Below are 57,671 nucleotides of genomic sequence, written 5' to 3' on the forward strand. Positions count from 1 at the left end.
TATAACTTATTCATATTGGGGCGAATGCTTACACATGCTGAACTGTGTTTTTACTGGGCCAATATAACGTAAATGCGGTTACCTCAAAGTAAAAAATAAACAGTGCATGATGATCATGGTATGTGTATGACAAATCCCAACCAATAGATGACAGTACAGGCGTGATAAACACCATCGCCCCGCAGATTATGACTTTCATGCTATGTAGTTTTTTTGGAAGTGTCATCATACAATTTAGTCAGTACCACATTTACAACTGCATCAAATTAGTGAAGCGGGCAACGGCAATCATCAACGCTCTTTTCAGGTAGAGATCTATCAGGACAGGATCATTTCAATATGGTCGATACCATCTTCATCATAAATTTCACCATCAATTTTAAAGCCCGACTGTTCATAAAACTTGACAGCATAGTACTGTGCCCCTATCCGGATAGGCACATCCCCATAGATCTTTTTAGTTTGATCGATAGCGGCCTGGGTTAGTATTTTACCTACACCTGTACCGCGTACTTTTTTGCTGCTAACTATACGCCCAATTGATGCTTCGGCATATGATTTACCCGCGGGTACAATACGGGCATAAGCCACCAGTTCCTGATCATCATCAAACAATAACAGATGGTGGCAAGCGTAGTCTTTATCATCGGTGTCTAAAAACACACAATTTTGTTCAACTACAAATACCTCGCTCCTGAGCTTTAGTAATTGGTACAACTCGGTAACGGTTAAATCGTTAAAAGCTTTGCAAATTTGAGTGTAGTTCATGGTGTTTGATTTTTCTCTCGCAAAGGCGCAAAGTTTTTTTGCCGATTTGCTTGTGTCGCTAAAGTAAATATTTCTGAGAAAAGCAGAAAGTATGGCCAGTTACTTAAAAAAAGTCATACCGAACTTGTTTTGGGAATGCACAGAACAAGCCATCTGTTAAACATCCATCAACTTAGCATGTGGGCGCCTAAATAAAAGTGATGCCCAGTTGCTATATAAACTGCCACTTGTAATAAAGAGGCATTACCTTATCCCGTTGAAATCACATTTTTTTCAACAATCCCTTATTGCAACCTGGTAAAAAATTATTTTCGCAGCCTGATAAATTAATCATTCTATTACCCAACATGTCTGCATCTCATTCCCTGTCGCCGGTACAGGTCGATCTTGTACGAATTGTTTCAAAATATGTGTTGCTTGAAGAAAGCCGGAGAAATTTAAAAGGCCGCTGCCCTTTCCATAAAGACCAGGCAACCTCCCTGATGGTATCGCCCGAAAAAAATATTTTTCAATGCTTTGGCTGCGGTAAAGGCGGCGGCCCTGTTGAATTTGTAATGGCCATTGAACACAAAACCCGCGAAGAGGCAATTCAAATGATTGCGGGAACTAATTAGGGAAAACTTAATACAGCTTTTTAACCGCCTTCATCCACTCCCGGGCAATAAGTTCATGCCCTGCCGGCATGGGATGAACACCATCCCAGATCCAATGCTCAGCTTTGGCTTTTTGCAAGGCCTTATTAAACACATCCTGCAAAGGCACAAAAATGGCGTTAAATTTTGAAGCAAGTGAGTTAACCATAACCTGTCGTTTTTGAACTTCAGTTGTCCATAGCTCCGGGTTCTTGCTTACCATACCAACTGGTAAAATAAAAGGCTCTAACATGATCAGCTTAACGTCGGGTAACGCAGCTTTGGTTTGTGTTAACATCCTATCATAAGCATTGGCGAAATCTTCGGCGGTTGCTTTATCGCCCTGCATAATTACCCTGTGCACATCGTTAATGCCTATCAGTATGCTTAATACATCGGGCTTAATATCCAACGTATCCTTTTGCCAGCGTGCTGCAAGGTCATTTACGGTATTCCCGCTAATGCCCCTGTTAAAAAATTGGTAATCACGGCCGGGATAGTCAAAATTAATGCGGGCGGTTATCAGGTAAGCATAGCCCTGCCCGTAAACATGGTTCCAGTCTTTATCATAACTACGACCGCCATCGGTTATCGAATCACCTTGAAACAGGAAGGTTTTGCCTACGCCATCATTGGGAAGATATTTATCATCTGTGCCAGATGCTGATGCCAATCCTGGTGCTGCCACCACCGCGGCTCCGGCCAGCGATGCTTTCTTTAAAAAATCTCTCCTGCTGTTACTCATAAGCTGCTTACTAACTGGTATGATTTGCCTTTTTCTGTATTGATCACCAACTCATACCCCTCTTTTATTTTAACAGGAGTAACACTTAAACCTTTAACTGTCAGTTTAGATTTAGATAAAACACGACAGGTGCCTCCTGCTTTTGATAAAATATCGGCGGTCACAACCTTGCCCGCTGCCCATTTCATGTCAACTACAAATGCGCCCCTTGCTACCAAACCTTTAATTTCACCATTTGCCCAGGCATCGGGCAATGCAGGTAGCAGGTGTACATTACCGTTCTGGCTTTGCAGCAGCATTTCGGCCAAACCAGAGGTGCCACCAAAATTTCCATCAATCTGGAACGGCGGATGGGCATCAAACATATTTGGATAGAGGCCCCCACCCTCGCTGTAGTTGTATCCACTTTCGCCGGTTAAGCGCAGCAGATCGCGGTAAAGTTTGTAGGCATGGTTGCCATCTCTCAACCGGGCCCAAAGGTTTACTTTCCAGGCCAGGCTCCAGCCGGTGCTTTCATCACCGCGTAACTCTAACGATCTTTTAGCCGCGGCTGCCAACTCAGGATTTGTAGCTATCGAAATTTCATTAGCCGGGTAAACCGAATATAAATGCGATACATGGCGGTGATGCGGGTCAGGCGATTCCTGGTCTTTGTACCATTCCTGCAATTGGCCTTTACTGCCTATCTGATACGGGATCAGTTTAGCTTTTTTGGCGATAAGCGAATCCCTGAAAGCTGCATCAACGCCCAGTACCTTAGTTGCTGCTATCAGGTTATCAAACAGATCGCGGATGATGCCCATATCCATTGTAGTAGAAACAGAAACATCCCCGGTTTTACCCTCAGCATAAATAAAATCATTTTCGGGCGACATAGACGGTGCAGTTACCAAATGGCCCTGACCATCGGGCACTAACCAATCAAAAGTAAATTCGGCGGCGCCTTTCATTAAAGGGTAAGCTGTATTTTTTAAAAACGCTTTATCGCCGGTATATAAATAGTGCTCCCAAAGATGACGGGTTAGCCAGTCGCCACCCATTGCCCAGTTTGCCCATTTAGGGTCGCCATGACCAAGGTCGCCTACGGGGTTAGCCAAAGCCCAGATATCTGTATTATGGTGGGTTACCCAGCCCTTAGCATGGTAGAAATCTTTAGCAACACCAGCGCCCGTTTCCGACAATCCTTTGATCAGCTCAAATAAAGGCTGGTGCATTTCAGACAGGTTACAATCCTCTGCCATCCAGTAGTTCATTTGCACGTTGATGTTGCTGGTATAGTTTGAGCTCCATGGTGCACGTAATTCTTTATTCCAGATGCCCTGAAGGTTAGCAGGAACGCCCGGTGTTCTGGAGCTGCTTATCAACAGGTAACGGCCATATTGAAAATATAAAGCTTCAATGCCAGGATCAGTACCATGATTCTTATTGTAAAGCGCAAGTCGTTCATCAGTAGGCAATTCGGCATGACTGCCCTTGTTATCGTTAATTTTAAGGCTTACCCTGTTAAAAAAACGATGATAATCGGTCAGGTGGGCGGCGAGCAACTGTGCATAAGGTTTGGCAGCAGCTTTATCAAGGTATTTGGCCGCAACCTTTTCGTCGCCATCAGGGCATTGGTTGTATGCTTTAAAACTGGTGGCTGCGGTAACATACAGCGTTAAACTTGATGCCCCTTTTACGGTGATCCCGCTTGTATCGGCAGTTATTTTACCATCACTGCTTACGGCCTTTGCCAACACCTCATAACGCATACCCCGGCACTTATCATCATCGGCATAAACTATGGGATTTTTTGAATCAACATAGCTTGGCTCAACATGTGCTGGGGCCTTGCCGCTTAATTGTAGTATATTTTTATTCAGCACCTCTTTTTGAAACCTGAGCTGGCTGTTAGTATTTATTTTAAGATTTAACTGTTTAGGCTTATCGGCAGTAAACCGGATCACGATCACCTTATCGGGTGCCGAAGCAAAAATCTCGCGTTTATAGTTTACACCGCCAATCGTATATTTTGTTGTGGCAACAGCATTACCGATATTCAGGTCGCGGTAATAGTTTGCACTGTTAACTCCATTATATGATTGTTTGATATGCAAATCGGCCATAGGCAGATAGCTTTCAGAGTACAAACCCTGCATCTTTTTTGTCAGTTCATGCGCCTTTTGATAATCGCCTTTAAATAATGCCTCCCTCACTTGGGCCAAATACTGAAATGCACCGGGATTTACATTTTGCTTCACCGGCCCACCCGACCATAAAGTTGATTCATTGAGCTGCAGCAATTCATCATTAACCCCTCCAAAAACCATGGCACCCAACCGGCCGTTGCCTATGGGCAAGGCTTCCGTCCATACCTTTGCGGGTTGTTTATACCATAAAGTATTGTTTTGGGCGTTTGCGTTAAACGCAACCAGTTGCATGCATAGTGGTAAAACTGCAGACAGGAGTGCTGCTTTCAGAGCTTGGTTCATAAAATAGGTTACAATTGTTTTTACAAGTATAACAACGGGATATCTATAAAAAATAATGCTTATTGGCATTTTTATATCCAAAACGGTTAGTGCTCAATAAAAAAACCCGCTTTGCGGGCGGGCTCTCATCAGTTAGTAGTTAGTTATTGTGTAATTATCTTCTTTCGTTATAAACCTGGAACTCGGCTATTGACACCTGGTGATCGGCCTTATCTATCGAGATCCGTACTTTACCAGCCCATACCCTGTCAAAACGATGAACTTTAATCTTGTTAGCATTCTCACCGTCAAACAATGGCTTCCAGCTTCCGTTAAGGTAATATTCTAAACGGTAATGTGAAATATTCGGCTTTTCTTCGGCAATAACAATGGTATTCAGGGCTTGGTCTTTCTTAAAGTCGATCTCGTACCATGGATTCTTAACTGTTGGGTTTGATACCCATGAACTATGAAAATCATCATCGTTCGCAAAATCCATAATGGCCGAATCATCGCTCCAGCTTGAACTTGCCGGTTGATTTTTAGCAATATTTGATGAGATGATAGGCGCATCCAGTTGAGAGAGTTTAGCAAGCGGACCTTCGTTTTTCCAAAGCTTGCCGATCTCCTTAAGCGCGGCAAGGGCGTTATCGTCAAACAAGCCATCGCGATTAGGTGCTACATTCAGGATAAAATTGCAGTCAACGTTGTTCAACGGTTTCAGGATATCATTAACCAACTTGGCAGGTTCTTTAACCTGGGCTGCCGGGTGCTTTGTTTCCCAAAACCAGGTTGACTGCAGCGGTAAACAGGCAATGGCCGGCATGCGGTTATCTTTAGTTGATACACGTTGCCCTGCACCCATTTCATAAGTTTTGATATCGGTATAATACATGCCCTCGGCGGGGTATTTGGCTCCGTTAAGGTCCATTACGAGGCAGTTTGGCTGTAATGATTTTACCAGTGTGTAGATCTCTTCAAACGGAACATCATCATACGAGATCCTGGACCATGGGGCATCCCATCCGTCAATGATCAATGCAGAAACCTCGCCGTATTTGGTCATCAGTTCTGTGATCTGTGCTTTTACCATTTCAATATGCTTTGGCGTGATCATGTTTGGCCTTAACCTGTGATGGGTATCCAGAATAGAATAATACAGGAACACTTTTAAACCGTTAGCCCTGAACGCATCGGCATATTCTTTAACCACATCCTTTTTCAGCGGACTGTTCATTACGTTATAATCGGTTGTTTTGGTATCCCAGATACAAAAACCGCTGTGATGTTTGGTAGTGATACAACCGTAAGTCATGTTGGCCGATTTTGCCGCCTTTGCCCATTGATCGCAATTGAGTTTTTTTGGATTGAAGATGGTTGGCAATGCTTCCGGATCGGCCCAGTCCTGATCCATATAGGTTGGGATGTTAAAGTGGATAAACATGCCAAAACGCAGGTCGACAAATTCCTGCTGAAGCTGGGCAAGCGGTTTTACAGGCTGCTGCGCTGTTTGTGCTTTTAGTGAGAGTGAAGCCGCACAAAAGGCTGCTAAGCATATAGCTCTTAATTTAAACATGATTGGGTTGTTGGTTAAATTGATAAAACGTTTTAACAATCGCAATATCACATTTAAATTTAATGTTTAGATTATCGAAAATTGACATTACATTCAGCTTATTTGGCGTGGCGAGGATAAAAACATATGCCGCCGCTCGGCTCCAGCCGAGTGGCAACTATTTTGCGGCCTCTGGCCGCCGTGTTTAAACTTACGTTTGTTTGCAACGAGCGCTTAAAATGATTTGGCGATTGTATCGCCCGGTTGCGTTACAAACGCAAGACCATATTAAGCATTCATTATAAATGAGCGCAGGAGTGAGCAAGAAATAAACGCTTGTATTATTTGCGGCGGCCGGAGGCCGCGTGATAGTTGCCACTCGGCTGGAGCCGAGCGGCGGCAAGTTGTTTCACTAAAACAAATCCGGATAATCCGTAATCACACCATCAACACCTAAACTTTTGAGTTGTTCTATTTCCTTTTTGGTATTTACTGTCCATGGTAGTACTTTAATCTTTGCATCATGGCATTTCTTTACCAGGTTGGCATCAACCAGTTTATAGTCCGGGCTGTAGATGAATGGGGTAAAGCCCAAATCGGCCATATTATCTTCAAACGTTTTTTTGTTTTCGATAAGATAGGAAGTACGTACATCAGGATATTTTTTGTGGATGATCTGTAGCGTGCGTCTATCAAATGACTGGATCACCACGTAAGGCAGGATTTTCTTTTCGATCAAAACAGCCATCAAACGCTCCGCGAATTCATCCGGGCTTGGATTATAAATACCATCCCCTTCTGGTGAGCATTTGGTTTCGATGTTGTAGAATACCGGCTTTTTATGATTTACCTTAATATAATTCTGAACCGAATCAATTAATTCAGACAGCAGCGGCATATAGGTTTTGATCTTCTGCTGGCGCGGAAACTTGCTGTACGGCTTTGAGCCTACATCATATTTTTTCAGATCCTCATATTTCATTTTATAGAGGATCAGGTTTTTTGCTTCCTCCTTGCTGATCTCCTTACCATCGGGCGTAAGCGAAAACAGCGGATTGATGTATTCATCATGCGATAAAACCACCTGCCCATCCGCGGTAACGTGCGTATCCATCTCCAGCGTGGTAACAACACCAAGATCAATGGCGTTTTTCATTGCCGGAATGGTGTTTTCGGGCCTCAGTCCCCTGCCGCCGCGATGCGCTTCGGCGCTGAATGAAGGAAAATCCGCGTTTTTAAATTCCATTTTTTTGACAACGGTAAAACCTGATAACAAGATAAGACTTATTCCGGCAACAATGTTCAATTTATTTTGCATCTAATTCGCTTGTATATTTATTCCCAAAACGATCTGTAGCCTCAACCCTAACCTTTTTAACCGACGGATCAAAGTGCGCCACAAACAGGTGCCCGGTTTCATGAGGTTCCACAAAATGACGGCCTGCAGGTAATTGATCGCCTTTATACAAACTTACTGATAAGGGGTCATATCCCTGTTCTTTTGTTAGGGCTCCCATTGGTTTGTCATCTAAATAATACACCACCTTCCATTGCGGGTCATAGTTCCAAACATTAGCAATCAGGCGCATCTGGTCGGTTAATTTTTCTGCATAAACACTGATCTGATTTTCGGCCGGTAACCCTGTAGATTTATAGTACCACTTTAATTCGGTGCCATTTACTGAGTACACACCGTAACCTCGCGGGGTGCCATCAACGCATATGGGGCCTGTCCACCAGCCGCCGCATACGGTGCCATGATTATGTTCAAAAATGGCGTTGGTGATATTGTTATCATGGTAATGCGTGTGGCCCGACATGATGTGCACATTGCTGAAGCCATCCAGCACTTTATAAAAATCCTTATTATTCTTTACCTGGTTATACACAGGGATATGCAAGTTAATGATTAGCAATTCATCTTTCTTTACATATTGCAGATCTTTTGCCAGCCAGTTTAGCTGATCTTCGGTGATATAACCGTCATACTCGCGCTCAATGCCCAGGTAACGAACATTATCCAATACTACATAATGTGCTTTACCACGGTTAAAGGAATAATAAGTTGGCCCATAAATCTGCTTAAAAGTAACATCCGAGGTTTCGTCTCCGCCCATACGGTAATCCATATCATGGTTGCCTATAGCCTGGAAAAACGGGATCCCCATTTGCGCCACAGCCTCGTTATATGCAGGGAAAAGCTCATGGTTATCCCACACGATATCTCCTACGCAAATACCATGCACCAACGCATTTTTTCCCAACGATTTTATGGTAGCGATAGTGTCCGGAACCGACGTGTCCATCATCTGCTTAACATCCTTTTTGTTTTTCACCTGCGGATCGGCCCAGATAATGAAATGGTGATTACTGTCGTCAACTTTTAAGGGCTCCAGCTTAAAATCAAAATGCGAACTATCGCCTATGTTTTCGTAATGTTTGGCTACGTTATAGTCTGTTTTAAACTCGTACCCCGATGGCGTGCTCATGAAAATGCTTTTGGCTTTTTCATTTGGAGTAAGTTCGTAATTACCTTTGTCATCAGTAATAACTACCGAAAAACCGTCGGATATTATCACTCCTTTAATTCCTTTTTTGCCTGCGGTGACACGGCCTTTTACTGTATCCCCTTTTAATATTTGAGTAAGAGCATTGGCACGCAGCGAGATGAACGCGCCGCCGGTTATAAGGCCTACGCCCTGTAAAAATGATCTTCTGTTCATTTGATGATATTTTGACCTCACCTAAATCCTCTCCAAAGGAGAGGACTTTAACAGATGAAATTGTAAAGCCCTCTCTTTTGGAGAGGGGTTGGGGTAAGGTTTTAGTTCTGAATCGTTGTTACGCCAGTAGCTGTTTCAATAGCAGTAATTGGCGATGTTAGTGTAAGTGTAACGCTGGTCACTGTCCTGCCGGTTACCCACCTGCCGGTAAGTGCATCGTAAACGCCACCCAACTGGCAAAATAGGCCATCAGTTGGCAAGGTGAGCTTTGAGGTATTGGTACCACCGCCATAAAAGCCCTGGTCTGTACGGGTTACCGGGTTAATGGTACTATAGTAATCGGTATTGGTAATACGGTAACCAATTTCCGGCGGGCCAGCAGAGTACACGGTACCACCGCCACCATACATGATCACGTCCAGAGGGACACTTGAAGCCGTAACAGTTGTGCCGCTGAATACCGCTATACCCGCAACGTTACCACTGTTAGCTAACAGGTTAGTAGTTACGTTACCAAAATCAGCACCCGGTATTTCGGCATACATCGTGCTGTTGATCCAGTTTGATGAACTGATATCGGTTGAGCCTTTGCCCCAGATATTTTTGTTACCACCTACATAAAAGAACTGGCCTTTTTTAACTGTGCCTGATGTAAGGTTAAACTTGTAAGTTTTTGCCAAACCTTGCGCCCAGCCATTGGCAGGTGCCGGGTTGGTACCCGCGTTATTACAGGTTACCACGGCATAATTGGTTACCGAAAAATCGATATCCTTAATTGCCTTGAACTGAATATATTCATAATTACCATCGCTGCCCGAAGGATTTGTAAGGTATCCGGTTATAATAATCGGCGATGGCTTGGTTGCCGCAAGTGTAAACACATCATCAATAGTACGCGGCCAAAGCTGCAACCTGGTATCCGTACCAGATGTTACCGCAAACGGGATACCTGTAAAATTAGCGCTGAACGGCAATTCGGTACTTGCGAAAGCAGCGTTTGCCTCTGTATGCATGGTTATTTTGCCAAAACCATCATTAAGTGTTTTATCACCCGCGTAGGTTTCGCCCTGCTGCGGCTCCGGATCAGTAACCGCTTTGGCTATAGTAACCAGCGTGCCTTCATAAACGTCCGGCGAAGCCAGTAAAGTAGCTGACGGAACAGATTGTACTTTGATAGGTCTGTTATCGGCAACTTTACTTACTGATGTTTCAGTAAGACCTTTAACACGCATACTGCCATTTACTTTGGTAAGTGTAGCGCCATCAACTTGCACTATTACCGAATCGCCCGGAACATAATTTGCAGCTGCGCTGCCTATTTCAAGAGAAATACCTCGTACAGCATTGCGGCGGTTATTTTGTACCACCAATACGCCGGCCGGACTGTTACCTGCCGCCGCATTTGATATTACTACACCCACTATTTCCTTAGCCCCACCCATGTTGTTGCTGTTCAGCACAACATCCGAGCCTTTGTAAATAGCGCGAAGGTCAACAACTGCTATGATGGGGCTTAATGTACCTTCGGCATAGTTATTCTTTTTACATGAACTTATACCGGCGGCCATTGCAAGCACCAGTAATAAATATACTTTTTTCATTTTATGGATCTCTTAGTTTAAAACCGGGTTATTATTGTTTTTGCCACCACACCTGTGTGCTTATCTCATCGGCACCCTGTGCAGCTACCGCAGCCTTGTAACTATCAGGATTGGCCGATTGTACATAAACCGGGTATTGCAGCCTGGCCGGCATAATACCGTTGTTCTTTAAACCATTACCTTTCGGCAATACCGGGTGGCCGGTACGGCGATATTCAAACCATTGCTCAAAATCAGTGTAAAACATGGAGTAGTATTTCTGAACATGGATCATCTCCATTTTTTCATCAAGCGGAGCAGCATTATCCCACGTAATATCAGCGCCTGCTAAATAGGTATCAATAGGTACTGTATATGTCGGGATCCAGAAAGTGATACCAGCCTGAACACCGTTTTTATAATAAGTAGCAGCATCGCCGGCTATCCAGCCCTTGGCAGCGGCTTCGGCAAGGATAAATTGCAACTCCGAATAGTTCATGATGTTACCCATCAACGGATCGTTCATTAACGTAGTTGTTGATGTGGTAGATTGGAAATATGATTTGATACCAACATTTTCACCTGGGGCATAACCACTTGGAATCCCCTGTATGCCACCCTGGTAACTTGATATCGACCAGCGGTTGTTAACCAGCCTCGGATCGGCCCATTTAGCCAGGTTGTTTACAAAAAACTCGCAAATACCGGGTTGCCGCCAGTCCTGTTCGCGTACTCCCCCAATAAATGGAGATGTCAAGGCACCGGAGCCTGTCCACCGCAAAACTGCCGAATCATCATTGCTGCCCATAATGGGGTAAGCATCCGGATTGGTATCAACAATTTGTTTGATCTTGGCGATCACATCAGCCGAAACATCGGCTTTGCCCGATACCCTTAACAACAACCTTAAATAAAGCGTGTTACCAAACTTGCGCCATTTTAAAGCATTCCCGTTAAACACCGGATCGCTTCCTGCTACAACATTTGCCGATGCATTAAGCAGGGTATCAGCAGCTTCCAGGTTTTTGAAAATATCCAGGTAGATATCTTTCTGCTTATCAAACTTAGGCGTAAAATTCCCGTCCTTGCCTTTGTTCGAATCAAAGTAAGGCACATCGCCATAAGTATCGGTAAGCATTGAATACAACCATGCCTGGCAAATGAGCGAAATGCCCATGTAAGTTTTATTATAAGTAACCTCCTTGCTGGCAATGGTATAAATATCTTTAAAGTTGGTTAACTGGGTATACCAGGCATTCCAGGTAACATCGGCCCAGGTACGTTTAATATCATACCTGAACACCCTGCCCTCCGAGTCGCCGGCATCTACAGTAACCTGCATCAGCTCGTTATTAAAATTACGGGCGCGAAGCATATTAGTCCCCAATGTGTTTACCAGTGCGGGTGCCAGCAATTGCTGTGGCAAGGCGTTTGGCGTGCCGTTGGGATCGGTATTAAGTGCAATAAAATCCTTTTTACATGACGACATTATGCTAACGAACAACATCATCATTGATATAAGTATATATCCGTTCCTTTTCATATTGTTAATTATTAAATGCCAATAACTATGTTAAAACCAAATGTGCGGGTTGATGGAAACTGCGCCACTTCAAATCCCTGCACAATGTCGGTACCCGAAAGCGTACCAAATTCAGGATCGAAGATTGGCCACTTAGTCCAGATGTACAGGTCACGACCATATACACCTACCGTAGCACGCGTTAATCCAAGGCGTTTAACTAAACGAGGGCTCAATGAATAATCAAACCTTGCCTCGCGGAATTTCAGGAAGTTGGTTGAAAACGTATTACCTTCGGCATTATCAATACCATAGTGTGAGCGGTAGTAACCGTCAACATCTGTTGCAATAACATCGTTCGGTCTGTAACTGCCGTCAGGGTTTTGGATAACACCTTTGCCTATGATACCGTTATACCTGCCGGGTAGGGTGAGCGTTGTTTTACCCTGCTCGGCCAGTTTATAGTTTGAAAGCGAATATGATACACCGCCAACCTGGGCATCAAACAACAGGTGCAGGTTAAATTGCTTATACCTGAAATCGTGCCCCATGCTTGCTTTCCATTTAGGGATAGTGTTGCCTAAATAAACCAGGTTATCAGCTAATTTGGCAAAACCTGTAGAAGCATCATAAACGATCTGCCCATCAGGCGAGCGCAAATAACCGCGACCGTACATATCGCCCATACTGCCGCCTACACGGGCAACAATCTGGCCACCGCCGGTAGGGCCATTCCGCAACACAACCGCGCTATCGGCAAGTTGCTCAATGGTATTTTTATTGGCGCTGAAGGTTGCAGTAACATTCCAGCTAAACACGTTGGCTTTGCGTATAGGCGTTCCGTTCAATGTAATTTCGATGCCTTTGTTGTTTACCTTACCTACGTTGATAACTGCCTGGTTATAACCTGACGATTGATCCACAGTACGGCTCAGGATCTGGTTTTTAGTGTTACCCGTATATAAAGCTATATCAAAACCTAAGCGATTGCTGAACATCCTGGTTTCGGCACCAACTTCAAGCGTTGTGGTACGCAAAGGTTTCAAATCGGGGTTGGATAGCGTACGCGGATTTTGTAAACCGCCTGCATAAGTGCTACCCGCCGATACATAATTAAATGAGGTTTGATAAGGATTTGTTGTACCGCTACCAACACCTGCAAGCGATGCCCTCACTTTTGCATAGTCAATAAATTTAGGCAGCTTGAATGCTTCAGATGGCAAAAAGCTCATGCTTGCCGATGGATAGAAGAAACCAACCTGATCGGTACGGTTCGCAGTAGCCAGCGTGCTGATCCAGTCCTGGCGGGCTGTTAAATCCACATACAAGTAATCTTTAAAAGATGTAGATAACAAGCCGTAAAAGCTGTTGATAGCATATTTTGACTTAAACGGCAACGTAACCAGCGGACCAGCATTGTTAGCCATCGAATACACGCCCGGATATACTAACGAGTCGGCACGTACCTCATCGCGGTTATAATTGTTGCGGAGCATACTGCCGCCTGCTGTAGCGGTAATGTTAACATCGTGCGTTATTTTCTTGTTGTATTTCAACAGGAAATCGGCACCCTGCTCTTCCGAATAGATGTTTTGTGTACGGTACGAGCCTTTCGGGTATTTACTTCCGGCATCATATGGACGCTGCTGTGCGCGCTGCTCATAGCCCATGTCTAAAGTAGCACGAACCTGTATGCTAAACTCTTTTGTGACATTATAAAGTGCCTCTACGTTTCCTGTAACCGAGTTACGGTTTGACTTGTTGATAAACTCATTTGATACTGCGTAGGGGTTTTCTGGGAACGAGCTGAAAGGATAAAAGATCGCTTTACCATCTTGCCCGTTTTTCCAGTAGTTCTTCAACCAGTTTAAATTGGCATTGGGCTGCCAGAATATAAACCAATACATCAGCGACTGGTTACCATAACCTGCACCAGGTAAGTTATCGCTGTTTTTATTATTGTAATTTACTTTTGCATTGATGGTTAACTTATCATTGATTTTGGAGTTAACCGATAAAGCAATGCTGTTACGGGTGTACCCTGTATTCGGCGTAATCCAGTGATTGGTAACGTTGGTTGCCGAAAAACGGGCCGTTGTTTTATCGCTGCCGCCGTCAACACTTACCGAGTTGGTGAAAGTTTGGCCAACATCAAAAAAATCACGGATCTGGTTTTTATATGGTACCCATGGCGTACGTGTTGTGCTTTGCTTTTGCGTAACCGGATCCAACTGATAAAAAAGCTGGCCATCAAATTTAGGGCCGTAAGCCGAGCTTGTCGAGCTGGTGCTTGCACCATCCGGCCCTGCCCCGTACGAATAATAACGGGAACCCGCCGTACCTTGTCCGTATTCATATTGTAAATCAGGCCAGCGGTTTACACTTTCAAGGCTTGCATTTGAGTTAAAGGTGATGCCCAGGCTACTATGCTTTTTACCCGATTTTGTTGTGATGATAATAGCACCATTGGCACCGCGCTGGCCATAAAGCGCCGCCGCGCCCGGGCCTTTCAATACCGTTACCGTTTCAATGTCCTCTGGGTTGATGTCGTTCAGGTTGCTGCCATAATCGGCAGGCATGTTATCGCTGCTGGTGCCATAAGCCGATTCGCCGGAGTTGCTTGTACGTCTGCCGCTACCCTGGTTAATTACAACACCGTCAACCACTATCAAAGCTTCGTTATCACCGGTCAGGTTATTTTCACCACGCAGGATAATTTTGTTTGATCCGGCCGGACCGCTGTTTGAACGGATCAGGTTTAAACCGGCTACCTTGCCCGATAATGCATCAGTCCAGTTACCTGAAAGAGCGCCGGTTAGTTGCTCACCTTTAATGACCGGGGCAGAATAACCCAAACTTTTATCTTCCCTTTTTATACCAAGTGCCGTTACCACAACTTCGTTAAGTTTATTATCGGCCGGGCTAAGCGTGATATTTAAAACAGTATTGGTACTCGAGCTAACACTTACATTCTGGATCCTCTTAGTTTCGTAAGAGATAAAGCTTGCCTCAACCGTGTAAGTACCCGGCACAATATTTAATGTATATGAACCATCAACGCCACTGATAGCAGTGGCCCCGGTTCCCGGAATTTTCACAGTAGCACCGGGAAGTGGTTCTGATTTTTCATCAACCACTTTCCCTTTAATGCTACCCCTATCTTGTGTTTTTGCAATGATGAGGATATTACGTTCACCTGCTGCTCTGTATGTGCAGGTAGTGCCTTTTAAAAGCACGTCGAGTGTTTCGCCTAAAGAGCGCTCTGCTTTTGTTACATGTACTTTGCGTTTATCATCAAGCAGGCTATTGTTATAGCTGATAGAGATATCGCTTGATTTTTCAATTTGCTGAAAGGCATCCTTTAGCATGGTGCCCTCGGCACCAAACGTGATCCTTTTGTTTATTACTGTTTGAGCCTTAGCGTTTATGCCGCCAAAAGGCAATTGTAAAAAGAACAGCATGGTTAATAACCATAACTTTTTCATATATTTACTTTAATTTATACTTGTCTAACCGTGAGTTTAAATTGTCAAAATTCTGAAGCCTGGGGTTGTTACCAGCAACGTCCAGGCTTTTACCAATAGCCGGGTAAATACTATTTCATTATACTTCCTCCTTTTTGATTATTGTTTGAAATAAATAGCTGATTGCCTTTTTGCGTGTAGCCCAATCCGGATAGCGCGCTGAGGGTTTCCATGGCATCTGTCAATGTCATTCCCCTTAATTTGGCTGTAAGCCTTACATTGCCTAAGTCCTGTTCTGTAAACCGAATCTTAGCACCGTAATGATGCTCAAGCGAAGCGGCTATCTCCCTGTAAGTTGTATTGTAGAAAACAAATTCGTTATTGATCCACGAGCTTACTGATGATGCATCAGTGTTGTTAAAAGTATAGATACCATTTTGGGTATTGATGCTGATCTGTTCATTCTTTACCAGGTATTTAACCATTTGAGGTTTTCCCTGCACATTGGCCATTACCCCTACTTTACCGCTTTGCACGGTTACAGCTACTTTATGATCGGCCAGATAGGCTTTAATATTAAATGAAGTACCCAATACCACTGTTGTGATATCGCCGCTTTTAACTACAAATGGTTTAGCCTGATGGACCACATCAAAAAAAGCTTCGCCATTAAGCGTTACATCACGTTTTTCGCCGCTAAAGTTTTTGGCGTATCTGAGTTTGCTACCACCACCCAGATAAACTGTCGAGCTATCTGGCAGTATTATTTTTGAATGCTTGCCATCGGCATTGCTGATTTCTTCATAAACCAAAACCGGCGACTGTTTAAAATAACGGTATCCAAACCAACCGGCAGTACAAATAAGCAAACAAGCGGCGGCATAAGCCATCCAGTTAAATTTAGAACTGCGTTTAATTACCGGTATCTGGGGTTGGGTTATATGCGTATTGATTTTTGCCCAGGTGCTTTCGGCATTTTCCGGCTGTTTAAAATAAACTTTGGATGCTTCCAGGATCTGGATGGTTTCACTGAACTGGGCAAGGTTTTCAGGGTTCTCCTCAATCCACTCCTGTAACTGTGTTAAGCCATCATCACTGATGGTTTTTTCAAAATATTCAACTATTAAGCGGTAACTGTTATCTTCCATTAAATCTGTCTCTGCAATAAAGACTGATTTTACGTACCCGATACGTAGCGAAATGAGTTAAGTTTATATTAAGAAATCATTAACCCTCGGAAGTGAAATTATGCTGCCCTTTTAACAGCTGGCGAAGTTTTTTGATAGATTGATAAAGTGTAGTTTCAACCGTACGAACAGAAATACCCAACACTTTGGCTATCTCATTTTTATCAAGGTTATCAATACGGCTCATGAGCAATATCTGCCTTTGGCTGACAGGCAAGGTATCAATAAGGTTTAGTATTTTATTGTACGATTCGCGGCCAGAAAGAATTTTAAATGGATTATCCCTATCTTTTAACATGTGGCCCTGAAGGTCGATATCTTCGATAGAATATACCGGATCTTTCTTTTTTTGGATATGATTTAAAGAGAGATTTTTGGCAGCAACAAACAGGTAACTTTTTACATTAAGGATGGCCGTATCGCGGTTGTCCCAGAGTTTAATGAAAAGATTGGCGGTGATCTCTTCGGCAACGGTATAATCTTTAGTGTACACCGTGCACAGCTGACATAAGGTTTTGTAGTAACGATTAAAAAGAGTTTCAAGGGCAACGGGGTTGCTTTGCTGGATAAGCCCCATCAACGCTTCATCAGTAAGTGCAGGATACATGCTAAAGAGTTGTTTTGGCTCAAATGTAAGGCTGCTATGTTAGCATAATGTTAACAGACGACAAAACCTTTATTACCGAAAAATCTGACAATGGCTATTAAGCTATTCAATGATCAGGTTTTTTGATTGAGATGTAAGTTTCTGATGTGGGTTATCTAAAAATAGCTTCACATAATCAGTTCCATCTACACTAAAACCCGGAGCATGCCCCCTGTTATGGATGATCAATAATTGGCTATTAGGCATATACCGTTTTATCAACCTGTTATAAAACGGCCTGCAATCGGGGTCGACGTCACCTGCCGAAATTAATGCCGGTACTGTAGAATAAACAGGCTGCTTTGCTACAGCAGGTTCAGCCTTCACCTTCCAACAATTGCATATGACATGATTTACATCATTAAACGGATACCCGGCCAACCACGGTAGTACCAAGTGTTGTTGTGCTTCCAACGCAGGGTCATCGTACGAAATTTGTTCTGAGCAATAAACAGAATACCGCATACCCAGTGATACGCTTGAATTACCCGCGAAATAGCCATCAAACACCTCCCGTACATATTTATCATGACGGCCTTCAATTAAATCAATCATTACCGCAGGCACCGTGCTAACCTGCCGGGAGTTCATCCGGCCTATTATTGCATCGAGTAATTCGTTTTTTGTATAAGTGAGACTATTAGCTTGATTGCTTCCTTTTTCCTGATAAGATATGGTATACTTCTTCCCGGTGATAGTGCTGAAGTATTGATGGAATTTCATTCTTAAATCTTTATATTTTGTGTCAGAAGAATCCGTTTCGCAATTATGAAATACCTGCTCAAGCGCTTCATTGATATTAAACAAAGCGTGTTCCTCAAAATTAACATAACCCGGCAGTGGTGAATTTAAAAGCAGCGCACGAACGCCTTCAGGGTGATTTCGTACCATGGTAAGCATAAGACCGCCGCTATAGGATATGCCAACCAGGTTAAGCGAATCAACATTTAAGGCTAATCTTAAATCATTTATATCTTCAGCACTTTCAATGGTGTTAAAGGCCGATAAATCGACGCCTTGTTTTGTAAACCGGTTCCGGCATTCAGTAACGGCTTGTGATACGAGGCTATCCTTATTTTTGCCTTCTCTGTAACTGCGTTTAATGGCCGCTGCCACTTCCATGCAATCCAGGCATGGTTGTGCCCTCTTTGTTCCCCGTTGATCAAACGCAATAAAACCGCCATAGGCTAACCAACCGGAGTTATAGCTTATGCTATCAATATTTAGTGTAGTGCTGTAGCCTGGGCCACCTGTAGTGTAAAGCGTGATGTTTTTGCGTGGGTCCTGATCTGGCCGGCGTACAAATAAAAACGGGATCTTCACTTTGCAACCTTCGGGCTTGCTTCTATTTTCCGGTACAACGAGGTAACCTGTTTTTAAAACAAGCCTGGGGTCTGCCTTAACCAGCCCGGGGTAAGGTTCTAATACCGGCTTATATTTCTGGCTGTAAGCTTTTTGAATAAGAAAAGTAGCGCCAAATAATATGATAAGGAATGTTTTCATGACCGTTGTTTAGCTTACAAAGAAAGCGATCTGCCTTACCCACAAAAAGTAAAAAACGGACAAATTAAAATTGATGCTTGGTTATCCTTTGACCGGTAAGGTTCATAACGTCCTTATGAAAATGGCTCAAATCATAATATCCATAATCTATCGGAACAAAGTTTTCTCTGTCATTTACAAATGCTGTTAATGCATTTCTGCCCCGCACAATTGAAAAATAATTTTTAGGCGGAGTGCCAATCACCCTGTTGAAATACCGATTGATAGTTTTAGAAGTAATGAACAGTCTCTCTGCAACTTTTGACGTATTCAACTTCATACCGGTAGCCTGATATTCGCCAATGCTGTCGTTAACAATTTTAACATAATGATCCTGGCTTGCCTGTTTAATGAGCTTTTCTAACAAATATGATTCAACAATGATCACACGCTCTTCAAAGCTTATTGGCTGTTTTACTTTTTGAAGCAATTCCCAGGGCAAAATTTGATTAAGGTTAATGAGCTTATCAATAACCGGAACTTGATTTAAACCTAAAACGGCTTCTAAACCGCCCGGATTAAATTTAACCGTGAATATATTATCGGCAGATAGTTTATGCCTGGTAACATCCTCATTTCTCAATATTAAAACATCCTGCTGCTTCCCTACATAATACCTCGTATTCTTCAAATCAATATAATAAGGCGAACCAAGGTTGATATAAAAAGTAGGTGTCCAACTGGGGAACATTTTCACCGTTGAAAACTCAGCTTTCACCTGCTGTGCAGATAAATCTAAAACTGATTGCGAATAAAATTCTATATAGTTAGCCAACTCTTCGCAAGGTGCGCTGAACCTGTATATTTTACGGATATTCTGAAATATCTCAACCATACCTATTGAGGTTAACTATATCTGTAAAAATAATTTTTTTAATTAAGATACAACGTATACAGCAAGGTGAAAGCCAGGCATATGCTATCCATAAAAAACAAAAATGGCCGTCACAAAGGCGCCTGCCGCAGCACGCTCTTTATGACAACCAGTTTAATAATAGCAATATTCGTATCTATGGCAAAAAGAACACCTCTTTCAAAGGCACACTCACCGGCGAATGATCGGCATTAGTATCCATGATATCGGCCATGTATAACCACCATTTTTTCATAATAGGGCTATCAGGCAAATGATCAAGGGCTTCCTGATCTTCAACATCCATTACGCCAAAAAGCCAATGCGTGTCTTCATCTAAAAAAATAGAATAATTACTGATCCCCACATCTTTAAGCAAACTGCTCAATTCGGGCCAAATGGCATCATGCCGCGCCTTGTATTCGGCGGTTTGCCCTTCATGAAGCTTCATTTTAAACGCTACCCTTGCCATTGTAAATAGTATTTATATATGTCTGTTATCAAAAGAGCCTCAAGGCTTAAAGCAAAAAGCTCAAAGCTTTTAATAGTTTATTTGCAAAATAGGCTTTGAGCCTTTAGCTTTCGGCTTTAAGCTTATTTGAGGTTTTACCACATCCAATATCGGTTTATCGACGCCAGCTAACTGGTCTTGTTCTGGTTTTAATAATTCAAGCACCTCAACATCATTATACCCTTTCTTTAACCACTCAACCGGCAAGTATAAAGTTTGTTGTGGGCCGATGCCCCAGTACCTGCCGAGGTTGTGCCCATTTACCCATACCACGCCTTTGCCCCAATTGCTCATATCAAGATAAGTATCGCCCAATTTATCCAGTTTAAAGCCGCCTTTCCTGATTATCGGCGATTGAGCATTTTGCCTTGCGGCAGAGAATTTCACAGCACTTAAATCATGAAACGGCAGCGAATACATTTTCCAGTGTTGTAATATCTTGCCATTTAAAAGCGCTTGTTGGGTGATCCCTTTTTTGTTTTGTAAAAGATACTTACCAAAGTTGATCCGGCCAAGGTTTTCTATCAAAATATCAAGCGTTACTTTACCTGCAGGCAACTTTAAGTAAAGGCTGTCCTGGTTAAGCCTGCGGTCGAGCGTGCCTACCTTTTTACCGTTAATCATGATCACTGCGTAATCCCTAAGCTCTTTTAGCTTGAGTTGCCCGCTTTGGCTTCCATTTAAAACCGTGCGGTACAACACAAAGCCATAGTCCTGGTGCAAGTCTTCAAACGTAAGCGGACTTATATTTTCTTTAGCAGCCGGCAGAGTATTTAATAAACTTACCGATTGTGTTAGTTTAACAGCCGGTATTGTTATTACTGGTTTGGCTGCCGGTACATCGGGCAATTGCACACCGGCAGGCAAATGCTTTTGGATCACCTGCCTGAATTGCATAAATTTCGGCGTGGCATTACCTGCCTCATCTAAGGGAGCATCATAATCATAGCTACTCGTTTGCGGTTCATAAGGCGAGGTATCTTTAAAATTTGCGCCATTCATAAACGCACGGGTGGTGCCACCATGAAACATGTACATGTTGATAGAAATCCCTGCTGCCAGTACGGAATCAAGCCTACCGGCATAACGTTCGGCAGGGATAGTGTGATGGGCAGTTCCCCACCAATCAAACCAGGCAGGATACCACTCGGCAATATAATACGGGCCCTTACCATCGTGATTTTCATTAATGATCTTTTTAACCTTTGCAGGATTATCAAGACCGTTAACAGCAGGAAGTAATCCCGGCAAATGACCAGCTACCAAATCGGGGGCAGGGTCGCAGGTGTACAGCAATCCATCAAAACCGGCTTCTTTAAATAGTTTTTGATTAATCCCCAGATACTCTTTATCGCTGCCATATGAGCCGTATTCATTTTCAATTTGTACCATCAGGATATTACCGCCATGGTTTATCTGTAGCGGGGCCAATTGCCTGCCTACCTCTTTGATATAGCTTTCATACTCTTTAAGGTATTGGGCTTCTTTACTACGCACCTCAAGGCCTTTTTCGTTCTGCAACCAGTAAGGATATCCTCCAAACTCCCATTCGGCACAAACATACGGGCTTGGGCGAAGGATCACCCACAGGCCTTCCTGCTGAGCAATACGAACAAACTCGGCCACATCGTTATTACCGCTAAAATCAAACTTGCCTTTTTGCGGCTCGTGCAGGTTCCAGAAAACGTAGGTGCCAATGGTATTTAATCCCATAGCTTTCGCCATTTTCATACGGGCACGCCAGGCTTCGCGCGGCACGCGGGGATAATGCATTTCGCCCGAGATCATCTGGAAAGGTTTCCCATCAAGCAAGAAAGCTTCATCGCCTAACGCAAATGTATGTTTGGGTGCCTGGCAGAAGCCGGTTATGCCCAGGCTTAAAAATGTTAAAAAGGATATAATAGTTTTTTTCATTGTGGTGACTATCGGTTCAGCGCTTCCGCGCTTTTTTGTTTGTAATAGTTTTGAAGAATATAAAACGCTTTCTTTTTATTGCCTTTGTCATCATAAAAGCCCTTGCGGTTCCAGCCTTCCTGGTACACCGGGTTATTCCGTTTGGGCGACCGGAAATCGGCCATTACCCATGGTGACAAGCCCACGAAATTTGCAGGCATCCGTTTAAACATGGCCACCTGCTCTTTAAAATACCATTCCTGGTATTCTTCGCCGAAGCGGGTCAATGAATCGGCATGAAAACCGGTTTTAGCTTCGGCCCCGGTTTCGCTGATAAATAAAGGTTTATTGTATGGCGTGCTCCAGTTTGTAGTGCGGCATTTATCAGGCAGGCCGCCATACCAGCCAAGGTATTCGTTAAAAGCAACGAGGTCAACAAACTCACCCAGCGGATCATCCACCACATTCAAATCTTTACCTGAACCATAATTTACCTCAAGCGCCGCCGAAACCAGGCGCGTATCATCCAGTTGTTTGGCCCTGATAATCAGATCGTGCATAAAATTCGTACGTGTTGGGCTCACCGGTGTTTCGTTCCCAACCGACCAGATAATGATACTGGCACGGTTATGGTCGCGTGTAATCATTTCATTAAGCTGCGCTTTTGCCTTTTCAAGTACAGCAGCATTGCCAAAATCAATAGTCCAGTAAACCGGGATCTCCGACCAAACCATAATACCCAGCGAATCGGCTAGGCGGGTTATCTTTTCATCATGAGGATAATGTGCCAGCCTAACCATATTGCAGCCAAGTTCATGCGCCTGATTTAACAATTGCTCAGCATCCTGCTGGGTGTAAGCCCTCCGTACATCCTGTGGTATTTCGCCATGGATACAGATCCCCCGTAAAAACACAGGCTTGCCGTTTAACAATAACTGCGGGCCGTGCGCCTCAATGGTACGGAACCCGATCTTATCTTCTGTTTTATCGGCACCGGTGCTTATAATAACCTTATACAGCTTAGGCGTTTCGGGCGACCATAGCTGAGCCTTAGGTAATTTAAAGCTCAGCTGGGTAAGCGCACCTGTGGCAGCAAACTGCTTACTAAACTTAAGCTCGGGTATTTGTACGGTGATATTTTGACCGGTTAGCGGAGTATCGCTCAGTTTAACCCATCCGCTTACCTCCGGTTGTTTTGCGGGAGCCGCACCATTAACAGGCTTTTTAAGCTGGATCACAAAATCGCGGATATAAGTTGCCGGTACTTCCACCAGTTTTACATCGCGGGTTATACCACCGTAGTTCCACCAGTCGGTGTTAAGGGTGGGCACCTCATCAGCGTAGCGTTTATTATCAACCTTAACCACTAAAAGATTATCCTTTTCCTTAAGCAGCCCGGCAGGTACTTCAAAATTAAAAGGTGTAAAGCCACCTTTGTGCATCCCCAGCTTTTTACCGTTCAGGTATACATCGGCCCTATAATTTACCGCACCAAAATAAAGGTACTGCCTGCCGCCATTGGCCGGTTTAACATAATCGAATGATTTTTTATACCAGATAGTTCCTTCGTAATAACTAAACTCCGGCTTTTGATGGTTCCAGTCGCCGGGTACATCAATGCTATATTTATCGATGTAGCCATGCTCCTTTTTCTCAGTTTTATTAGCCGGGATGCCGCTGTTCCAATAGGCATCTCCATTTTTTTCGTGGAGCTCCTTATAGCGATAATCATAAAACCCGGTTTCGTACGGATCAACAATGTATTGCCATTTGCCGTTCAGATCAAGTGCTTTACGGCTTTGAATATTGGTAATGAGACTGTCCTGAGCGGTCGCCGTACCGGTAACGAACAGCAGGCAGCATAAGCTTATGAAGTTTCGCATGTTATTTCTTAAATACGTCAAGGTTCCAGTTATTTACCCAGTTTATTTCGATATCATCACCTTTAAAGCTGATGGGCAGCCAGAGGTAACGGCCGTCAATAGCGTCTTTTGGAGCCCATTTATCGGCTATAAATATGAAGGCATCTTTTTTACCGGCAATAGGCAATACATGCGTGCTTTGACCGCCGTAAGTTATTTTGCTATCCTGTCCCTGGCAGGGGTTGCCGTGGTAGGTCCATGGCCCCCAGATTGATTTTGCACTGAACCAACGGGCGGCGTTGGGTGCCCAACCTGTACAGCCCGAGCCTATCATGTAATAAATTCCGTTACGTTTAAATAATGCAGGAGCTTCAGTTTGGTGGCCTATATAGATACGGATAAACTTACCTGTATGCCCTGTATAATCGGGAGTTAGTTCGGCCAGGTCAAGGGTGTAGTTTTCTTCGGATGAAAAAACGTGGTAAGCCTTGCCGTCGTCATCAACAAAAACGGTCATGTCGCGGGCCATCTGGCCACCGGGCAAATCGCGGCAAAAAAACTTATCGGTTTCGTGAGCCGGATTAATACAGTTTATTTTATCACCTTCGGGTGTAAGTGCCGGATAAAACGGCATCTGCCCCGGGTTGGGGCGATAGCTTTTAATAAACTTGTACGGGCCGATCACCTTATCGCTTACAGCAACCCCGGCGCGGGCAGCGCTGTAGCCTTTGCCTAATAGTTCCAGGTGCAACCACATTACATATTTCTTTGTCTTTTTGTTATAAACAACTTTGGGCCTTTCCAGGATGCAGCCTTTTGCTATATCATTTGTGGTATCGGGCGAAACACTCAGCGAGATCCCCTCATCCTTCCAGTTGTATAAATCTTTTGACGAATAGCAATGAACCCCAACCATTGCCCGGTTGCCTGCATCGCCGGCAATTTTGTGTTCGCCAAACCAATAATAAACCCCATTATTATACAGAATGCCTCCCCCGTGGGCATTAATGTGCACCCCTTTATCATCTGGCCAGATTGCGCCCGGACTAAAACTGGTTAATTTGGTTTGCGCACGACCGAGGATACTTAGCAGCAAAAAGGCCGGCAATAAAAAACGATAGTATTTCATATAAAGATGTTGTATTATTTTCTAATATCAAGTGCATGATCGGCAGGTGCATCCTGGCCGCTCCAGATTTTAACTGCGGTCCAGGGTTCGTCCGCATCAGTCCAAAACGGATCGGTTTCGGGCAAGCCTAATGGTACAAAAACAGTAGCGCAGAAATAAAGGCTGCCGGTTGTAATATAAAAATCGGCCAGGCCGGGCTGCTTGCCATATAAACCCATATTAAGCCAGCCATCGGCAGTAAAAGTTTGCGGTGCGCCAAGCGTTTTTTTTATCATAGCTGTTAGCGCGCATCTTACCTGTGCCGGTTTCAGGTTTGCAGGCAGTTGTTTTTTGTAGGCGATATTTGCTAAATGATGAAATGCGCCGCCGCGATAAACTATCGACCGTCCGATAGCCGGGAAGCTTCCATCAGCATTAATAAGGCGCTCAAGCACTTCGGCATAACGTTGGCCAACAGCCAACTCACGTTGTTCCTCACGCACATAAGTTTTCTTTTTAGCATCTACCTCTTCCAATATGGTACTCAGGTTTGGATGGATCACGATGCTATTATAATAATCGAGATGAAAGCTCATCCCGTCCGAATACATACCGTCGCCAACATACCAATGTTCTGTAAATTCGCGGATACCAAATTCAACCCTTACCGGATCGTAGCCAAGGTCATATTTGCAAAAGAATGCCTCTATCATCCCCGAAAACAAAATCCAGTTGGAATAAACCGGAACAGTTGCCCGGGTAGTTTTCATTACTTCAACCACTTGTTTTTTGGTAGCATCATCAAGATGCTCCCATAACCATGGACTCCGCACCAAGGCAAAAGCAACAAACGAGGCATCAACCAATGGCTGGCCACCGCTCCATTGCATATAGTCTTTAGCCTGCGGATTAACCGCGTTTGCAATAGCCTTTAAAGACCAGGCCCTGTATTGTTCGCGAAGTTTTACCTCGGCTGGATCACCACCTTCTAATTGTAACCACGGTGCTATACCACACAATGTACGACCAAAAGCTTCCAGGTATCCCACCTTAGCACGACTTTCCTTATTATCAACCCTATCAGACAATTCCATGCGCATTTTCTCTTTAAGCTGATCGGCAGCAAGGTTGCTAATCACCGGCCGGGCTACCTTATCCATGTAGCTTAACCACAATTTCCTGTCGGACACCTGGGCGATATTCTTTTTGCTTTGGGCGGATGCACAAAACGGAGCGCTTATCAATAGAAAGTAAAATATGAGTTTCTTCATCCGGGATGTTTATTTGTTTATTATACTTTGATTCAAGTTCCATGTTGTAAGTCTCAAGTCGAAAGCTCTAAGTCTTAAGTCGTTTTTTCTTAAAATATGTCTAAAGACTTTCGACAGACTTTCAACTTTAAGGCGTCCATTCCAATACCTGTACGTTAGTGGGCGGTATACTGGCTTTCCCTTCACCATCAACCTGGGTTACCTGTTGTACAAACAGGTTAAGAATCTTTTTATCTTTCCATAGCTCGGTATCATAAGTCGGTTCCCATTCCTCTACAGGCGTGGTAGTTAAATCACTAACCTGCCAGTTTGAAGTTTTCAGGTCGGCATTCATCGCCACCGAAACTTTATTACCGCGTTCAGCGTCCCTGAAAATTAGTGCTGCTGATTGCATCCCGCCATTGTTCCAGGTAATGATCTGCGGGCGAGATATCGGGATCCGTTTGGTACCTGTGCCTCCAAGGCTGAATGCCGTTTTCCTAAAACCAAGATTGGCCGAGTGCCAACCACTGCTGGTTTTAAAAACAATATGATACTGCGGTGCAGTTGAACTGTTATCGCGCCAATAGGTTGCGATAAAAGGGTTGCCCCCGTCATCGGCAAACATGGATGTTTGATTGATGAGCTCGCTGTGCTGCGGAATCCGGCATGCGTACTCAGCATTAGCAGCATTAATCGGGAGCATATATTTTTCGCCAGTCGATTTTTCCCAGGTTAAACCTCCGTCGTTTGATCGGGCGTAGCACATGTCATGATTACTTGCTACGTCTGGCGTTTCGCGCCATACCCATGAAATATGGATTGTCCCTTTTTTATCGATGCACATTTGCCAGTAGGCATTGCGTTTACCCTCACCGTCAATAAGATTTTGCTGTATGTTAACCCATTTTTGAGTAGTTATATTATACCTGTTCATGACCAGGTTTCCGTTACCCGAACCTCCGTCGCGGTAAACAAATAACAGATCGCCATCTTGTAAACGATAAAATTCAGGATAGCTGACCTTGTTTTCGCCACCCCCTGTCATGCTTTGTTGGGCCGACAAAGTTAGGCTTCCGGGCTTAATGCTTTTAGCATAGTTTAAAGTCTGATTATGGTGCCCCCAGGCAACATGCAAATAACCGGCACCATCAACCATGATACTGATATCCTTATGGGCATCAGCAGCATCGGCTTTATATTGCGTTGCAGCAACCTGCCAGTTACCAGATCCGCTTTTTCTCTTAGCCAACACTAAAGCCTGGTCGTTGTTATAATAAGCAGCGTATTGTTCACCCTTAAAAGTAACCAATGAGTTTTTGCGGAAAACAACCGTATTGACTGAGTTATTAGCCCAACCCAAACCAATAGTGGTAGTAGTTACTTTGCCGGTTTGAGCAGATACAACAACAGTGCCCCCAAACAGGACACATATAAAAAAAAGTGATCTTAAATGGTATAGCTTCATAAAAAGTAAAAGTAAGGGCAATGGATATTGCCCTTACTTTTTATTTGTGTTTTAATTTAATAACCCGGATTTTGCTCCAGCACCGCATCTTTATTCAATTGAATTTCAGACAGAGGGATAGGTAGCAGCAGATTCTTAGCTGCGAGCCCGGTTGTTGGGTGAACGGCATCGTTACTATTAAGCCGCGTGGCACGGTCAACCAGTGTACCTGTACGCATCAAGGTTTGGCGGCGGTTTTCCTCGCCGATCAATTCCCTGGCACGTTCATCAAGTATAAAATCAAGTGTCATTTGCGCGGCCGTTACCTGTGGTGCATTAGCCCGCGTCCTTAACACGTTAATAGAAGTCGCTGCATCAGCAGTTTTACCTTGTTTAAACTGTGCTTCGGCGAGTAGCAGGTAAGTTTCACCTAAACGCATCATGATAAAATCCTTGATCATGGCGTAGCCAAAAGTATCGTTAGGATCAAACGCGCCCCATTTAGTTGTACTCGGGCAAATCCTGAATAAGGTATCCGCACCAGCAAATGGTACAGGTTTTCCTAATAAAGCAGGGAACTTAGGATCATTGTAATAGTATTGTCTTTTAATGCTATATTGTGAATTACGAAGATCGCCTTGTGGATACAGCCCATAAAGCACCCAGTTACTTAATCTTAATCTCCCGATACTACGACCACCTAAGGAATCGCAAGGCAACATTCCCGGAATCTGATAGTATGCCGCGCCCCATACCCGGCGCTGCTGAGCATTATCCACATTTCCACCTACAACAACTGATGAATTTTCCTGTTCAAGCACCCAGATAGCTTCGGCGTTGCCTTGTGCACGGCGTTGATTGCCATATACAAACATATCTGAATAGTAATCGCCGGCGCCACCTGCCCTTACGCCATAACGGGCTTTGATCAGGCTAAATTTGCCACTATTGATAATGGCCTGAGCTTGCTGCTCAGCAAGGTCGTTTTTACCCATACGCAGATAAGCTTCGGCTAACAACTGCATTGCCATGTATTTGTTAGCCCTGCCAACCGGCTTACCCTGAGCGTTTGTTTTCGCGGTACCGGCATTAAGGTCGGCCAGGTTAGTAACTGCATAGTTAAGGTCACTGGTAATAAGCGCGTTTAAATCATCAAGAGACGCACGGGTAAAGTTTATCTTCGGAACAGTTAAAGCGTGATCAGTAAGCGGCACTTTACCAAATAAGGTAACCAGGTTATTGTAGGCATACGCCCTGAAAAACTTGGCCTCTGCTTCCACTTGTTTTTTTCCTATAGATCCTAATTTTGTATTTGATGGATTTTCAGCATTGTCAATTATAATATTAGCGTTATTGATCATCGCATAATATTTGCCCCAGATATATTTGGCGGCGTCATCCTGTGGTGCCAGCGCACTATAATTATAATAAGGCACCTCTATCCCCTGCTGCTGGGCTGTAGCGTTCGCCACATCTGTACCTACCTGCCAAACACTTGGCCAGCCCTGCGCACCTGAATAGGTTAGGATACCGGTTTCAAGGTTGTATAAACCTATTGCCGATGCCTCCATACCCAATGAATCGGTAACAGTAAGGGGAGTATATGACGAGTATGGTTTTTCGTCGAGATATGATTTTTTGCAAGATGCGAATGCTGTTAACACACCTGCAAAGAGTAATATTGCTGAATAGTTTTTCATGTCTTTTTACGGGTTAGTTATTTTAAAGAAATATTAGCACCTAAAATGATTGTACGGGTTTGTGGATAATTATTTACCCAATCGCCCGATCCGCGGGTTGAGTAATTGGCCTCAGGGTCCCATCCTATCCAGTTTGTAAACGTTTTCAGGTTTCTACCGCTTAAATAAAAGGTTAAACCGCTTATGCCTGCTTTATCAAGCAACCTTTGAGGAACTACGTAACTAAAAGTCACATCTTTAATACGTGTATAGCTGGCATTACGCGGATAACCATAACCACGTGTATTCGTATAGGTTAATGACTGAAACTCGTTACTGTTATTGGTTGGTGTCCAGTAGCCAACCGCGGCAGGTGTATTTCTTCTGCCCGATTCATCGGCATAATTTAAATCGGCGTTATTTTTTAACATACCCTGTGCCGTTTGTACAAAGATGCTCAGGTTAAAATTCTTATAATGAAATGTGTTGGTTAAACCGCCGGTCCATTTAGGGTCCTGCTGTCCCAATATTACCCTGTCCCCATCGGCAGTAATTTTACCATCGCCGTTAATATCGGCAAATTTCAAATCCCCCGGCTTAGCAACGGGATCCTGCTTGGAGGGATCTTCGCCTGTTTGCCAAACACCGGTCATTTTATAATCATATATTACATTGATAGGTTTGCCAATAAACCATTTGTTGCCAATATCATCTTTGCCATCGCCATAAAGGGCAACAATTTTATTTTTATTTGCTGCAAACACAATAGTACTTTCCCATCTAAAATCTTTGCCATCAATATTGCGGGTATTTAATGTTACCTCAATACCTTTATTTGCTACCTTTCCTATGTTATCGACAACCTGGTTGTAACCGGTAATGGTTGGTAGTGCACGGTTTAACAATAGCCCGGTTGTTCTTGAATCATAATATTCCACGGTACCACTGATTCTGCTATTCAACACAGAAAAGTCGGCCGCGATATTAGCCTGGTTAGTGCTTTCCCAGTGCAGGTTTCCATTACCAAGATTGTTTGCCTGTATACCTACGGTACTTACCCCATTAAAAGGAAACCTTACCGTACCATCCGATGTAATGGTTCTGTAAACACTTACCGCCTCGTTACCGGTTTTACCGTATGATGCCCTAAGTTTTAAGTTATTGATCAGTTTGGAGTTTTTGAGAAAATCTTCGTTACTTACATTCCAACCAAGGGCTGCAACCGGGAACCAGCCATATTTGGAAGTATTGGCACCAAATACTGATGAACCGTCACGCCTTACGGTCAGGGTTACCAGGTACCTGCTGTCATATGAATAATTCAACCTGGCCATTTGCGAATTAAGCGCATACCTATCTGAATAACTTCCTGAAAAGCCATTTACACTTGCGCCTGATACTGTTGCGCCAATACCAATCTGGTTAAATGACAGTTCGTCGTTTATATAACCAGTGCCGGCTATTCCCGAAATGAAATATTTACGCTGCTGCGCGCTGTATAAGCCTGTAAAATCGATCCGGTGCTTACCAAAATCGCGGGTATAAAGCAACAGGTTATCAAGTGTGTAGCTATTTGTTTCGGAACTTACCGCGGTTGCCGAACCTAAAGGTGTATTAGCCAAACGGCCGCTATAGCCGTCTACGCGGGTAGGCAGGTAAGTATACCCGGCATTTAAGCGGTATTTTAAACCTTTGAGTACACCTCCAAATTTCACTTCAGCATAGCCGTTGCCGCTTATATTCACGCTTCGGTTTATCTGGTCGGTAGTTAAACCAAGCAGAGGATTAACATATAGCTGTTCGGGGGCCATTGGGTAAATGGCATAAGTGCCATCAGCATTATATATGTTACCATAGGGACTCATGGCTGTAGCGTTCAATAAGTTTGCCCTGCCGCCATCATAGTTATTATTAGCGAAATACAAATTTGCGCCAACGCTCAGGTAGCTGGTTACATTTACATCCAAGTTTGAACGTACGCTTGCCCGGTTATACTGATAGCCTTTTATCACACCTTTTTGTTTCAGGTAATCGCCTGATAAAAAGTATTTAACATCAGGGGTACCGCCCGTTACACTCAGGTTATGATCCTGCATAAAGCCTTGCTGGGTAGTTTCTTTTACCCAATCAATAGTACGGCCGGCAGCGTAGTTAGCCCTTTCAGAGTTATTATACACCGGCTCGGGAAATTGCTGGGTTAAGTGGTTTTGCGACTCATAATCAAGGAACTTCTGGGTAAATGAGGCCGGATCACGTGGTTCAAGTATATGCCCCAGATTTTCATAGCCGGCATATCCATTGTAGCGAATTACAGGTTTACCAGTAATACCACGTTTTGTAGTGATCAGGATAACGCCCTGCGAGCCGTTAGCACCATAAATAGCAACGGCGGAAGCATCTTTAAGGATCTCCATTGATGCAATATCGTTGGGGTTAATATCATTAAGTGATCCTCCACTTTTGGTAAGCGGGATACCATCAACTACCACAAAAGGCCCCGAAGCTGCCGATATGGAATTTTGACCTCTCACCGTGACTGAAGGCTGGCGACCAGGAATTGATGATGTGGTGGTTATAGTTACCCCGGCAACGGCACCTTCTACGGCCTGCAATACGTTAGTTACCGGCAATTGTGATAAGCGGGACTTGGGTACCGTTGTAACCGAGCCGGTAACATCCGATCGTTTTTGCGTACCGTAACCAACCACTACAACCTCATTAAGCTGCTTGTTACTATCTTCAAGTACGATATTTAATGTGGTGGTATTTTTTGTAACCGCAACGAATTTGGCTACCATGCTCACAAAAGAGATTTTCAGTGTTGAGCCTTCGGCAACCTCTATTTTAAAAGCGCCATTAACATCGGTTGTGGTTGATTGGGTTGTGCCCTGGATGTTTACAGTTGCACCGGGCAACACATTGCCGGTAGCATCTTTTACAACACCTTTTACATTAATTTTTGTTTGCGCGCTTGCCAGTTGAGCAATGCCTGTGAGCATCATCATTAAAAGCAATACGGAAAAACTTTTTAAGAGAGTAAATCTATATTTCATAATTTAATTTGGTTTATAAGGGTTCATTTAATTTGGAATTTTGTGTGGTAACTGAGCCTATCCGGGCCGATTTAACACCACGGCATTAGCTGCCCGGTTGCGCATTTTTGAAATTTTCATTGCATTAATTTTTAGTTTATGAATTGCCGGCAATAAAATATTGGTACTGATTATTGCCTGTCGGTTAAAACGAAATAAGCGGAATTTGGCTTTGCGAGAGAGGGGTAAAACTATAAATTACCGGGGTCAAAATATATAAAAAACCCTCTTTTTGATAGTTTTTGTAGAATAAGCAATAAAATAAGTGTCAAATTCACTTTTATTTTTCCGGAAAGCTTTTCCGGCGACAACGTACTATCCCGGTAAGGCAGGGTCTTATTTGGAAGAGTTTTTTTCAAACTCGTTCATACGATACGAAATTTGAAAATTTGCGCGGTGTTTTTTGATAAAATCAGACGGATTGATCCCGTATTGTTTGAAGAATTGTTCGCGAAAGTATTTCACATCGCTAAAGCCAACCTGGAATGCAGCTTCATTAACATTACAATTGGTTTGAATGAGTAATTCGGCAGCTTTGCGCAGGCGCACAAACCGGATAAAGTTATTGACCGATTGCCCCGTGATGTTTTTAAGACGTTTAAATAAGGTTGCATAGCTGATACCAATCTCTTTGGCCAGCACATATACATCAAACTTATCGTCGGTAAAATAATGCTCAATTACCGAAATACAATTATTCAGAAAGTCCTTATTTTCCTGTGAGATACTGCGACCGGTGCTTTTCTTGGTAACCTCCTTATAAAAGTAATTCTGAAGCTCGGTTTTATTGCGTAGCACACTTTTTACGCGCGCTATGAGTAATTCTTTATCAAAAGGCTTGCGCAAAAAATCAATGGCCCCTTCCTCTATACTCTTAAGCATTATATCCGGCGTTGTATCGCCGGTTAAAAGGATAACAGGGATATGGCTTATGGCCTGGTCTTCTTTAACAATCCGGCACAGTTCAAGCCCGCTGATACCATCCATCACGATATCGCTTATAATTACATCGGGGATATGCTTTTTAATAAGTTCAAGGCCTGTGGTACCGTCCTGCGCCTCGATTACGTTATAGCCCGGCGTAAAAATCTTTTTGATGTATGAACGGATCTGGTCGTTATCATCAATCACCGTAAGCGTATGCCTGGCCGAACTGAAGAGCTCCAATCTCGCCAAATCCTCGTCTTCCGGCACAATATCTTTGTTATCTTCGCTAATAAGCTCATTTACATACGTGTAATCCGGCACAACATCATCGACAATAACCTCTCCCGAAAAATGAGCTTTACCCTTTGGCAACGCAAGCACAAATGTAGTGCCCCCCTCGGGGTTGTTTGAGTAGCTAATATTACCTTTATGACTTTCTATAAAAACCTTAACCAGGTATAAACCTATGCCAAAACCTTTGCGGAAGTAGTTTTTATCCTTTGCCTGGTAAAATTTATCAAACAGCCTATCGCCGGCCTCGGTATTTATGCCTATGCCATTATCGATTACTTTAAAATATACATAAGTATCGTCCTGTTCAATTACAACATGGATAGTACCACGGTCGGGAGTAAATTTTATAGCGTTTGAGATGAGGTTAAACAAAGCTATTTCTATCTTTTCCAGGTCGCAGTACACCTCAATGGCATCTGAGCCGCCCTCGAGGGTATAACGAAGATGTTTAATTTTGGCTTGCTGAATAAAGCACGAATAAACCTCGTTACATAAAGTCACAAAATTTAACCTGCTTACTTTCAGCGAAGCATTTTCGCTTTCGGTTTTCCTGAAAAGCAGTAAATGATCAACCAAACCAAGCAGTCGGCGCGCATTGCGGTAAATTGTGCTCAGCTCTTCTGCATTTCCTTTACTTTGATTAAGAAGGTCCTTTATAGGGTTAATAATAAGCGTTAACGGCGTTCTGAACTCATGCGATACATTGGTAAAGAAAGTCAGTTTCTTTTCGTTGAGCTCCTTTTCTTTCTCCACCTGCAGGTTGGCCAGCTTTACCTTAAACCTGAGCCTGGCCTGGTTTAATCTGTACCTGTAAAACGCGTAGCCTATAGCAACTATTAATGACAGGTAAACTATATAGGCCCACCAGGTACGATACCAAGGTGGCAAAACAATAATTTTAATGGTAATGGGTGGCGCTGTCCACTGTCCTTCCGTATTGGTAGCCCTGATTTTCAGTGTATAGGAGCCTTCATTGAGACGCGAAAAGTAGGCCGACTTTAGCTTGCCTACATAGTTCCAGCCATGGTCCCAGCCTTCAAGGTAATATGCATAGGATATCTTTTCGGGAAATGAATATTCAAGCGCTGTATAACTGATGTTCAGCGTTGCCTGGCTAAACGGGATGGTTATATTTTTTAATTCATTTAACGGCAGTTTTGGGCCATATACACTATCGAGCTCAATTGAAACGTTGTTTATTTTAAAATCAGAAAGCATGAGCTGGGGCTGGTGTGCATAAGGAGCGATACTATCGGGCGAAAACAAATTAAACCCTTTGATGCCGCCGAACAACATTTTGCCCGATGCCAGCTTTAAGGCCGCGTTGTAATTAAACTGGTTGCTTTGCAAACCATCAGATGCATTGTAATTGGTGATCTTTTTTGTGATTACATTAAAACAGGAAAGGCCATTATAAGTACTGCACCATAAATTGCCGCTGTTATCAACCAATATATTCAGTACAGTATTGCTCGGTAACCCTGCCGATTCGGTGTATCTTTTATACTGATGGGTGTTGGTATTATATTGAAGCAGCCCTCCGCCTTCGGTACCAATCCATAAATTGCGTTTATTATCTTCGGTAATAGCCCTGATGGCCTGGCCGATAAAATAAACCTGGTGTTTTTTATGCTGAACATCAATTTTGATGAGGCGACTATAATTTCCCGCCCACAAATTACCTCTATGATCTTCAAAAAGCGCGTGGAGGTTTACCAGGCTGTTATCAAAAAGTTCAAACTGATCTTTGGCCCGGTTGTACAAAAACAATGCCCCTCCCCAGGTACTGCCTGCCCACAAACGGTGCTGCGAATCTTCATAAAGCTTCCAAAAATTCCGTTCTTCTTTTTTATCCACCGGGTTATAACAGCTATAATGTTTAAACCGGCCGGTTGCATTATCAAACGCATCAATGCCACCATTAAAGGTTGCCACCCAAATCTTATTGGTATAGTCGTTTAAAATACTTACAACAAAATTACTGCTGATAGATCCCGGAATATTTTGGTGTACATAGGCAGTAAACGTATTTGTTTTAGTGTTCCAGTAATTTAACCCGCCGCCGTCAGTGCCAATCCATACATTATGCTGCTTATCTTCGCAAAACGACAGGATAAAATTATTGATAACACTATTTTTATTAAAAGCATCATGCGCGAACACATGAAAAGAGGCCGGTTTGCGGTCAATAATGTTCACGCCACCCCGTAAGGTTGCTATCCAGATCCGGGATTCATCATCCTCATAAACAGCATCAACAGCATCGCTCCGTAAGCTATTAGGTGTTTCGCCTGCATTGATATAGATGAGCGTATTGGTCTCCGGGTTCCAAACTTTAATCCCTCCCCCATTGGTTGCAATCCAGATATCGCCGTTTCTTGTTGTGGTGAGGCTAAAAATATTGTTGTTGGTCACTTTGTTAAGCCCGTTCTCCAGCCTCGTAGTTTTCAAGGTGACAGGATCATACATCCATAATTCATTACCTGCGCCTGCAATAATTTTACCTTTTCCATCAATGGTCATACAACCTGCATATGCCAGTTCTGGTGATACAATTTTTATCTTTTCAGCCGGTGCATCGTATCTGCCAAGCCCAACCCCGTTTACCAGAATCCAGATAGTGCCCTGCGTATCCATCTGGGCAGCAATGGTATTAAACTGTTGTTTTTTGACATCATACAGGATCTCTTTGCCAATGGTATCTGTTTTCCCAAATTTTAGGAAGCCGTATGTACCATTGGTAGCGAAAATATTACCCGACCGATCGGAGACTATCTCATTGATATTAAACCCAATTTTAATTGGCTCATGCTTTTCATTATAACAATAAAGCGCATGAAAGCGCGAGTCGGCATAATCAAAATACATGAGTCCTTTTTCGGTTCCTACATATATCCGTCCGCCGCTGGCGTTAATGGATTTAATGTGATTATTGACGAGCGAGTTTTTATCTCCCCAGATGTTCCGGAAGACTTTAAATGTGTAACCGTCATACCTGTTGAGCCCGTCATAAGTTCCCATCCACATAAAGCCATATTTATCCTGTGTAATACAGGTTACCGCATTGTTTGAAAGACCATCTTCAATACCTAAATACCTAACTGGGAAACCAGGGCCTTTTGCTATGGCTGCTAAAGAATAGCATATAAAAAAAATGAGCAAAAAGGCCTTTAATCGCTGAAACATTCGCCGTATAATCAATAACTGGTTGTTTTCAAAGGTATCAAAATGTAGCAGGCTTTCATTCGCAAATTTTATCCTGTTTTGGTACATCATGAATTACAATACATCAAAAGTGTATCAGAAAATATAAAGAAAATAGAGCAACCAGCAACGACAAATAATTAACAATTAATTATATTTGGGAGATTGTAAACCTGTTCTTAATAAACATTATTGTGTATGACCGTCATCCCAAAAAATGGGAGAATGCAGTAATTATGCATTTTAAATTATTGCAGGCAACACTACTTATTGAAAACATTTGATTAAACATTTACCTGCATTGACTAAGTACTTATTTATTTTTTATGTATGCCTGTGGGCACTTACTTCCCGTGCTCAAAATATACTCCGGGTTGATAAAGGTATTCAGCAACATAAGTTTACCCTTAACGAGGTAAAATACCTACAGGATAGCACCGGGAAACTAACTTTCCGGGATATACAGGAAATGAGCTCCTCTTTTACCGAAAACAGCTCATACTACCCCAGCAATCACCATAAAAACTCTGCTTACTGGTTTCGCGTGCGGATGTACTTTAGCGAACCGGTAAACAACAACAGCATTATTGAGTTGTTTGATCAAACAACCGATGAGGTAACGGCTTATATGCCTGATGCGGCGGGTAACTATATCAAAAGTGAATCGGGCGCTAACCTTAATTTCAATAGCAGGCTTTTCCATCATAAAAACTTTGAGTTTCTGATCGGGGATACCAACCCTGGTTATCATACCTATTATTTCAGGATCAAATCGCACAATGCGGTGAACGTTATCATAGTTTATCGTACTATTAATTACTTTATTCATTATGCGCTTAATGAATACTTAACCTATGGCTTGTTTTATGGCATGATCCTTATTTTTTGTTTCCATAACCTGCTTATGTTCCTTGCGGTTAAAAAGAAACAATACCTGTACTACGTATTTTACATTTTAAGCGTAGGCCTTTACGAAATGAGTGCCGATGGCATCGCGTTCCAATATTTATGGCCGGGAGCGCCAGCTTTAAATAATTACGGGAACGGCACTGCCCTATATTTTACCAGTATTTGCGCCCTGATATTCAGCAAGGAGCTATTGCAGGTTAAAATAAAAGCTCCGCAGTTTAACAGGCTAATCAATTGTGTGATATTGCTGCGCACCACCTATTTTCTGTATTGCCTTATCTTCAACAATTCGCTGTTTGTATATAAGTTTGTTGAAGTAATCCCGCTATCGCTGGCTTTTGCTACCGGTGTTTATATCTATAAAAACGGCTACAAGCCGGCCCGCTTTTTTGTGCTGGCCTACTCAATTTTGTTTGTGGGCTTTATAGTTAAAGCGTTTACCGCCCTTGGTTACGCTTACTTTTTACCTGCACCTATAAGTTACTATAGCCTTAGTTTTTGTTTTATTATTGAGATGATACTGTTATCATTTGCCATTGGCGACCAGGTAAGGATCCTGCGGAAAGAGAAGGATGCAGCCCATGAAGAAACCATACGGCAAATGCAATTGAACAGCCAGTTGAAGGATTCAATAAATGAGGAATTGGAGCGCCAGGTTGAAATCCGCACACACGAACTGGTTGAAAAATCAAACGAGGTGAGGCAACAAAGTCAGATCATCGAAAACCAAAACAAAGAATTGTTACGGGCCAACGAGCAGCTGGAAAAGCAGGCCGGTGAAATATTAAGAATGAATATTTTACTTGAAAAAGATAATGTCCAGCTCAAAACAAACATTGAAAAGGTTACCGAATCACGAGCGTTATCCACAGAGTTGGGCTATGAAGAATTCAGCGCAAAGTATCCCGACCAGGAAACCTGTTTTAAATTCCTGTCGGCTTTAAAATGGAAAGATGGCTTTATCTGTACCCGCTGCTCAAATACAACATATTGTGCAGGAAGGTTGCCGCACAGCCGCCGGTGTACTAAATGCAGTTATGAAGAATCGGCATTGCATAATACCATATTTCAAAACAGCCGCATTCCTATCAATAAGGCTTTTTATCTAACCTATCTTATTTACAGTACTAACGGCACGATATCATCGCACCAGCTTTCCGAAAAGCTCGATATCCGCCAAAGCACCTGCTGGACTTACGCCATCCGTATAAAGAAAGTATTGCAGGAAAAGAAAAAATCAAGGAAAAAGAATGATCAGCAGGGATGGACGGTGCTGGTGATGTGAGAAGTAGCATTTCTTCTTTGTAGGATTTGGGGAGTGTTATTCGTTGACATTTTTCGCTGTTTGTATATAGTCTAAGTAAGTCGATGCCTCCGAAACCCTCGCGGATCCAAGCTATTCCATAAAATTGATTTGTCGTTTAATCAGCAAGGTGTATTGTTTTGCCCCTCTGGGGCAAGGGGTATTTCAATAATCTCACATGCTACAAACCTTTTGCACCTCTGGTGCACTTGTCCTTGGCAATTAATACCTGTTTGTTAAATTATAAAAGTCCCCCAGAGGGGGAAAAGGTTTGTAGAAAAAAACGTCCTATCCCCTACCCGAGCCCCAGAGGGGCTCAACTCACGCACTTTACCCAATTTGACTATTGATTTTGTGGGTTAACTTAAATCTGCGAGAGCCCCTGAGGGAACAGCCCCTTTGTATTATCAATAATTCCTTTGATTAATTCATTGGTAAGGAACGTATTGGCTTTTCAATAGCGATTTTCTCCTCTAACAGGACGCGCCCCTCCTGTTTCCATCCCCCAAACCTTATTTCTGTTGCAATAGGGCAGGTTTTAACCACTCTCCAATCCCCTCAATTGTCATTTTTTAAAATATTTTCACTTTTTTTTCTTGTTCACCAAGCGTATCACCCGAAAAAAACAACGAGGTGTAACCTGCTGTAAATACGCAACTTCAACGTTTGAGTTTTTCGTTATCAAAACGTATCAAAATATATTTAAACATCTTAAAATCAATAACTTACATACAATAAACCTATTGCATTATTGATTTATTCCACGTTAAATTTACCCCACCAATTACCAGTTAGTAATACGCTTAACCAACAAATCGATTATATGAAGTAAGATCGCGCGGCAGTATTTACCTGCACCGCTATTGTGTAAACCAGGTTTGCCTATAGCCCATTCCGGCAGCCACGGGCTGCTTAACCAATTAAACAGCAATTAATTATGAAGAAAAAAATTACGCTAATTTTTGTTTTACTTATTACAATACTAACACGCACGTTCGCACAGGACATTACCGTAAAAGGTATTGTTAAAGACAACCAGGGTCTGCCAATACCTGGCGCCACTGTAAAAAACAAGTCAACAGGTGCGGTAACCGTTACGGATTTAAAAGGCAGCTATTCTATCACAGCCAACGGCAACGCTACACTTGTTTTCAGCTTTGTGGGTTCGGCCACACAAGAGCAGCCGGTTAATGGACGCACAACAATTGATGTAACACTGGCCGATGCCAACAAACAGCTGGAAGAAGTTGTAGTAATAGGTTACGGCACACGTGCCGTTAAAGATGTTACCGGTGCCATCAGCAGTGTTAAGGCCGAGAAATTAGAAAATGAACACCCGGCCAGTGCTACGGATATTATCAGGGGCAATATCCCGGGTATATCGGTTGCCTTGAATACCTCGGCCAAAGGCGGCGGTACCGGCGATTTGCAGATCAGGGGTAAAGCCTCCCTTTCGGGCAACGTACAACCTGTTATCGTATTGGATGGGGTTATTTATCCGGGTCAGCTGGCTGATATCAACCCTAACGATATCGACCGTGTCGATGTGTTACGAGATCCAAGCGCACTTGCCGTATACGGTGCACAATCTGCCGGTGGTGTTGTAGCCATTACTACCAAAAAAGGTAAAAAGGGTGGTACTCAAATCACTCTGAATGCCAATTTCGGTATTGCTCAACTATTGCAAAATCAAAAATACTATACAGGCGATGGCTTCCTTAACTGGCGTGCCGACGGAGCCCGTAGTTCTAATACTTCAAATCCTTATTATTATTACAGCAACCCCAACAAACTGCCTGAGGGTGTAACGCTTGACCAGTTCCTAAACGGTGCTACAGGCGATCCTACCACCATCTGGCTGCAGCGTTTGGGCTTATTCCCTAACGAGATTGCCAACTACCAGGCTGGTAAAATGACCGACTGGTCAAAACTGATTTTCCGCAATGGCTTCCGTCAGGATTATACAGGCAGCTTTTCGGGAAGTTCAGAAACCGTTAAATATTATGTATCGGGCAACTACACTAAAAACCAGAACCTGATCCAGGGCGGACAGTATACCGACGGCCGTTTCCGCGTAAACCTGGAAGGTAAGGCAGCTAAGTTTTTAACCCTGGGCGTAAATGCACAGTTTGCAAGCCGTGATGAAGGCGCTGCCAGTACCTCGCTAAGCGGTCAGGGCATTGATGGTACCGAAGCCGACTGGACGCAGATCATTAACTCATCTCCTTATGGAGATGTGTACAATGCCGATGGCTCATTACGCCGTATCGATACCGATGACAGCGGTTTAAACCAGCGTAACCCATTTCTCGGGAACCGCTATAATCAAAACGTAGCGGTTCAAAACACGCTGTTCTCGGTACTTTTTGCCCGTTTGGATCTTCCTTTCGGTATTAAGTATACGGTGAATTATGCACCAACCATCGAATCGTACCGAAACTTCTTTTTCCGCCCGGTAGCTAACCCTAATGAACTTTCGGGTGGTACTGCCATCCGTACACAGGAAAACCGCTACAGGTACAACCTCGATAATATTTTAAGCTGGAACAAAACATTTGGCATACATAGCTTTGATGCAACCTTCCTGCTTAACAAAGAAAAATACCAAACCTGGTATACCAATGCTTCAAACACACAGTTAACCCCAACCGATATTTTGGGTTACCACAACATAGGCGCCGGTAATTTACCTGTTGAAAGCAGCGATGACCGAATTTATAATGCCGATGCCATCATGGGCAGGATCAACTACACCTTGTTGGGCAGGTACATTGTTACCGCCACTGTACGCCGCGACGGTTTCTCTGCATTTGGCTTGCAGCATCCACGCGAGGTATACCCTTCTGGAGCAATTGCCTGGGTATTCAGTGATGAAAGCTTCATGAAAGGTGACGCTTTTAAATGGCTTGACTATGGTAAATTACGTTTCAGCTACGGTGCAAATGGTAACCGTACCTCTACAACCACTGCCGATCCATCTATCTCATTAGCTGTATTGGGCGGTATCAAATACCCAACAGCAAACAACTCTGGTACAGTTACCAATAACAGCGGTATTTATGTAAGTACTTTACAAAATGCGGCTTTAAAATGGGAACGTACCGTAGGGCCTAACATCGGTCTGGATTTCACCATATTACACAACAGGTTAAGCGGCTCGATAGATGTTTATGACCGTAAAACTACCGACCTTCTGGTTAAACGAAGTATTCTTGATGTTCAGGGCTACAACTCATCGGGCGATTTAGTTGGTGGGGCTAACAACTCCAACCCATACACCAACATCGGCCAGGTTAACAACAAGGGGTTTGAAATTTCATTGGATGGCAAGATCATTAAAAGCGAAAACTTTAACTGGAATGCCAGCGGAACGTTTTTCTTAAACCGCAACAAAATTATTCACCTGTACGGTGCATTCCCGGTTACTGATGCCAACGGCGTTACCACCAATGTTGAAAAAGACGATATCGGCAACGGCTGGTTCATTGGTCACGATATCAACGCTGTTTGGGATTACAGGATCCTGGGTGTTTGGAAAACCGCAGATGCTACTGAAGCAGCTAAATACGGCGCTAAACCCGGTGATTTTAAACTGCAGGATGTAAACGGCGATTTTAAATTCACCAATGATGATAAGCAATTTCTGGGTTCAACCAATCCACGCTTTAGCTGGTCTTTACGCAATGATTTCAATTTCCTTAAACATTTCGATGTATCGTTCCTGCTGGTATCAAGCATTGGTCAGTTAAGGCAATACAACCAGGCTTTAAACAACCCGGGCAGCGTAGGCTTTGCGCGTATGAACTCATACGTATTGCCTTACTGGACACCTGATAACGAGATTGACGATTACGCCCGCTTAAACTCAGGTTCATCAGGCACAACCATTAATGTTTGGCGTAAAGCTTCGTTTGTAAGGCTGCAAACCGCTTCTATCGGCTACACTTTCAGTCCGCAGCTCATCAAACGCCTGGGCATATCAAGCGCCAAATTATTTGTGAATGCAAGCAATGCAGCTGTGTTTTCAAGCTGGCCGCTTTGGGATCCGCAAAACGGCGGTCCTACTCCAAGATATTTATCAGCCGGGTTTAACGTAGTTTTTTAAAGGAGGGATTTAATACATGAACAAGATAAACAAAAACATCATGGCTGCGGCTTTAGCAGCGGCAACCATATTTATAACCGGGGGTTGTACCAAGCGGGCCGATCTGTATCCGCAGGCACCTTCAAAATTTACACCCGACGTAACTTATACCTCACCTGCTGCATTTAAAGCAGCTTTGGCTACATTAAATGTAAGCGTCAGATTTGAATACTTTGGCGACTCGGCCCCGTTGCTTACCGAATCGATATTTACCGATGCCGCGGTTGAGGGTACTACCGATAAAACCACACCCGCACAGGATCTGAACGCGCGTATCACCCCTACCGCCAACCTAAACAGTGACGACTATAACAAGATAGGTCGCTACTGGAGCGCATGGTACCAGGGCATCCATGACTGTAACGTTATTTTATCGAGGCTGGATAACATTAAATGGCCTTCAGACGCCGATAAAAACCTGGTAAAAGCGACAGCTTTATTTCACCGGGCTTACCGCTACTATCGTTTAGTGCATGAGTTTGGCGATGTGCCATTGCTGCTAAAAGAAGAAACTGCGGTAAACACCGGCTACTTCAGTACGCAGCGTATCGTTATCCTGAAGCAAATGAAAACAGACCTGGAGTTCGCCGTAGCTAACCTTACCGATGCGAACGCTAAAGGCGAGATCTCCAAAGGCGGTGCTGCTCACCTTTTAGCTAAAGTTGATTTGGCACTTGGTTTATTTGATGATGCCATTGCGGCCGCCAACGTTGCCATCAACGGCCCGTATCACCTCATGACCAATCGTTTTGGTATAGTTGCGGGCGATGTTTCAAAAAACATCATCTGGGACCTTCACCGACCCGAAAACAAGGCTTTGGGAACAAATGCCGAGGCTTTATATGTAGTGCTTGACCGCGAAACACTTGACGGCGCTACGCCAAACGGATCGCAGGTGATGAGGAACTGCGTGCCGATGTGGCATAACGGTACTATACTTACCCCCGGAGCGCTGAAACCGGGCATTTCAGATAAAGTAACCGAAGAATTCCCGCTTACTTTATGGTATGGCCGTGGTATTGGTCGTTTACGCGGTACGCCTTATGCTACCAAATACATCTGGACAGATAATACCGACTTAAGGCACGCTCCCGGAAACTGGATGAACATGACTGATCTGGTTTACAATAGCCCGGCCATTAAAACCTCCGATCCGGCATGGTATGGCAAGCATCTTGAGCAATATACCGATGCTAACGTTAAGCAACGCTTCCTGAATGGTGCAAAAGATACCATCCGTGCCTGGTTTGGCTGGCCGCATTACAAAGTGTTTATTGGCTCGGGCCCTATCGCGCTTGATAAATGGTGGAGCCCGCCGCGTGGTACCAACACCGACTGGTATGTTTTCCGCTTAGCCGAAACCTACCTGTTGCGTGCCGAAGCCTACGTATGGAAAGGCCAAACCGCACTTGCTATGGATGATATCAACAAAGTAAGGGCACGTGCAAATGCACAGTTGTTAACAGATCCAGGCAAAGTTAATATCGGCACTATACTTGACGAACGCCAGAGAGAACTGTATTGGGAGGAGCCACGTAAAACTGAGCTTACCCGTATCGCTTTCATCTTTGCGCAAACAGGAATTGCCGCTTATAATGGAAAAAGCTACAACGTAGCTAATTTTTCAACAAGCAACTTCTTTTACGACAGGATCATGGAGAAGAACGACTTCTATAAAAACCCTAATGTTGTAACCAATTCGGGTAATCACTATACTATTTCGCCATACCATGTTTTATGGCCTGTCCCGCAAAGCGAGATCGACCTGAATGTAAATGGTCATATTAACCAGAGCAAAGGATACGCAGGTTCAGAAACCAATATCCCGCCTCTTGATAAAGTAGTACCATAATTTAGTTGATTTGTAACATTTGAGCCGGGCATTAGTCAATTGATTAGTGTCCGGTTTTTTGTTTTATGCAGATTTAAAAGCATAAAATAATTAACAGTGGGCGCATTCACCTATCTGTTTTTTTCACATATTTAATCATTATTTAAACCTGACATCCAAAAATATGGGCCTGTTCAATATCCTTCGTAACGAATTTATAGATGTAATAGAGTGGGTTGATACCACCCAGAATACGCTTGTATGGAAATTTCCGCGCCATGATAATGCCATAAAGATGGGTGCAAAACTTATTGTTCGCGAATCGCAGGCAGCTGTTTTCATGAACGAGGGACGCATCGCCGATGTATTTACTCCCGGTACTTATGAGTTGCAAACTCAGAACATGCCCTTGTTAACCACCTTAATGAGCTGGAAATATGGCTTTGAAAGCCCGTTTAAGGTTGATATCTTCTTCGTAAGCCTGCGTCAGTTCACCAACCAAAAATGGGGTACCAAAAACCCGGTAATGATCCGCGATGCCGAATTTGGTCCTGTGCGGCTGAGGGCATTTGGTTCGTTTAACTTTAAGGTTCTGGACCCCAAAGTATTTATTAAGGAAATCGCTGCCACTAATCCCGATTTCATCATTGAAGATATCAATGAGCAGTTACGAAACACCGTTGTTTCGCGGGGGATGGATGCCGTAGCCGAATCAAAAATAAACGTGCTTGATCTGGCAGCCAACTACAACGAAATGGGCAAATTCATAACAGAATCTATCCAACCCGATTTCGCTGAGCTTGGTTTAAACCTAACCAAACTATTAGTCGAAAATATCTCCCTGCCACCCGAAGTTGAGCAGGTGCTTGATAAACGCAGCGAAATGGGCATATTGGGTAATCTCGGCGCTTATGCACAATTCCAGGCTGCCAATGCTATTGAAAAATCTGCCGAAAATACTATTGGTGGTAACTTAGGAGCTGCCGGTATGGGTTTGGGGGTTGGCGCTGCGATGATGGGCCAGGTTGGCAATATCTTTCAGCAAAATCAGGTTACTCCTAATAATACCGGTGGTGACGTACCGCCTCCGCCGCCCCAGCCAGGCATCCAATATCATATTGTGAAGGACGGAAAATCAGACGGGCCGCACACTATCGATGAGATTAATGCTATGATCGCCAGCAGAACCTTAAGCAGGGAAAGCATGATTTGGAAAAAAGGAATGGCTGCATGGGCCGCCGCATCATCCGTTGAAGAGATAGCAGAATTATTCAACAATGTACCTCCGCCGATAGCCTGATCTGCAACTATTCCTAAATCTATATTTTCGAGATGAACAACCAGGTTAATCCGTCAGCAATAAACAATTCTTTAAATTGTTCGGGCTGCGGAGCGTTACTGCACTTTAATCCCGGCACTCATAATTTGCTGTGTGATTACTGTGGCGTGAGCAACGCCATTGAAAGTGCCCCCGACAGCCGCGATATTCTACCTTATGATTATGAGGAATTTGTCGCCGGTATTGACAACAATAAACAAAGTGCCGATCTTAAGGTAGTGAATTGTAAAAGCTGCGGCTCGCAAACCATCCTCGATCAGTTTGTAACCTCGGATAAATGCCCGTTTTGCACAGCTCCCCTTGTATTGGACCTGGAAAGCGGACAGCAATATGTGCCGCCTCATTATATTTTGCCATTTGTCATTACCCAACAACAGGGTGTTGATTTCTTCAAAAAATGGCTTAAAAACCTTTGGTGGGCGCCAAATGACCTGGCTAAAAAGGTAAGCGATGCATCATCAGCACTAAAAGGTGTTTACCTGCCACACTGGACATACGACACCTATACCATAACCGATTATAGCGGTGAGCGCGGCGATTATTACTATACCACCGAAACTTATACCGAAACCGTCGACGGAAAAACGCAAACCAAAACAAGGCAGGTACGCCATACTGACTGGTCGTATGCTTCGGGAAGAGTAGAGTGCGATTTTGGTGACTTGTTGGTACCCGCCAGCAACTCACTGCCTGAAAAAACGCTTGCCAAACTCGGGCCCTGGAATTTTAATATGCTAGTTAAGTTTGATGAACGTTATATGAGCGGCTTCCGTTCCGAAACTTACCAGTTAGGCCCGGAACAAGGTTTTACTAAAGCGGCCGAACAAACTGTTGGTACTATAAATTCGGCCATACGAGACGACATAGGCGGAGACGAGCAAAGAATTAACAGCACCGATACCCAATATCTTGATAAAGCTATAAAATACCTGATGTTACTGGTTTGGATAAGCGCCTATAACTACAATAACAAGATTTATCAATTTACAGTTAATGCCAGTACCGGTGAAGTTATCGGCCAGCGCCCGGTAAGCGCCATTAAAATTATCCTGGCCGTGATTTTTGTAATTGCTTTAATAATAACTGGGGTGATATTGTATCAAAATGCCCAGGCTGCATAAAAAACTGCTCTAAAGCACAAAGCATCCAATCATTTTTTAGTAGAGATGCATCACATGCGTCTCTACATTTTTAATAAGACATCCAAAATAAAAATGAAAATAAATTTGCGTAACTCACAAGTTACATATAAATTTGAGTAACTTAAAAGTTACCTATCATGGCAAAAATCATTCAGCACCAATTATTTTACCCGCATCCACCCGCAGTGGTTTGGGAATTTTTAACCGATCAGGAACTGATATCGCAATGGCTCATGCCCGGCGATCTGAAACCTGTACTGGGTCACGAATTTCAGCTTAAGGCCAAACCTATGCCCGAAATGGATTTCGACGGGATTTTTTATTGCAAGATCCTGGAGGTTATCCCCTTCAAAAAACTTTCTTATTCATGGAAATTCGGCCCGGGCAATGGTGAACTAAGCAACTCGACAGTGAACTGGATGCTAACCGAAAAAGATAATGGCACCGAACTTTTGCTGGTACACCGTGATTTTGCAGATTCTGTAAACCCGTTGATGTTTAGCTCGATGGAAAAAGGCTGGTTGGTGCTTATCAACAAAATGCTGCAGATCATAAACGCAGAAAAAGATGGAACAGCACAGGCTTGATGTATTCCAGGTAATTGCCGATCCGAGCAGGAGGCAGATCCTGCACCTGCTATCAAAAGACAGCCGTACAATCAACTCACTGGCCGAGAACTTTGATATGAGCAGGCCGGCCGTTTCAAAGCATATCAAAGTGCTTTACAATGCCGGTTTTATCTCTATACAAGACATCGGCAGGGAAAGACATTGTGTGTTGAAGCAAGACGGCTTTAAAGAGCTACAGGCCTGGTTAGCCTACTATGATAAATTCTGGGGCGATAAACTAGACAAACTGGGAGCTTTAATGAACGATAAAATGAACAAAAAATGACAGATCACGATTTAACTATAACCATTTCGGTAGATAAAACCTCTAAAGAGGCTTATGATGCTATCAATAATGTTCGCGGATGGTGGTCGGAAGAAGTTAAGGGCGGCACAGAAAAACTCAATGACGAGTTTATCTACAAAGCCAGGGACCTTCACCGCTGTACCATGAAATTAACAGAAGTGATCCCCAACCAAAAAGTGGTTTGGCTTGTGCTGGATAACTATTTTAGTTTCACCAAAGACCAAACCGAGTGGAAAGGCACCAAAGTGATCTTTGAAATTTCCGAACAGGACGACAAAACACAAATCCGCTTCACCCACCAGGGTCTGGTTCCACCTCATGAATGTTATGAGGTTTGCTCAAACGCCTGGGCCGGTTATATTACGGGAAGTTTGTACAACCTCATTACCACAGGTAAAGGAGAGCCTAATCCTAAAGAAAGTTAGTTAAAATCTGAAAGTTTCGAACAACTTTTAGGCAAGAAAGCGCCTTTCATGAAAAATGAAAGGCGCTTGAGGGTTTTATCAATTAGGGTTTTATCTCAAACTTCATACTGCTATAAATTTGGGTTGCTTAACCAATTAGCTTAATTAAATATTAACCTATTACATTTTTAAACCAGGACACTATTTTGAGGAAATCTGATCTGCAAAAAACAGTATTATTGTTACATTAACATTTAAAAACACTATTGCTTTTTAATTCTATTCTTCGATATTTGATTTAGCCGCGCATAAGCGCCGGTTTTAACCAGTTTACCTTTTAATCAGCAAAAAATACAGGTACCTGCCCCCTGACGTACCCATATTTTGAAGAAAAACAACCTGCAAATAAAACTATTTACTACATGGAAAAATCACGCCGTACCTTTATCAGGCAGGCCTCGTTAGCCGGGGCCGGAATTATGCTTGCCCCCAAAAGTTGGAGCGCACAAAGTTATAAACGTATCATTGGCGCCAATGACCGGGTCAGGGTTGGGGTGGTAGGCTTTTCAGACAGGCACAAAAGTTCGCACGTGCCCAGTTTCATGAACCATTATAAAGAACTCAACTTTGATGTAGTAGCAGTATCTGATATCTGGAACAAGCGGCGCGAGGAAGGCTCTGCCCTCTGGAAAGAAAAAATGCAGCACGATGTAAAAGCTTACCGCAATAATGAAGAATTATACGATAGTAAAAGTGTGGACGCTGTATTCATCAGCACTGCTGATTTTCAGCATGCACGCCATGCTATTGAAGCGGTGAAGGCCGGCTGCGATGCTTATGTAGAAAAACCATTTGCCGAAACCATGGAAGATAACCGGGCAGCCTTAAAGGCAGTAAAGGAATCGGGCAAAATTGTGCAAATTGGATCGCAGCGCAGAAGCGGCGCTAATTATCATGCGGCCAATGAATTTATCAGTTCGGGCAAGTTTGGCCCTATCACCATGGTTGAGCTTACCTGGAATGTGAACCAACCCGGACGCTGGCGCCGGCCGGAGTTATTAGGACAGCTGAAGGAACAGGATACCGACTGGAAACGTTTCATCATGAACCGGCCTTATGAAGATTTCGACCCGCGTAAATACTTGGAGTACCGCCTGTTCTGGCCATATTCGTCAGGACTACCAGGGCAGTGGATGAGCCATCAGATTGATACTGTACACTGGTTTACGGGCTTAAAACACCCGCGTAGTGTAGTTGCCAACGGCGGCATCTATATGTGGAAAGATGGGCGCCGCAACTGGGATACCATACTGGCCGCTTTTGATTACGGTCCGCTTAATGATCCTTCAACCGGCTTCCAGGTTACTTTTGGCTCACGCATGCACAATGGCGATGAGCACCCAGCCGAAATTTACTATTCAAACGGCGGCGAGCTTAACCTCATCACCAATACAGTATCGCCAAAAGGAGGTCTTACTCAAAAAATGGCCGATGCCATGCATATGAAGGCAAACCTGCTGCCTGAGATTAGCCTGGCTAATACCGAAAAGGTGGTAGCATCAGCCAATACCGGAGGTGATATACTTACTTCAAACCACGTACGCAACTGGATGGAATGCGTGCGCAGCCGTAAGCAGCCAAACGCCCCGGTTGAAGCTGGTTACAGCCATTCGATAGCCAATATCATGACCAATGCAGCTGTTCATACCGGCTACAAGGCTACTTTTGATGAAGCTACCCAGGAGGTAATGGCTAATGGAAAAGTTTTTAAATATTAATAGCTGGATAGGTCACAAACATTATTGACATCGGCTGTGCCTTGCCATCAGCGCACAGCCTTTTTAACCTTACATCAAGCAATGAAGATCATAAAAAAACTGGGACTTGCCGTTGCCGCAAATATGCTATTGTTTCCTGTAGTACACGCTCAAAAAGCCGAACCGGTAAGGCTGGTAAAAGCAACAAATAATAAAATAGATATCCTGATAGGTGGAAAACCCTTTACCAGTTTCCTGTATTCGGACAGTTTAGAAAAACCCGTTCTTTATCCTTTGCGGTCGGCAAACGGCACATTGGTAACCCGCGGCTTTCCGCTAGCCCCACGACCCGGCGACCCTACAGATCACCCGCATCACATAGGGTTATGGTTTAACTTTGAAAACCTGAACGGTCTGGATTTCTGGAATAACTCCTATGCCATACCTGCGGCTAAAAAGAGCAGTTATGGCTGGATCCGCACCGACAAAATTTTGGAAACAAAAGATGGGACAAAAGGCATATTAGCCTACCATGCAAACTGGACAGATCAGCAAAAACAAGTAATACTGGAAGAGCAAACCCGCTTTGAATTTAGCGGAAATGCCCGGGAACGGATCATTGACCGTGTAACTACGCTTACTGCGGATAAGGACGCTCTTTTTAAAGATGCCAAAGATGGCATGCTTGGCCTGCGTCTGGCCCATGAGCTGCAAATCCCTGACCCTGCCGACCAGAAATTTACTGACGATAAGGGTAATGTTACCATAGTAAAAGGTGGTACCGATAAAGTTGCCAACGGTACTTACCTCACCAGCGAAGGCAAAACAGGTAACGACGCATGGAGCACCCGCGGCGTATGGTGCAAGGTATATGGTAAAATTGGAACCGATTCGGTAAGCGTTACCATTATCGATCATCCTCAAAACCCTAATTATCCTACTTTTTGGCATGCCCGTGGCTACGGTCTGTTTGCAGCCAATCCGCTGGGCGAAAAGGTGTTTACCAACGGCAAATCTGAAAAGAACCTGACTTTAAAGAAAGGCGAATCGGTAACATTCAGGTATCGGATTATCATACACAATGGGCCGCAAACTAACAGCGCAGCGCAATTAAACCAGGCTGCGGAGGCTTTTAAGTCATTTAAATAGCATCACCATATCAAACAAACCGGTCCGGGATATTTATCAGAATTACTTTTTATCATTTTTAAATATCCCGGCAGGTATGTCACGGCCCGCTGATCCCGGCGCAAGGTTCAGGTAATTACGGGGTTGTTACTTTTCGTTTCAGTCGGGCTGTGTGTCGTTACCGGCATCAGTTCGTTGGATATAGCCCATATAGCCATCATTTTACCGTGATAAGGGTATTACTCAAAAAACTCTCCCTCAATATTGTCTATCAATTTTGCGCCCCTTGCCCATTGCTGTCACCCTGTTTTAAATCATCATTGTTAACGCCGCGTTTCTTCTTAGGCATCTGCGGACCAAAATTCATTTTACCGAAATTGTAGGCAAAGCTAACGCCAAAAGATCTGAACGGCACTGAGAACCTGCTGCTTTGACTAAGCGGGCCGCTATTGATATTGGAAGTAAAGTCTTTATAATCCTTAAATGGCTGGGTAATGTTCAAACCAATAGTTCCGCGTTTTTTCCAAACATCCTGCTTCAAACCTATCACCCATAAATTGAAAGAGGGGTTTGTTCCCTGGAAAGTTCTCCTTGCCGAGTTCTGGATCAAAAAAGTTTCGGCAGACAAAGCCTTGTTTATTTTTACTGTTCCGCTAATGAAGGCATTGTACTGAACATAGGTAGACTGGCTTGCTTGCTGTAGGCTACTGATCACCTGCGGTTTATAGGTAAATGCATTAACGTTGCCCCGTATGGTTAGGACCTTGAACAATTCTGTTGAGCCAAAGAAGGTTACACCAACGGAATTATTGTTACCCACGTTAAGGTAATTGGTGAGGGAAACATCCCTGGTAACCGGGTTCCCGTTATTATCCACCGTGGTGTAAGGCACTGTACGCACGTAGCTTTCAATAATATCATCGGTCTTCCTATAATAGACGGAGGCATTGATCACACTGCTTTTGATGAAGGTAGAATAAGTCATTTCCACGGTCTGCGTAATTTCTGGCGACAATTCCGGGTTACCCTGCGTTTGGTTGAGAGGGTTGCTGGTATTCAGAAACGGGTTTAAATATTGCAGGCTCGGCCGCTGGATACGCTTACTATAGCTTAGTTTCAGCGTTTGGGTAGGCGTTAAAGCCTTTGAAATCACAAAGCTTGGAATAAAATTGGTATAGGTATTATCAAAAGGTGCCAGGCCCGCACTGACATTACCCGAATTTCCATTAATTTTTGTATTCTCTAACCGGGCACCTGCCTGTACAGTAAAACCATCTTTCAAATTTGCAGTAAGCAAGCCGTAGCCCGAGTACACGTCCTGGTCGTAACTATAGGTGTTGGATGTGGCCGTATTAAATACGTACGCGCCTGAAGCATCTGGATTGAAAAAATCGTATTCGCTGGATATCCTCCTTAAAATACTTTTCGCACCTGTTTCCAGCTTAAATACCCTGCTGATTGGTAGTACGTAATCCAGCTGGTAAGTATACTCGTTATTGGTACCGTTATTAACCGCACGCTGGTTTTGGGTAAAAGCAGAATATTCTGACAGATAGTTTACATCTGATGTGCCATGTGTCCATTGAAAAGCAAAGCTTAATTCTTCACCTTCCTTTTTAAACTTATGGGTAAAATCGTTATTCCAGTCAAAGTTGGAGACTTTGAATTCGTTGCTTGTTAAGGCTGTATAATCGATATTTCCCTCTGATGCAGAATTATTGCTATTGACCGAGTTACCTTTATTTTTAAATGCCCCTCCCCTTAGGCTAAAAGTAGAGTTAAACGTGTTTTGATCATTAAAATCATATCCCAAAGATGCCGAGCCATTGGTAAAATGACGATTTGATGTACTTTGCCCGTTTGACGAGGATGATGTACCCAGTTCGGTATTTTGACTGTTAAAGGATTGATAGGTGGTTTGCGGCCATCCAACGTTATAACCAAGGTTAGCTGTAATGCTTAATTTATTTTTGTTAAAATTGATATTTCCGCTCTCATTGTTTTGACGGGTACCTATACCCATATTGATAGAGCCGCTTACACCGGCAACCTCCTTCTTCTTGGTAATAATATTGATAATGCCGGCCGAACCTTCCGCATCGTATTTAGCCGAGGGCGCCGTTATCACTTCAATATTCTTGATCTGATCGGAAGGCATGGATTTCAAAACGTCGCCCGCGTTGGTTACCAACGCTCCTGAAGGCTTGCCATTGATCAGTATCCGTACGTTCTGATTTCCGCGGAGGGAAACATTCCCGTCCATGTCAACCGAAACCATGGGCACTTTGCGCAGGATATCAGAAGCATTGCCGCCGGCACTGGTTACATCTTTTTCTGCATTAAAAACTAATTTGTCAATGTGGTTTTCCACCAGGGCTCTTTGCCCGGTAACCTGAACATCAGCCAGCATCTTAGCGCTTGGCGAAACGATGACCTGCCCAAGGTTTCTGTCGGTTTTGGCTCCCGTTAAAACAACGCCGTCAATTGTTTTGGTGGAGTAACCTATAAAAGCGATTTGGACGCGATAAGTTCCCGGCGCCACACCAGTGATTTTGAAACTCCCTTTCTGATCTGCCAGGCTACCGTTCACTGGAGCAGTTGTACCTGCTTTAAATAAGCTTACTGTCGAATAGTCCAGTGGCTTTTTAGTCAGGGAGTCTATTACGGTTCCGAAGATAGTTCCATTACCCAAAGAGGCACCTGATGGCGGGCCTGCGGGCTGTTGGGCTCGCACGGTCCCTGCTGCCAATAAAAACCAGGTTATCAGTTTCAATGCCCGCAGGCTCGTTGTATTTTTTAAGTTGAACTTGTAATTTTCAGTTCCCATATTCGAGATTTTGAAACAAAACAAAGTAAATACATTGATCAAAATCTGCAGAATAGACGGATCGGCCTTAATAATAGACCAAACGAACGTTAGAGTCTATGGCTTTGTGATTGGAGGAATTTTCAATATAAGCTATAGATCAAAGTTGTCATTCTGTCTATTAATTCCTGTAAACCATCTATTCCTTAAAAAAAATAAAAAAACATTTTGTCATTTGCAGCATCCCGGTGAGATGGGATTTAGTTGATTACTGTATTTGATACAGTATGGTGCGTTTTGCCTGAGAAACAAAACGCACTTTTTTCCGCTATTTTTATGGTAAAATTCGCGATATGGCTTTTTCAGGCTTAAAGAAGATCTTTTTCTCAGTTCACTTTTATATAGTGGCCTGTTTATTAGCGTTAATGTTATTCCCATTATCCTGGCCCTTAAAACTCCCCGGTGAATTTTGGATCAAACAGGTATTGATACATTTGGTATGGGCAACATTATTCTATGCCAACCTGTTTTATTTTACTCCCCAATTGATTTACAAAAACAAGGCTGTATTATTTGTTCTTTTGATGATAGCTATTCTCGTCTCCGTTGTGTACTTAAACAATTGGTTAGATGAAATAACCGGTTGGAAGGCTGTATTTACCAAAGTTTACAAAAACCCGGCTAAAAAATCATCTGACGATAACCATGTTTATAATTATTGGACTATCATAACTGCACTTGTTTTACTCGGAGTAAGCACAATCATCGCGGTCTCCCGGAAGATCAAGGCCGACCAGGAAGCCTTCCGTGCCACCGAACAGGAAAAAATCAGCTCAGAGCTTTCTTTTTTAAAAGCGCAGATCAATCCGCACTTCTTTTTTAATATCCTGCATACCATTTATGCACTCGCCGATAGCAACCCTGTGGCGTCTAAAGATGCGGTTTACACGCTTTCGCATATGATGCGTTATGTTATTTATGAAACCAAGAACGATCTGACCGACCTGGAAAAGGAGATCAAATTTATTGAGGACTATATCAAGCTGATGAAGCTGAGGCTGAGCGATGATGTACAGATCATTTTTGAAAAACAGGTCAACCTAAAAAATCATGAAATAGCCCCCATGCTTTTCCTGCCATTTGTTGAAAATGCCTTTAAGCATGGCATCAGCGGTGTACACCCAAGTTACATTTATGTAGAGATCAGCCAATCTGCCGACGAGCTGAAGTTGGAGATCAGGAATTCCCTTTTTGAAGAACAAACGGCTCAGTTGGAAGATAGTAATGGCATCGGTATTGTCAATACGAAAAGAAGGCTCGACCTGCTATATCCCGGGCGCTACACATTATCGGTTGACCGCGACTCCAATATCAGGGAATTCATTGTAAATTTAACGTTCCGATTCAAATGAAAATTGACTGCATAGCTGTAGACGACGAACCGATAGCTTTAAAGCTAATTACTTCGTACATTGAACAAACCCCGTTTTTAAATTTACAGGGTAGGTTCGGCAACGCTATCGAAGCGCTGAAAGCTATTCATCAACAACCCGGCCTTCAATTGATATTTTTAGACATTCGGATGGCCGACCTAAGCGGTGTTGAGCTGGCAAGGATCATAGAGCAAACCGGAAAGAAAAAAGGTCCGCGCGTTATATTTACAACGGCTTATGATCAATATGCTTTAGAGGGCTTTAAGGTGAACGCGTTAGATTACTTATTGAAACCGTTTAGTTTTGTTGATTTTTCAAAGGCGGCTGCTAAAGCATATGATTATTTTGAGATTTTGGAAAGCGCTCAAAATAATATAACTCCCGGAACGCCTGTTGAAAAGAACTATATTTATCTTAAGGTCGATTATCAGCTGGTAAAAGTTAACATAGCAGACATCCTTTATATCGAAGGACTTAAAGATTATGTAAAGATTTTCCTGGCGAACCAGGATAAACCCTTATTGACCCTCACAAGCCTGAAAAACCTTGAAGAGAAACTCCCGGCCAGTATTTTCCTGCGAATCCACCGCTCATTTATCGTATCCAAAGAAGCAGTCAAATCCGTTACCAAAAATTCTGTCCAGATTGAAAATACTACGATACCTGTAACCGAACAATATAAAGAAGTTTTTACCACATTCCTGAAAGATTGGTCTTGATCATCATTGGTTGTCTATCAGGGGTTAAATATTTATGAGCCGGCATAACCCTCGTTTCTCCAAAATGGCTCTGCATGTTCCAATACAAACTTTACAGATCCTGCCATAAAGGAATGGAGTTTTGCATGGGTCGTAGACGCCCATCCTACTTTGTGAAATACTTTAAGAAGCACACGCAGCAATCACCTGCTGATTTCCTCAGGAACGGTTTCCCGAATATGTCTTTTCTTTTGGGACCGTCGGCTTTGGGAATAAATAAAAAAGTTAAGGACGCTAATTTTTATAAAATGAAATTTTATCAATTACTACGCCAGGGTCAATAGCCCTGATAGATAATTTATGTGTCCCGGTGGTTAATGCTGGTAAGTCTATTAATGCACTAACGTAATTATTTCTAATACCCTGGTTACGGTTGGGTCCATTCTCATCTTCCTTGCCATTTGACCCCGGCACTTCTGTTGTTGAAATAAATTTATTATCAACTAAAATGGCTACCCTTAATTGCATACCCGGATAAATTCTAAAAGTTGGCATAAAATCAATCCTCACCTTTGCTGAATTACCATCAGTTTTAAAATTGTAATTCAATGTTGGAGCTTTTACATCACCAGGTTTCCATAATAAATTAAGGTTAACCGGTGTCAATGCCATAGCCTGGCCGCTATTGCCCAATCCTGGTATAACCGACCATTTTGCGGTTCCAGCTGTGGTTTGTTCATCGGCAGATGAAGCGTTTCTTGTTATATCCGCCTGAATTGCTTTTTTGGTGGTATCCGGTTTCCTGGTTTCAGCCCATGGCCATGCTACCTGGCTATTCCATGATAGAAGATTTTGACCGGTTACTGTTCCCGGCATCATATATTGCCATTTCCCCCCTGCTATTTTATTGTTGTAATTATCAACTTCG

General features: G+C 43.3%; 38 protein-coding genes (1 of these 38 only partly in view). 13 read left to right on the top strand and 25 right to left on the bottom strand.

Annotated features, from left to right (window positions below; all coding sequences use genetic code 11):
- Positions 1-28: 28 nt before the first annotated feature.
- Both FHW88_RS20675 and FHW88_RS20680 read right to left on the bottom strand, forming a co-directional pair.
- Positions 29-199, bottom strand: coding sequence for a hypothetical protein (locus FHW88_RS20675; protein ID WP_175490077.1), 171 nt, complete (start codon positions 197-199; stop codon positions 29-31).
- Between the two features lie 119 nt (positions 200-318).
- The gene (locus FHW88_RS20680) at positions 319-768 is read right to left on the bottom strand and encodes a GNAT family N-acetyltransferase (protein WP_090532901.1); all 450 of its coding nucleotides are present in this window, start codon (positions 766-768) and stop codon (positions 319-321) included.
- 347 nt (positions 769-1,115) lie between these two features.
- Here FHW88_RS20680 and FHW88_RS20685 point away from each other — a divergent pair, with 347 nt between their 5' ends.
- Positions 1,116-1,382, top strand: coding sequence for a CHC2 zinc finger domain-containing protein (locus tag FHW88_RS20685; protein ID WP_139160036.1), 267 nt, complete (start codon positions 1,116-1,118; stop codon positions 1,380-1,382).
- A gap of 7 nt (positions 1,383-1,389) precedes the next feature.
- Here FHW88_RS20685 and FHW88_RS20690 read toward each other — a convergent pair whose 3' ends face one another.
- From FHW88_RS20690 to FHW88_RS20790, 21 genes are all read right to left on the bottom strand, one after another.
- Entirely contained in the window at positions 1,390-2,145 is a 756-nt protein-coding gene (locus tag FHW88_RS20690) for an SGNH/GDSL hydrolase family protein (protein ID WP_176627722.1), read from the bottom strand.
- Positions 2,142-4,616: a glycosyl hydrolase family 95 catalytic domain-containing protein gene (locus FHW88_RS20695; RefSeq protein WP_229701583.1), complete on the bottom strand. Its 2,475-nt coding sequence runs from the start codon at positions 4,614-4,616 to the stop codon at positions 2,142-2,144. The genes FHW88_RS20690 and FHW88_RS20695 overlap by 4 nt, the downstream gene beginning before the upstream one ends.
- Positions 4,617-4,770: 154 nt before the next feature.
- A complete protein-coding gene (locus FHW88_RS20700) occupies positions 4,771-6,171 on the bottom strand; it encodes an alpha-L-fucosidase (RefSeq protein ID WP_090533375.1) in 1,401 nt (466 codons plus the stop codon).
- A 391-nt stretch (positions 6,172-6,562) separates the two neighbouring features.
- Positions 6,563-7,396, bottom strand: coding sequence for a glycerophosphodiester phosphodiesterase (locus FHW88_RS20705; RefSeq protein ID WP_229701584.1), 834 nt, complete (start codon positions 7,394-7,396; stop codon positions 6,563-6,565).
- A gap of 61 nt (positions 7,397-7,457) precedes the next feature.
- Positions 7,458-8,873 carry a calcineurin-like phosphoesterase C-terminal domain-containing protein gene (locus tag FHW88_RS20710; RefSeq protein WP_176627724.1) on the bottom strand — a complete coding sequence of 472 codons (1,416 nt, stop codon included), beginning with the start codon at positions 8,871-8,873 and terminating at the stop codon, positions 7,458-7,460.
- Positions 8,874-8,974: 101 nt separating this feature from the next.
- Positions 8,975-10,474, bottom strand: a complete 1,500-nt coding sequence (locus FHW88_RS20715; protein ID WP_176627725.1) for a DUF5689 domain-containing protein — start codon at positions 10,472-10,474, stop codon at positions 8,975-8,977.
- A 31-nt stretch (positions 10,475-10,505) separates the two neighbouring features.
- Positions 10,506-11,996 carry a SusD/RagB family nutrient-binding outer membrane lipoprotein gene (locus tag FHW88_RS20720; protein WP_090532909.1) on the bottom strand — a complete coding sequence of 497 codons (1,491 nt, stop codon included), beginning with the start codon at positions 11,994-11,996 and terminating at the stop codon, positions 10,506-10,508.
- 11 nt (positions 11,997-12,007) lie between these two features.
- Positions 12,008-15,460 carry a SusC/RagA family TonB-linked outer membrane protein gene (locus FHW88_RS20725; protein ID WP_176627726.1) on the bottom strand — a complete coding sequence of 1,151 codons (3,453 nt, stop codon included), beginning with the start codon at positions 15,458-15,460 and terminating at the stop codon, positions 12,008-12,010.
- 110 nt (positions 15,461-15,570) lie between these two features.
- A complete protein-coding gene (locus FHW88_RS20730; protein WP_176627727.1) occupies positions 15,571-16,587 on the bottom strand; it encodes a FecR family protein in 1,017 nt (338 codons plus the stop codon).
- Between the two features lie 79 nt (positions 16,588-16,666).
- A complete protein-coding gene (locus tag FHW88_RS20735; RefSeq protein WP_176627728.1) occupies positions 16,667-17,233 on the bottom strand; it encodes an RNA polymerase sigma factor in 567 nt (188 codons plus the stop codon).
- A gap of 102 nt (positions 17,234-17,335) precedes the next feature.
- Positions 17,336-18,775, bottom strand: a complete 1,440-nt coding sequence (locus FHW88_RS20740; protein ID WP_176627729.1) for an alpha/beta hydrolase — start codon at positions 18,773-18,775, stop codon at positions 17,336-17,338.
- Positions 18,776-18,839: 64 nt separating this feature from the next.
- Positions 18,840-19,649 carry a helix-turn-helix domain-containing protein gene (locus FHW88_RS20745; protein ID WP_176627730.1) on the bottom strand — a complete coding sequence of 270 codons (810 nt, stop codon included), beginning with the start codon at positions 19,647-19,649 and terminating at the stop codon, positions 18,840-18,842.
- Between the two features lie 175 nt (positions 19,650-19,824).
- Positions 19,825-20,139 (bottom strand): L-rhamnose mutarotase, encoded by a 315-nt coding sequence (gene rhaM, locus FHW88_RS20750; protein ID WP_090532916.1) that lies wholly within the window; start codon positions 20,137-20,139, stop codon positions 19,825-19,827.
- 69 nt (positions 20,140-20,208) lie between these two features.
- On the bottom strand, positions 20,209-22,092 hold the full coding sequence (locus FHW88_RS20755) for a glycoside hydrolase family 35 protein (RefSeq protein ID WP_176627731.1): 1,884 nt from the start codon (positions 22,090-22,092) through the stop codon (positions 20,209-20,211).
- 8 nt (positions 22,093-22,100) lie between these two features.
- On the bottom strand, positions 22,101-23,954 hold the full coding sequence (locus FHW88_RS20760; RefSeq protein ID WP_176627732.1) for a glycoside hydrolase family 2 protein: 1,854 nt from the start codon (positions 23,952-23,954) through the stop codon (positions 22,101-22,103).
- Between the two features lies 1 nt (position 23,955).
- Entirely contained in the window at positions 23,956-25,062 is a 1,107-nt protein-coding gene (locus FHW88_RS20765; protein WP_176627733.1) for a glycoside hydrolase family 43 protein, read from the bottom strand.
- 14 nt (positions 25,063-25,076) lie between these two features.
- A complete protein-coding gene (locus FHW88_RS20770; RefSeq protein ID WP_176627734.1) occupies positions 25,077-26,312 on the bottom strand; it encodes a DUF2264 domain-containing protein in 1,236 nt (411 codons plus the stop codon).
- 127 nt (positions 26,313-26,439) lie between these two features.
- Positions 26,440-27,759 carry a BNR repeat-containing protein gene (locus FHW88_RS20775; protein WP_176627735.1) on the bottom strand — a complete coding sequence of 440 codons (1,320 nt, stop codon included), beginning with the start codon at positions 27,757-27,759 and terminating at the stop codon, positions 26,440-26,442.
- Positions 27,760-27,815: 56 nt separating this feature from the next.
- Entirely contained in the window at positions 27,816-29,438 is a 1,623-nt protein-coding gene (locus FHW88_RS20780) for a RagB/SusD family nutrient uptake outer membrane protein (protein ID WP_176627736.1), read from the bottom strand.
- A gap of 17 nt (positions 29,439-29,455) precedes the next feature.
- Positions 29,456-32,470 carry a SusC/RagA family TonB-linked outer membrane protein gene (locus FHW88_RS20785; protein ID WP_176627737.1) on the bottom strand — a complete coding sequence of 1,005 codons (3,015 nt, stop codon included), beginning with the start codon at positions 32,468-32,470 and terminating at the stop codon, positions 29,456-29,458.
- A gap of 375 nt (positions 32,471-32,845) precedes the next feature.
- The gene (locus FHW88_RS20790; RefSeq protein WP_176627738.1) at positions 32,846-37,006 is read right to left on the bottom strand and encodes a two-component regulator propeller domain-containing protein; all 4,161 of its coding nucleotides are present in this window, start codon (positions 37,004-37,006) and stop codon (positions 32,846-32,848) included.
- Between the two features lie 229 nt (positions 37,007-37,235).
- On the opposite strand from FHW88_RS20790, the gene FHW88_RS20795 reads away from it, so the two are divergent.
- The 10 genes from FHW88_RS20795 (at position 37,236) to FHW88_RS20840 (ending at position 51,827) form a co-directional block, all read left to right on the top strand.
- A complete protein-coding gene (locus FHW88_RS20795) occupies positions 37,236-39,128 on the top strand; it encodes a 7TM diverse intracellular signaling domain-containing protein (RefSeq protein ID WP_229701587.1) in 1,893 nt (630 codons plus the stop codon).
- Between the two features lie 955 nt (positions 39,129-40,083).
- Positions 40,084-43,251 (top strand): SusC/RagA family TonB-linked outer membrane protein, encoded by a 3,168-nt coding sequence (locus tag FHW88_RS20800; protein ID WP_176627739.1) that lies wholly within the window; start codon positions 40,084-40,086, stop codon positions 43,249-43,251.
- A 16-nt stretch (positions 43,252-43,267) separates the two neighbouring features.
- Entirely contained in the window at positions 43,268-45,142 is a 1,875-nt protein-coding gene (locus FHW88_RS20805) for a RagB/SusD family nutrient uptake outer membrane protein (RefSeq protein ID WP_176627740.1), read from the top strand.
- A gap of 163 nt (positions 45,143-45,305) precedes the next feature.
- Positions 45,306-46,421: an SPFH domain-containing protein gene (locus FHW88_RS20810; protein WP_176627741.1), complete on the top strand. Its 1,116-nt coding sequence runs from the start codon at positions 45,306-45,308 to the stop codon at positions 46,419-46,421.
- 32 nt (positions 46,422-46,453) lie between these two features.
- Positions 46,454-47,581, top strand: coding sequence for a zinc finger domain-containing protein (locus tag FHW88_RS20815; RefSeq protein WP_176627742.1), 1,128 nt, complete (start codon positions 46,454-46,456; stop codon positions 47,579-47,581).
- Between the two features lie 158 nt (positions 47,582-47,739).
- Positions 47,740-48,189: an SRPBCC domain-containing protein gene (locus tag FHW88_RS20820; RefSeq protein WP_129570707.1), complete on the top strand. Its 450-nt coding sequence runs from the start codon at positions 47,740-47,742 to the stop codon at positions 48,187-48,189.
- Positions 48,170-48,496, top strand: a complete 327-nt coding sequence (locus tag FHW88_RS20825; RefSeq protein WP_176627743.1) for an ArsR/SmtB family transcription factor — start codon at positions 48,170-48,172, stop codon at positions 48,494-48,496. The genes FHW88_RS20820 and FHW88_RS20825 overlap by 20 nt, the downstream gene beginning before the upstream one ends.
- Entirely contained in the window at positions 48,493-48,942 is a 450-nt protein-coding gene (locus FHW88_RS20830) for an SRPBCC family protein (protein WP_176627744.1), read from the top strand. The genes FHW88_RS20825 and FHW88_RS20830 overlap by 4 nt, the downstream gene beginning before the upstream one ends.
- 401 nt (positions 48,943-49,343) lie before the next feature.
- Positions 49,344-50,699 carry a Gfo/Idh/MocA family protein gene (locus FHW88_RS20835; protein ID WP_112654170.1) on the top strand — a complete coding sequence of 452 codons (1,356 nt, stop codon included), beginning with the start codon at positions 49,344-49,346 and terminating at the stop codon, positions 50,697-50,699.
- An 81-nt stretch (positions 50,700-50,780) separates the two neighbouring features.
- Entirely contained in the window at positions 50,781-51,827 is a 1,047-nt protein-coding gene (locus FHW88_RS20840; RefSeq protein WP_176627745.1) for a PmoA family protein, read from the top strand.
- Between the two features lie 250 nt (positions 51,828-52,077).
- Here the strand turns inward: FHW88_RS20840 and FHW88_RS20845 are convergent, their stop codons facing one another.
- Complete coding sequence (locus FHW88_RS20845) at positions 52,078-54,633, bottom strand: TonB-dependent receptor domain-containing protein (RefSeq protein ID WP_176627746.1); 2,556 nt, start codon at positions 54,631-54,633, stop codon at positions 52,078-52,080.
- A gap of 332 nt (positions 54,634-54,965) precedes the next feature.
- Here FHW88_RS20845 and FHW88_RS20850 point away from each other — a divergent pair, with 332 nt between their 5' ends.
- Both FHW88_RS20850 and FHW88_RS20855 read left to right on the top strand, forming a co-directional pair.
- The gene (locus tag FHW88_RS20850; RefSeq protein ID WP_090532951.1) at positions 54,966-56,024 is read left to right on the top strand and encodes a sensor histidine kinase; all 1,059 of its coding nucleotides are present in this window, start codon (positions 54,966-54,968) and stop codon (positions 56,022-56,024) included.
- On the top strand, positions 56,021-56,764 hold the full coding sequence (locus FHW88_RS20855; RefSeq protein WP_090532953.1) for a LytR/AlgR family response regulator transcription factor: 744 nt from the start codon (positions 56,021-56,023) through the stop codon (positions 56,762-56,764). Before FHW88_RS20850 ends, FHW88_RS20855 begins: the two co-directional genes overlap by 4 nt.
- A 273-nt stretch (positions 56,765-57,037) precedes the next feature.
- Here FHW88_RS20855 and FHW88_RS20860 read toward each other — a convergent pair whose 3' ends face one another.
- Positions 57,038-57,671 carry the 3' end of a glycosyl hydrolase 115 family protein gene (locus FHW88_RS20860; RefSeq protein WP_176627747.1) on the bottom strand. Its footprint extends 1,913 nt past the window's final position, so 634 of the gene's 2,547 nt are visible here — the last part of the coding sequence; its start codon lies beyond the right edge, outside the window — the gene reads right to left on this strand; the stop codon is at positions 57,038-57,040.

This window comes from Mucilaginibacter sp. SG538B (assembly GCF_013376065.1).
In the GTDB taxonomy this organism is placed as follows: Bacteria; Bacteroidota; Bacteroidia; order Sphingobacteriales; family Sphingobacteriaceae; genus Mucilaginibacter; species Mucilaginibacter rubeus.

Bases quoted from the DNA above. Each gene is read 5' to 3' on its own strand.
- FHW88_RS20770 (WP_176627734.1), bottom strand. From the start codon at position 26,312: ATGAAGAAACTCATATTTTACTTTCTATTGATAAGCGCTCCGTTTTGT.
- FHW88_RS20765 (WP_176627733.1), bottom strand. From the start codon at position 25,062: ATGAAATACTATCGTTTTTTATTGCCGGCCTTTTTGCTGCTAAGTATC.
- FHW88_RS20785 (WP_176627737.1), bottom strand. From the start codon at position 32,470: ATGAAATATAGATTTACTCTCTTAAAAAGTTTTTCCGTATTGCTTTTA.
- FHW88_RS20720 (WP_090532909.1), bottom strand. From the start codon at position 11,996: ATGAAAAGGAACGGATATATACTTATATCAATGATGATGTTGTTCGTT.
- FHW88_RS20700 (WP_090533375.1), bottom strand. From the start codon at position 6,171: ATGTTTAAATTAAGAGCTATATGCTTAGCAGCCTTTTGTGCGGCTTCA.
- FHW88_RS20850 (WP_090532951.1), top strand. From the start codon at position 54,966: ATGGCTTTTTCAGGCTTAAAGAAGATCTTTTTCTCAGTTCACTTTTAT.
- FHW88_RS20710 (WP_176627724.1), bottom strand. From the start codon at position 8,873: ATGAACAGAAGATCATTTTTACAGGGCGTAGGCCTTATAACCGGCGGC.
- FHW88_RS20715 (WP_176627725.1), bottom strand. From the start codon at position 10,474: ATGAAAAAAGTATATTTATTACTGGTGCTTGCAATGGCCGCCGGTATA.
- FHW88_RS20730 (WP_176627727.1), bottom strand. From the start codon at position 16,587: ATGGAAGATAACAGTTACCGCTTAATAGTTGAATATTTTGAAAAAACC.
- FHW88_RS20760 (WP_176627732.1), bottom strand. From the start codon at position 23,954: ATGCGAAACTTCATAAGCTTATGCTGCCTGCTGTTCGTTACCGGTACG.
- FHW88_RS20690 (WP_176627722.1), bottom strand. From the start codon at position 2,145: ATGAGTAACAGCAGGAGAGATTTTTTAAAGAAAGCATCGCTGGCCGGA.
- FHW88_RS20705 (WP_229701584.1), bottom strand. From the start codon at position 7,396: ATGGAATTTAAAAACGCGGATTTTCCTTCATTCAGCGCCGAAGCGCAT.
- FHW88_RS20675 (WP_175490077.1), bottom strand. From the start codon at position 199: ATGAAAGTCATAATCTGCGGGGCGATGGTGTTTATCACGCCTGTACTG.
- FHW88_RS20735 (WP_176627728.1), bottom strand. From the start codon at position 17,233: ATGTATCCTGCACTTACTGATGAAGCGTTGATGGGGCTTATCCAGCAA.
- rhaM (WP_090532916.1), bottom strand. From the start codon at position 20,139: ATGGCAAGGGTAGCGTTTAAAATGAAGCTTCATGAAGGGCAAACCGCC.
- FHW88_RS20745 (WP_176627730.1), bottom strand. From the start codon at position 19,649: ATGGTTGAGATATTTCAGAATATCCGTAAAATATACAGGTTCAGCGCA.
- FHW88_RS20855 (WP_090532953.1), top strand. From the start codon at position 56,021: ATGAAAATTGACTGCATAGCTGTAGACGACGAACCGATAGCTTTAAAG.
- FHW88_RS20695 (WP_229701583.1), bottom strand. From the start codon at position 4,616: ATGAACCAAGCTCTGAAAGCAGCACTCCTGTCTGCAGTTTTACCACTA.
- FHW88_RS20740 (WP_176627729.1), bottom strand. From the start codon at position 18,775: ATGAAAACATTCCTTATCATATTATTTGGCGCTACTTTTCTTATTCAA.
- FHW88_RS20775 (WP_176627735.1), bottom strand. From the start codon at position 27,759: ATGAAGCTATACCATTTAAGATCACTTTTTTTTATATGTGTCCTGTTT.
- FHW88_RS20800 (WP_176627739.1), top strand. From the start codon at position 40,084: ATGAAGAAAAAAATTACGCTAATTTTTGTTTTACTTATTACAATACTA.
- FHW88_RS20810 (WP_176627741.1), top strand. From the start codon at position 45,306: ATGGGCCTGTTCAATATCCTTCGTAACGAATTTATAGATGTAATAGAG.
- FHW88_RS20755 (WP_176627731.1), bottom strand. From the start codon at position 22,092: ATGAAAAAAACTATTATATCCTTTTTAACATTTTTAAGCCTGGGCATA.
- FHW88_RS20790 (WP_176627738.1), bottom strand. From the start codon at position 37,006: ATGATGTACCAAAACAGGATAAAATTTGCGAATGAAAGCCTGCTACAT.
- FHW88_RS20685 (WP_139160036.1), top strand. From the start codon at position 1,116: ATGTCTGCATCTCATTCCCTGTCGCCGGTACAGGTCGATCTTGTACGA.
- FHW88_RS20835 (WP_112654170.1), top strand. From the start codon at position 49,344: ATGGAAAAATCACGCCGTACCTTTATCAGGCAGGCCTCGTTAGCCGGG.
- FHW88_RS20820 (WP_129570707.1), top strand. From the start codon at position 47,740: ATGGCAAAAATCATTCAGCACCAATTATTTTACCCGCATCCACCCGCA.
- FHW88_RS20780 (WP_176627736.1), bottom strand. From the start codon at position 29,438: ATGAAAAACTATTCAGCAATATTACTCTTTGCAGGTGTGTTAACAGCA.
- FHW88_RS20830 (WP_176627744.1), top strand. From the start codon at position 48,493: ATGACAGATCACGATTTAACTATAACCATTTCGGTAGATAAAACCTCT.
- FHW88_RS20840 (WP_176627745.1), top strand. From the start codon at position 50,781: ATGAAGATCATAAAAAAACTGGGACTTGCCGTTGCCGCAAATATGCTA.
- FHW88_RS20825 (WP_176627743.1), top strand. From the start codon at position 48,170: ATGGAACAGCACAGGCTTGATGTATTCCAGGTAATTGCCGATCCGAGC.
- FHW88_RS20725 (WP_176627726.1), bottom strand. From the start codon at position 15,460: ATGAAAAAGTTATGGTTATTAACCATGCTGTTCTTTTTACAATTGCCT.
- FHW88_RS20805 (WP_176627740.1), top strand. From the start codon at position 43,268: ATGAACAAGATAAACAAAAACATCATGGCTGCGGCTTTAGCAGCGGCA.
- FHW88_RS20815 (WP_176627742.1), top strand. From the start codon at position 46,454: ATGAACAACCAGGTTAATCCGTCAGCAATAAACAATTCTTTAAATTGT.
- FHW88_RS20680 (WP_090532901.1), bottom strand. From the start codon at position 768: ATGAACTACACTCAAATTTGCAAAGCTTTTAACGATTTAACCGTTACC.
- FHW88_RS20845 (WP_176627746.1), bottom strand. From the start codon at position 54,633: ATGGGAACTGAAAATTACAAGTTCAACTTAAAAAATACAACGAGCCTG.